The organism is Streptomyces sp. NPDC003011 (assembly GCF_053591515.1).
In genome coordinates this window covers 1-56,758 of sequence record NZ_JBSFTY010000061.1, presented here as the reverse complement: position 1 = coordinate 56,758, position 56,758 = coordinate 1, and the positions used below count along the sequence as shown (strand labels likewise).

Here is a 56,758-nt window from a genome sequence, read left to right as displayed (position 1 = left end):
GCCCGCGCGCGCCGTCCGAGTTCCCGCCCGGCCCGCCCCGCCTGCCGCCTGGCCACGTACAGCGGGTAACTGCCCTCCAGCACCCGCAGTTCCGGCGCCACGGACAGGCCGGCCGGCTTGTGCCTGCGGAACATCTCGGCCGTACGGCGGAAGAACTCGGCCTTGGCGGACGGCGGCAGCCGGTCCGGCTTGGCGAGGATGTCCAGACAGTGCACGCCCATCTTGGCGTGCAGGACGCCGCGCCAGCCCGCGAGCTGGGGGCGGGAGTCGACGAACGCGAAGACCCGCTCGTACTGGTCGTGGATGTCGAAGTGCTTGCGGCTGGTGGTGGACAGGATGTTGCCCTGGCGGCGCTGCCGGTAGTTCAGGCAGATCCGGTCGAGGGTGGCGATCCGCGAGGCGCTCAGCAGGACCGGGAACGTCCAGGGCGTGTCCTCGTAGTAGCCGGGCGGGAAGGTGAAGCCCTCACGCTCGACGAAGTCGCGGCGGTAGACCTTGTTCCACACGACCATCAGCAGGTCCAGGACCTCCGGGCGGTCGGCGACCGTGAAGGTGCCCTCGGAGGCCTCGGCGAGCACGTGCGCGAGGACGTTGCGACGGGTGCCGCCCCACCAATAGGTGCGCGCGTAGTCGAAGACCAGCACGTCCGGGTCGGACGTCTCCGTCAGCCGGTCGGCCAGCGCGCGCAGCGCTCCTTGGGTGAGGGTGTCGTCACTGTCCAGGAAGAGGAGGAAGTCGCCGGTGGCGTGCGGCAGTCCGGCGTTGCGGGCGCGGCCGAGCCCGACGTTCTCGGGCAGGTGCAGCACCCGGACGCGCGCGTCGCGGGCCGCGTACTCGTCGAGGATCGCGCCGCAGCCGTCCGGCGAGCGGTCGTCCACGGCGATCACCTCGATGTCCGGGTAGGACTGCTGAAGGACCGAGTCGAGGCACTCGCGCAGAAAGCCCTGCACCTTGAAGACGGGCACGATGATGCTGAAGCGGGGCACTGCGGGGTCAGCTCCTTACGAGGGTGGCGGCGGCGGGGGCCGGGACGCGCTCCGCGAGCGGGAGCACGGGCGGGATCGCCTCCGGCGGCTCGCCGAGGAACACCCGGCGCACCACCCGCTCGGCGGCGCGGCCGTCGTCGAACTGGCAGAAACGCTCCCGGAAGCGGGCCCGCAGCGCGGCCGACCCGGCTCCCGCGTACGAGCCGTCGCGGAACACCCGCGCCAGCTCCTCGGGCGTGCGGGCCACCGGGCCGGGCGGGGCGGCCATGAGGTCGAAGTAGACGCCCCGGGTCTCCCGGTAGACCTCCCAGTCGTCGGCGTACACGACGAGGGGACGGTCCAGGTTGGCGTAGTCGAACATGATCGACGAGTAGTCGGTGACCAGCGCGTCGGCGGCCAGGCAGACGTCCTCGGAGGAGCGGTGCGCGGTCACGTCGATGACCCGGCCGGTGCTCTTCTTCCCGCCCCGGTCGTAGAAGTAGTGGGCGCGCAGGAGCACCACCACGTCCTCGCCGGCCTGTTCGCAGAAGGCCTCCAGGTCCAGGCCCGGCGCGAAGCCGGTGTGGTGGTCGCGGTGGGTGGGCGCGTACAGGACGGCCGTCGCGCCCTCCGGGACGCCCAGCTCCTCGCGGATCCGGGCCACGTCGCCCGCGGTCGCCGTGTAGTACACGTCGTTGCGCGGATAGCCGTACTCCAGGTGCTCGTACGCGCCCGGGAAGGCGCGCTCCCACACTTGCGTGGAGTGGCGGTTGGCGGAGAGGTTGTAGTCCCAGCGGTCCACGCGGCCCAGCAGCCTGGTGAAGCTGCCGGTCGCGGCGGCCACCACCGGATACGTCGACTGGTCGACGCCCATCTTCTTGAGCGGGGTGCCGTGCTGGGTCTGGAGGTGCACGCTGCCGGGACGCTTGACCACGCCCTCCGCGAAGTTGGCGTTGTTGACCAGGTACGTGGCGCGGGCCAGCACCTCCCAGTACCGGTGGCTGCCGATGACGGCGTACTCGATCCCCTCCGGCAGGGTGTGCGCCTGGTCGGCCTCGACCAGGAACACCGGGCGGATGTGCGGGGCGAGTTCACGGGCCTTGGCGTGGATCGCGGCCGGATTGCAGGCGTAACCGCGGCCCCAGTAGGCGCAGTACACGGCGAGACGGGGGTCGAGGGGGCGGCGCAGATGGTGCTGGTACAGCAGGCGGGTGCGGAGCATGCGCGGGCGCGGGAGGGCCTGGACCGCCTTCACCGCCCGCTGGTTGGTGCCGCGCAGGGCCCGGAAGGCGGCGTACGCCCCGGTCGCCAGCAGCCGGTGCTGCACGCCCAGGCTGCCGCCCGGCGCCCGGAACCCGGCGGGGCGGTGCCGCCGGTAGAGCGCGCTCGCCCGGCGGAAGTAGGCGCGGCGCCGCGCGGGCAGGCGGCGCGGCTGGGCGGCCGTCTTCAGCACGACGGCGAAGAGCTGCTCGAACAGCTGGTGCAGCCGCTGTCCGGCCAGACCCTGCCCGGCCGCCCGCGTGAGCACCAGCTCGGCCTGGTCCAGCAGGTCGAAGTGGTGCTCGCCGGGCAGCGCGAGGCGGCTGCCCTGCCGGCGCACCAGATGCCGGACGACGACCGTGCGCAGCACCGCCACCCGCTCGGCGGCCAGGGTGCTCAGAGCGCCGAATCCCACGTCGGTGAAGTGGCCGTCGGGGAAGGCGAGCCGGTGTCCGGTGACGAAGGCGCGCCGGTGGGCCGCGCTCCACGCCGGGAGCTGGACACCGGTCAGCCGCGGGGCCTCGTCGGGGGAGAAGGCCGCCCGGGGGGTCCCCGCCAGGACCGGCGCCGCCGGGTTGGCCGGCTCGCCCTCCCACCACGGCATCCGCTCGTGCTCGAAATACAGCACGTCCACGTCACCGGTCTGCGCGAGCCGTGCGTCCAGCGCCGCCAGCGCGCCCGGCACGAGGACGTCGTCACCGTCGAGGAACAGCAGATACGCGCCGGTCGCCGCCCGCGTCCCGGTGTTGCGGGCCCCCGCGAGGCCCGCCGACGGCGGTGAGTGCACCGGGGCCACCCGGGAGTCCCGGCGGGTGTACCCGGCGACGACGTCCGACGCGGGGGAGCCGGGCGCGTCACAGACCGGGATCAGCTCGAAGTCGCCGAAGGACTGGGCGAGGACCGAGTCCAGCGCCTGGGACAGGCGGCCCACGACCCCATGGGACGGGACGATGATGCTGAAGCGGGGCATTCTGCTCTTTCTGTCGGGTTTCCCGGAGTGGTCACGGTTCGCTCCCCGGTGCGCCGGGGAGCCGGGCGGCTCACCCGCCGCGGCGGCCCGGCCGGCCCGTCGGACGCCAGGTGTTCGGCCGGGTCGGAGTGGGCCGCGAGGGGCTGGAGGGCATACGGACTCCCCGGGAGGTGGGAACGGTGTTCAGACGCGGTCGGCGACGGTCGGGGGACCGGCCGGCTGCGGCACGGTGGCGAGCGGGGAGCGCGCGAAGGCCGCGGCGGCCGACGGCACCGGCCGGCGCGCGGCGAGCGGGACGACCGGCGGCAGCTCCGTCTCCCCGAGCACCACCTGCCGCACGACCCGCTCGGCGGCGCGTCCGTCGTCGTACGGGCAGAAACGCTCGCGGAACGCCGCGCGCAGCTGGGCGGAGCGTGAGCCGCGCCAGTGGCCGGTGGCGAAGATGTCGATCAGCTCGTCCTCGCTGCGAGCGACCGCGCCCGGCGGGAAGGACCGCAGGTCGAAGTAGGTGCCGCGGGCCGCCTCGTACGCCTGCGGGTCGTCGGCGTGGATCACGATCGGCCGGTCCAGGCCGGCGTAGTCGAACATGATCGACGAGTAGTCGGTGACCAGGGCGTCCGAGGCGAGGCACAGCTGCTCGACGCTCGGATGGCCGGTGACGTCGACCACCCGGGCCGATCCGTGGCCCTGCTGGGTCAGGGGGCCGCCGTGGACGGGGTGGGCGCGGGCCAGGACGGTGAAGCGGGGGCCGAGGCGGCGCACCACGCGGTCCAGGTCCAGGGACGGGCACTGGGTGCGGCGGTAGTCCCGGTGGGTGGGCGCGTACAGGATCGCGACCGTGCCCTCGGGGATGCCGAGGCACGCGCGCAGCCGGGCCACGTCCGCCGGGGTCGCCTGCTGGAAGACGTCGTTGCGGGGCTGGCCGTGGACGAGCGTGGTGTAGCCGCCGGGGAGGACGCGCTCCCAGGTGAGGGTGGAGTGGCGGTTGGCCGACAGGACGTAGTCCCACTGGTCGACGCCGCGCAGGAGCGCGGCGAAGTCCGTGCCGCGCGCGGCCGCCGGGCGCTCCTGGAGGTCGAGGCCCATGTGCTTGAGCGGAGTGCCCTGCTGGGTCTGGACCAAAACCTGGCCGGGGCGCTTGACCAGGTGCGGGTCGAAGTCGGTGTTGCTCACCAGGTACGTGGAACGGGCGAGCGCCGTCCAGTAGGCGGCCGAGCCGGGGGTGACCCGGCGGGTGGCGGTCGGGATGGTGTGGTGGTGCTCGGGGCGGGCGATCCACGCCGTGCGGATGTGCGGGGCGTGGGTGCGGAACGCGGTCTCCAGCGCGCCCGGGTTGCAGCCGTGACCGCGGCCCCCGGACGCGGCGAAGACGGCGCGGTCGGCGCGCAGGGGAAGGAGCCGCTGCACGCGGTAGTGCAGCCGCAGCGCGGCGGTCCGGCCCGCCCCGAGCAGGCGGACGAGGACCTTGACGCCACGGCGGCGCACGGCCGTGGTCAGCCGCAGCGCGCGGTACGTGCGGTGCAGGCCCAGCCGGACGAGGGCGTGCCGCAGGCGGGCCCGGACGGGGACGGGGTGGCCGGGGGCACGGTAGCGGCGGCAGTGCGCGCGGGCGGCGCGCAGGAACTCGGCCCGGCACTGTCGCGGCAGCCGCTCGCGGCGGGCGAACACCGTCACCAGGTGGTCGACCATCCGGCGGAACAGCACCGGCCGCCAGCGCGCCAGTTCGGGGTGGCGCTCGACGTACGCGAAGACCCGGTCGTACTGCTCGAAGACGTCGAAGTGGCGGCGGCTGGTGGTGCCGAGGATGCTGCCCCGCCGGCGCTGCCGGTAGTGCACGCACACCCGGTCGAGGGTCGCGAGGGACTCCGCCGTCATCAGGACCGGGTACGTCCACGGCGTGTCCTCGTAGAAGCCGGGCGGAAACGCGAAGCCCGCGCGCTCGACGAACTCCCGCCGGTACGCCTTGTTCCAGGCCACCATCAGCACGTGCAGCAGCCCCGGCCGGTCCTCCAGCCGGAACGGCGCCGGGCCCCGCTCGGTGAGCTGGACGGCCGCCTGGTTGCGGACGGTGCGGCCCGACCAGTAGGCGCGCGCGTAGTCGTAGACCAGGACGTCCGGCTCGTCCGTCTCCTTCAGCCGGTCGGCGATCGCCCGCAGCGCGTCGGGGGTGAGGGTGTCGTCACCGTCCAGGAAGACCAGGTAGTCGCCGCTCGCCTCGCGCATCCCCGCGTTGCGGGCACCGCCCAGGCCCTGGTTCTCCGGCAGGTGCACCGGCCGCACGCGCGGATCGCGGGCCGCGAACTCGTCGATGATCGCGCCGCAGGCGTCCGGCGAGCGGTCGTCGACCGCGATCAGCTCCAGATCCGGATACGACTGGGACAGCACCGATTCCAGGCACTCGTGCAGATACGCCTGGACCTGGTACGCGGGGACGATGACACTGAACCGGGGCACGGGACATCCATGGGTCGGCGCGGGAGTTCTGCCCGGGAACGGCCAATGGAGTGACTTGGTTACGGTCGGTGTGGCATACGGGGGACACCGCGCGAACGCCAGGGGGCGGACCGCTGCCGGCCCGCCCCCTGTGAATCTCCTTGCCGTACGGGTTACTTGACCGCGCCCGCCATCACACCGGAGACGAACTGCCGCTGGAACGCGAAGAACACGGCCAGCGGGATCACCATCGAGATGAACGCGCCGGGCGCCAGGACGTCGATGTTGTTGCCGAACTGGCGTACCTGTGTCTGCAGGGCGACCGTGATCGGCTGGCTGTCGGCGTTGGAGAACACCAGCGCGATCAGCATGTCGTTCCACACCCACAGGAACTGGAAGATGCCCAGGCTCGCGATCGCGGGCCCGCCGAGCGGCATCACGACCCGTGCGAACAGGCGCAGTTCACCGGCGCCGTCGAGCCGGGCCGCCTCCAGCAGCTCCTTGGGGATCTCCGCGAAGAAGTTCCGCAGCAGGAACACCGCGAAGGGCAGACCGAAGCCCGTGTGGAACAGGACCACGCCGAAGATCGAGCCGAACAGGCCGAGCTTGCCGAACAGTTCGGCGATCGGGATGAGCGCCACCTGCACCGGCACGACCAGCAGGCCGACCACGCCCAGGAACCACCAGTCGCGGCCCGGGAACTCCATCCACGCGAACGCGTAGCCCGCGAGCGCGCCGATGACGACGACCAGGAGGGTCGCCGGCACCGTGATCAGCGCGGTGTTGACCAGCGAGTTGGTGATGTCGCTGTTCTGCAGGAGCTTGTCGTAGCTCTCGAAGGTGAGTTGGGACGGCTCGCTGAAGACGTCCCACCAGCCGCTGACCGTCATCTCCTTCGGGGGCCGCAGCGAGGACAGCAGCAGTCCGAACGTCGGGACCAGCCAGAACAGGCCGACGACGATGAGGAAGAACTGCACCAGACCGCCGCTGACGCGCTCCGCGAGGCGTGCGCCGAGGGACCGCTTCGGCTTCACGCTCTCGGCCGGCGCCGCCTTGGTGGGCCGGTCGGCCTGTGTGGTCATCGCCGCACCTCCCGCTTGAGCCTGCGGATGTTGAACCACATCACCGGGATGACCAGCAGCAGCAGGAACACCGAGATGGCGCTCGCGACGCCCGGCTGGTCCTCGGAGAAGCCCTTGCGGTACAGCTCCAGCGCGAGGACGTTCGCGTCGTCCTGCGAGGAGCCCGGGGCGATGATGAAGACCAGGTCGAAGATCTTCAGAACGTTGATCATCAGGGTGACGGCGACGACCGCGAGGACCGGCGCGAGGAGGGGGACCGTGACCCTCCGGAACACCTGCCACTCGTTGGCACCGTCGACGCGGGCCGCTTCCAGGAGTTCCCGGGGCATCCCGGCCAGCCCGGCCGCGATCAGCACCATCGCGAACCCCGCCCACATCCAGATGTACGACCCGATGATCGCGGGGGTGACGAGGGACGGGCCGAGCCAGTCCAGGCCGTTGTAGGGCTCCTTGAAGTTGCTCGCGGGCAGCCGGAGCTGGGCTCCGTCGGCCTTGTCCGACAGGGTGAAGGTGCCGTCGGCGGCGGCCTTCGTGGACTCCACGACCTTGCCGTCCCTGACCGCCTCGATCCTCATGCCGGGGTAGCCGAGCTCGGACGCGTCGGGTGCGCCGAGCGTGCCGACGCCCTTGCCGCGGGTGAAGTCCTGCCAGGTCGTCCCGGTGATCTTCCCCGGGTCGGCCCGCGGCGCGGCGGCCGGTTCCGCGTCGCCGGGCATCTGGTCCGGGGCGACGCCCACCAGGGGCAGGGTCACGGTGTCGCCGGCGCGGACGGGCTCCCTGGTGATGAAGCTCCCTCCTTGCGCCGTGAGCGGCGAGTCCCGGCCTGGGTGCGCCTTCGGGAACGCGGACGCCTCGGCGAAGGTGTCGTGGACGCCCACCCACACCGCGTTGGCGACGCCCTTGTCCGGGTCCTGGTCGTAGACCAGGCGGAAGATGATCCCCGCCGCCAGCATCGAGATCGCCATCGGCATGAAGACGACCAGCTTGAACGCCGTGCCCCAGCGCACCCGTTCGGTCAGCACCGCGAAGATCAGTCCGAGCGCGGTGGCGACCGTGGGGGCGAAGACCACCCAGATGATGTTGTTCTTGAGCGCGGTGCGGATGCCGTCGTCGGTGAACAGGGCCTCGTAGTTGTCGAATCCGGCGAAGCCGTCACCGGACTGGTCGTAGAAACTGCGGACGACCGAGTACCCGATCGGGTAGACCACGAGCGCGCCCAGCAGCACGAGAGCGGGCAGCAGGAACAGCGCTGCCACGGTCTTGCGGGTACTGGTCACGCTCTTGCGCGACTTGGGGGCGACGGGGCCCGGAGGGGCCCCTGCCGCCGCGGTGGACGCCATCGCGTCAGCCCCCGTAGGCGGCCGCCGCGTCGGCCTCCAGCTTCGCCTGGGTGCCCGCGATGTCCTTCGGGTTCTTCAGGAAGTCCTGCAGGGCCTTCCACTCGCCCTTGCCGGGCGTGCCGCCGAAGGCCTGCGGGGCCTGGTCGGACATGTCGAAGCGGAAGTCGTCACCGGCCGCGATGAGCGCCTTGGCCATCTTCTGCTGCACCGCGTTCGGGTACGCCGAGTCCGGCACGTTCTTGTTCGGCGAGAGGTAGCCGCCGAGCTTCGCCTGGATGGTCGCCGCGTCCGGGGAGGCCAGGAAGGTGACCAGGGCCTGCGCCGCCTCGGAGTCCTTGAGGATCACCGCCGCGTCACCGCCGGAGACCACGGGCGCCTTGTCGCCCACGGCCGGGAACGGGAACACCTTCGCGTCCGTGCCGACCTTCGCACCGGCCTGGACGATGTTGACCTGCGCGAAGTCGCCCTCGTAGACCATCCCCGCCTTGGGCTGGTCACCACCGGTGAAGGTCTGCGTCACCGAGGCCGGGAAGTCCGTCTGCAGCGCGCCGGTCGCACCGCCCGCGACATAGTCCTTCTTGCCCCAGACCTCGGCCAGCGTGGCCAGCGCGTCCTTCACGGACGGGTCGGTCCACTTGATCTCGTGCTGGGCCAGCTGGTCGTACTTCTCCGGTCCGGCCTGGGAGAGATAGATGTTCTCGAACCAGTCCGTCAGGGTCCAGCCCTCGGCGCCGCCGACGGAGAAGGGGGTGACCCCGGAGTCGTAGACCGTCTGCGCGGTGGTGAGCAGCTCGTCCCAGGTCTTGGGTTCGGTGGCCCCCGCGTTCTCGAAGACCTGGGCGTTGTACCAGATCAGAGACTTGTTGGCGGCCTTGTAGTAGACGCCGTACTGCTTGCCGTCCACCGTGCCGATGTCCTGCCAGCCCTGCGAGTAGTTCTTGGCCAGCTCCGCCTGGGCCTCGGTGCCGAGCGGCTTGGCCCACTTCTTGTCGACGGCCTGCTTGATGGCCCCGGGCTGCGGGAGCATCGCCACGTCCGGCGGCTGACCGCCCGCGATCTTCGACCCGAGGAAGTTGACGATCGGGTCCTGCGCGGGCACGAAGGTCACCTTGGCGCCCGTGCGCTTCTCGAACTCCGCCAACACCTTCTTGAAGTTGGCCTGTTCGGCGCCCGACCAGACGGCGGCGACCTCCAGGCTCTTGCCGTTCAGTTTCGGCAGGGTGACGGTGGAGGCGGTCTCCGTGCCGCCCGTCGCGCCGCTGTCGCTGCCCTTTTCGTCATCGCCTCCGCAGCTTGTGAGCGCGAGCGCGAGGGTTCCCGCGACGACGGCGGCCGCCGTTTTCGCGGCCCTGGTCCGGTGTGTCCGGATGATGTTGCTCCTGCTGTGCATCACTGCCCCGTTCTTGGTGCCTCGTCGAACGTTCGAGCGCTGTCCCGTGCGCTCTGGTCTACGCCCGGTGGGTTGGGGGCGGCAAGAGCGCGTCCGCTGTCAAGTGGGTGATCGTGATCCCCCTGTGACCAGGTACCCCGCGGCGGTGGCGCCCTCGCCGGGAGCCCGCTGCCCCCGGACCCCTGCTATCGGCCCCTGCGGCCTCGTCCTCAAGCACCGGACGGGCCGGGAGATGCCGGACATGGGCCGAAAGGGTGGCGGTCTCTACAGGAGTGACGGCACCTCGGTGGCCGCGACTTCGCGGGCCGCCCGCTCCAACGCGCTGGCCAGCAGGGCCAGGTCCGTGGGGCCGTTGCCCAGTTCGCGTACGGGGCGGCGGGCCGGGGGATCGCCCATGCGTTCCCACTCCAGGGGGACCACCGTCGGGCGCAGGGTCGCCGTACGGGGGATGCGGCCGGTGACCCGGCCGCCCTGGAAGACGGTGGTCCGGCCGTCCGCCCAGGTCAGGCGGCCACGCCCCGGCGCCGGTTCGTCCGGGCCGGGGGCCGGGGCGTCGAGGGTGACGCGCAGGGTGGCCCGTCTCGCCGGTTCCGACTGGGCCGTGCGGCCGCCGACACCGGCCGCGGCCACCAGGTGCACGCCGAGCCGCTCGCCCTCCCGGGCCACGGCCTCCAGCGCGCGTATCACCGAGCCGGCCGCGGGCCTGCCCGGTGAGCCCAGCGCCGGGGAGACCAGCAGGTCCAGGTCGTCGACCACGACCACGAGCCGGGGCAGCGGCGGGGCCGCCTCCGGGCGACGGCGGGCCGCCGCGGGACGCAGGCGCAGGGTGGAGCTGGGCGGACTGTCCAGGTCGCCGTCGAGGGGGGCGCCGGTCTCGGCGTTCGTCCCGGTGCCCGCCCTGGCCCCCGACCCGTTCGCGGACGCGCCGCGGGCCGTCGGGGTGCGCTGGGCGACCAGCCGGCCCGACACCTCGCGGCCGGTGTGCCACTCGGTGAACTCCAACCGCCCCAGCAACTCCGCGCGCCGCTTCAGCTCGGCGCTCAGGGACTGCGCGAACTCGCGCATCCGCACCGGGTCGTTGGCGGTGAGATGGGTGGTGACATGCGGTACGTCCGTACAGACCCGCAGGCCTTCGCCGTGCCCGCCGCTGTCCGTGCCCACGCTGTCCCGGCCGTCGATCAGGACCACGCTCAGCCGGTCGGGGCGCTCGGCGGCGGCGAGGGAGGCCACCACGGCCCGCAGCAGCTCCGTACGCCCGCTGCCCGGTGGTCCCTCGATCAGCAGGTGCGGGCCCTCGGCCGCCAGGTCCGCGCAGACCGGGCCGCGCGGTCCGGCGCCGAGCACCGCCCAGGCCCGTCCGCCCAGCGCCTCCGTGTCGTCGGCGGCGTCCGCCCAACGCGCCATCAGGGACGCCGGGGTGGCCCGGGCCAGCCCCAGCTCGTCCAGCAGACGGGCCGCCTGGGGCAGCGGGGCGGACACCCGCGGGTGCCGCTCACCGGCGGCGCCCTCCGCGCGCAACGGCGCCAGCGCCCGCGCGAAGCGCTCCGCCCAGGCGAGTGAGACGGCGTCCACCGCGGCGACGGTGCCGTGTCCGACGGGGCCGTGTCCTGGGGAGTTGGTGCCGGACGGGGGGTTGGTGCCGGACGGGGGGTTGGTGCCGGACGGGGGGTGGGTGCCGGACGGGGGGTGGGTGCCGGACGGGTTCGCCGTCGTTCCGGTACGGGAAGCGACCGGGCCGGTCCCGGACGGGTCCGCGCCGGTGCCGGACGGCTCCGGGCCGGTGCGGGCCACGCGCAGCAGCCGCAGGGCCGTCGCCACGTCCCCGCTGAGCAGGGCGACGGCACCGCAGTCCCGGAAGACCGGGGCCGCCGCGCAGGCCGCCTCGTACGTCTCCGTCACCGGAGACGCGGGCGAGGCGGGCGCCGTCTCGGCGAGGCTCACGACGTGTATTCCGGCCTGCGGGCCCTCCAGCGCCAGCCGCGCCACCGCCTCCCGCACGGCGGCGCCGCCGGGGTCGCCGTCCACGACGACCACGGTGTACGGGCCCGCGAAGCCGTCCCCGCCGGGCCCGGTCCCGTCCGGGGTGTCGTCGCCCCTGGCCCAGGACGGGCGCCGGTCCGCACCCCGGGCCGGCTGTCGCGCGTCGGCCGCGGACCTCGCTGCCGGTCGCGCCTGAGCCAGGTGGTCCTCCAAGCGGCGCAGGAGTTCGCCGGTGCGGGCCGTGGCCTGCTCGCGGTCGTAGGCGAGCAGGAGGCGGCAGTCCTGGCCGTGTCCCGGGCGCACATGGGGGAGCCAGCCCAGCCAGGCCCACTCGGCGGTGCGCTCCCGCACGGGACGGGAACGGTCCGTGCTGATCAGGACGATCTCCAGGAGGTCGGGGGAGTGCAGCGCGGCGAGCTGGGCGACGACCGCGCGGGCCAGCCCGGCGAGCCGCGCGCGCGGACCCGCCAGCCCCAGCGCCCCGGCCTCGCGCAGATCGGCGGTCACCGGCACCGCGGCCAGCAGACCCGAGCCGTCGGGCGCCGCCCGGTCGGCCGTGCCCAGCCGCACGGTGAGCGCCTCCGGATGGCCCGGGCCGCGCTCCCACAGACGCGGTCCGGGGCCCAGCGCGGTCAGCAGCAGGGCCGCCGGGTCCGGCCAGGTGTCCGGGGCCTGGGACGGCGGGGCGAAGGGCGCGGACCGTGCCGCGGCGACGGCGATGTCCTCGGGTCCGTCGTACGTCTCGCGTCCGGCCGCGTCGGGTCCGCCGCGGCCACCGGTCAGCCGGCGCGCCCACGCCGAGATCCCCCCGCGCTTGCGGACGCCCTGCGGGACGTCGGTGCCGCGGAGAGGGGTTCCTTTGCGGCGGTCGGTTCCGGAGGCGGCCACGGCGTCCGTGGCGTGGTCCGGCGCGGCGTGCCCGGCGTCCTGGCCGTGTCCGGGGCGTTGGTCGCCTCCCTGGCCGTGTCCGGGGCCCTGGCCGTGTTCCGGGCCGTCGCCCGCCCGGGTGGTGCGCGGGGCCGCTTCGGACGGGCCGCCGCGGACGCGTCCGCCGTCTCCGGTGACCGCGCTCGGCGCGCCGGCCGTCCCGGACGGTCGTCCCCCCGGTGTCCGGCCACCGTCGACGGCCGCCGCGCCGGAGAGGCCGCCGGGCGTGACCGCCCCGGAGCGGCCTTCGCGTGTCCGCCCGAGGTCTGCGGTCGCCGGGCCGAAGGCACCGCCGGTCCCGCCCGCCCCGGACCGCCCGCCGTGGGTGGCCCCGCCGGCGCCGGAGGGCGCGCCCGAGCCGTCCCGGGGGACGGCGCTCGTCCGGCCGTACGGCCGCGCTCCCCGGGTCTCGACGGGCGGCGCTCCGCCCTGGCCCGGTACCACCACCGGTGGTTCGGCGGGGCCGTGGCTTTGGGTGCCCGGGGTGCCCGGGATGCCCGGGGTGCCGGTCGAGGCGCCCCACCCCGCCGAGCCGTACCCGTGACCGGTCCGGCCGGCGGGGCCGGAAGGAGCCGGGGCAGAGGAGGCGCCGTCGGCCGCAGCCGGCCCCTCCTGCGTGCCGCCGGTCGGCACGCGCACGTGGCCCTCGCCGTCCGGGGCCGTCCGGACGCGGGCGCCCGGTCCGCCGGCCGGAGCCAGCCGCAGCGCCGACTCGCCGAGCCGCAGGAACGCGCCCGGGACGAAGCGGACCGGGCGGGCGCCCACCCGGACGCCGTCCAGCATGGTGCCGTTCGTGGAATCGAGGTCGGCGACCGAGACGTGGCCGTCGGCGGCGACCGTCACCGCGCAGTGCAGCCGGGACACGTCCGGGTCGTCGAGCGGGACGTCGGCGTCGGCGGAGCGGCCGATGTGGATCTGGCCGCCGTGCAGCAGGTGGACCCCGCCCGCGTCCGGGCCGGCGATCACATGGAGCTGGGTCGGGGCGTCGTCCAGCTCGGGGTGCGCCTCCGGTTCGCCGGGGGTGCCCAGGAACAGCACGGCGCCGTCGATCAGCGGGGGCTCGCCCAGGGTGCAGCGCTGCGCGTCGAGCCGCTCCCCGCCGGCGTACAGCACGACCGGGCCGCCGCCGCGCTCGGTGTCGCCCGCGCGCGACGTCGCCCCGTCCCCGGAGACCGCCGAGGCGAGCGCCGACGCCACCGCGGCCAGGGCGGTACCCGCGGGCGCCGTGACCAGCACGTCGCAGCTCGCGGCGCGAACCCGCGGCTGGGCGGGCCCCAGCGGGTCTACGACGGTCAGCCGGATCTGCATCGCCGTCAGCGGTCCCTTCTGCGCGGGCACCCGTGAACGAGGACGAAGCCGCCCCGCGGTCCCCCACGCGGACTTCCCCCACCGCCACGAGCACGTCGGCCAGTACTGGAGGCATCCTCGCACCTGCCACTGACAACACGCCCGCTGCCCGGCGTCACATGATCTTGATTGGTCGGCTCTGCCCGCAAAAGTGCCTGACCGGTGCCCCAGCGGTGACCGCTTGGGACCGGTCACGTCCGGGTCCGGCAACCAGCCGACCGAGCAAAGCGTCTTTCCTTCGAACAAGTACGGCAAGCGGAACGTAAGACGCACAGAAAGACGACAAGCTGCCGTCGAGCCGGCGGCACTACAGTAGGTCGGAACACAGGCAAGCAGCAGGGAGCGCATGACGTGCGGCCGGTAGGCAGCAAGTACTTCCTCGAAGAGCCGCTGGGACGCGGCGCCACGGGGACCGTCTGGCGAGCCCGCCAGCGCGAAACCGCGGGTCATGAGGCTGCTGTGCAGGGCCGGCCCGGGGAGACCGTCGCGATCAAGGTCCTCAAGGAGGAGCTCGCGAGCGATCCCGACATCGTGATGCGGTTCCTGCGGGAGCGCTCCGTCCTGCTCCGGCTGACCCACCCGAACATCGTGCGGGTGCGTGACCTGGTGGTCGAGGGCGATCTGCTCGCCCTGGTGATGGACCTCGTCGAAGGCCCCGACCTGCACCGTTACCTGCGCGAGAACGGCCCCTTCACACCCGTCGGCGCGGCCCTGGTCACCGCCCAGATCGCCGACGCGCTCGCCGCCAGCCACGCCGACGGCGTCGTCCACCGGGACCTGAAACCGGCCAACGTCCTGCTCAAGCAGTACGGCGACCAGATGCATCCGCTGCTGACCGACTTCGGCATCGCCCGACTGGCCGATTCGCCCGGACTGACTCGCACGCACGAGTTCGTCGGCACCCCCGCGTATGTCGCGCCCGAGTCCGCCGAGGGCCGCCCGCAGACCTCCGCCGTCGACATCTACGGCGCCGGCATCCTGCTGTACGAGCTGGTCACCGGCCGTCCGCCGTTCTCCGGCGGCTCCGCCCTCGAAGTCCTGCACCAGCACCTCAGCGCCGAACCGCGCCGCCCGTCCACGGTCCCCGACCCGCTGTGGACGGTCATCGAACGCTGCCTGCGCAAGAACCCGGACGAGCGGCCCAGCGCCGAGAACCTCGCCCGCGGCCTGCGGACCGTCGCCGACGGCATCGGCGTGCACGCGAACTCCGCGCAGATCGCCGCGGCCGAGGGCGTCGGCGCGCTGCTGGCGCCCGACCCGGCTCCGGCGGCCGTCCCGGGCATGCCCGGCGCCGCCGACCCGACGCAGGTGCTGCCGCACGGCGCGGGCGCCTACGACCCGAACGGCGCCACCAGCGTCCTGCCGCACACCTCCGGCCCCGGCGGCCCGGCGGGCGCCGCCGACCCCACCGCTGTCCTCCCGAACCGGGGCGCGGCCGACCCGACGGCCGTCATGCCGCCGGTGCCGCCCGGACAGCCGGGACAGCCGGGACAGCCGGGTCAGCAGCCCGGACAGTCCGGTGGGCCCGAGGATCCGCACCCCTGGCAGAACCAGCTGCGCGCCGCCCGCGACCGCAACGAGCAGACGCAGGTGCAGTACCTCGACCCGAACGAGGACCCGCTGCGCCGCCGCCCCCAGCGGCAGGTCGCCCGCCCGCAGCAGCGCCCGCAACAACGCCCGCAGCAGCGCCCGCAGCAGTCCGGCTACGGGCAGCCGCAGCAGGGTGGTTACGGCTACCCCCAGCAGCATCAGCCGCAGCAGCAGCCCCGGCAGCAGCCGCAGCCGCAGCGGTACTCGCCGCCGCCCGTTCCGCAGGAACCGCGGCGGCCCGCGCGCGAGCCCCGCCAGCGCAGCGCCAACCGGATGAGGATCCCGGGCCTGGGCTGCCTCAAGGGCTGCCTGTTCACGCTCGTCATCCTGTTCGTCGCCAGCTGGCTGGTCTGGGAGCTGAGCCCGCTCCAGGACTGGATCGGCACGGGCAAGGGCTACTGGGAACAGCTCAGCGACTGGTTCGGCACCGTGACCGGATTCATCGAGGACCTGGGCGGGAGCTCCTCCTCCGGGCAGTAGCGGCCTCCCTCGCGACGGCGAGGTTGGGGATTTGTCGACACCTGGCGGGTGATTTCCGTCTCCGCGGTGAAGGTTGGCTCTTCCGGCGCGTAGTTTTGTCGGCAACACGCGTCTGTAGGAGCAGCCTTGGCACGGAAGATCGGCAGCCGGTACACCGCTCACCAGATCCTGGGGCGGGGCAGTGCCGGCACGGTGTGGCTGGGCGAGGGACCCGACGGGCCCGTCGCTGTCAAGCTGCTGCGCGAGGACCTCGCGTCGGACCAGGAGCTCGTCGGACGCTTCGTGCAGGAGCGCACGGCGCTGCTCGGCCTGGAGCACCCGAACGTGGTCTCCGTACGCGACCTGGTGGTCGACGGCAACGACCTCGCGCTGGTCATGGACCTGGTCCGGGGCACGGACCTGCGGACCCGGCTCGACCGGGACAAGCGGCTCTCCCCGGAGGCGGCGGCCGCCATCGTGGCGGACGTGGCGGACGGGCTGGCCGCGGCGCACGCGGCCGGGGTCGTGCACCGCGACGTCAAGCCGGAGAACGTCCTGCTGGACATGCAGGGCCCGCTCGGTCCGGGCGGCTCCCACCCGGCCCTGCTGACCGACTTCGGGGTGGCGAAGCTGATCGACTCGCCGAGGCGGACGCGCGCGACGAAGATCATCGGTACGCCGGACTATCTGGCGCCGGAGATCGTCGAGGGCCTGCCGCCGCGGGCCTCGGTGGACATCTACGCCCTCGCGACCGTCCTGTACGAGCTGCTGGCGGGCTTCACGCCGTTCGGCGGGGGGCATCCCGGCGCGGTGCTGCGCCGCCACGTCACGGAGACGGTCGTCCCGCTTCCCGGCATCCCGGACGAGCTGTGGCAGCTGCTCGTGCAGTGCCTGGCCAAGGCGCCGGCCTCCCGGCTGCGCGCCTCCGAGCTGGGGGCGCGGCTGCGGGAGCTGCTGCCGATGCTGGCCGGGATGCCGCCGCTGGACGTCGACGAGCCGGACACGGAGTCGGCGCAGGACGAGCGGGAGGAACCGCCGCAGGAGCCGGCGCCCTCGGCGCGGGTACGGCGGGGAGCGGTGCCGCTGGTGCCGGGCGCGAAGCCGGCCGACTCCAACCGGGACACGCACACGTCGATGCGGGTGCCGGGGCCGGACGAGCTGGCGGGGGGTGCGCGGGGGACCGCACGGGCACCCCGGGCGTCCGGCGCACCCCGGCCGGGATCGGCCCGGCACCGGGCGGCCACGCGGCGGCGGCGTGTGGTGCTGGGGGTGGCGGCGGTGGTCCTGGTGGCCGCGGCGGGGGTCGGCACGTGGGTGGCGACCTCGGGAGACGACGCCGGCGCCACCCCCCAGGACCAGAACAACTCGTCCCCGGCGACCCCCTGACCCCGCCAAGGGGCTCCGCCCCTGACCCCGCCAGGGGGCTCCGCCCCCTGGACCCCCGGCCTATGCCCACCCACCACCCGACTCGGTCGGTCATGAAGTGACCCGCTGCGGGGCTGGCTCGGGCGGTCGGGAAGTGACTGGTCGCGGAGCTGGCTGGCTCGGTCGGTCGGGAAGTGACTGGTCGCGGGGCTGGCTGGCTCGGTCGGTCGGGGAGTGACCGGTCGTGAGGGCTGGCTCGGGTGGATGGTGAGTGATCGGTCGTGGGGGGCTGGCTCGGGTGGTCGGGGGAACGGAGCCGTCGTGGCCCTTCCCGGTCGGCCGTGGGAGCTGGAGCGGAGCTCCCGGGAGGGCGGGTGGGCCGTGGTCGTCGGAGTTGCCGCTTGGCGGAGCCGTTAGGCTGGAGGCGTGGCAGTCGTCGATGTATCCGAAGAGCTCAAGTCCCTCTCCTCGACCATGGAGTCGATCGAGGCCGTTCTGGACCTCGACAAGCTGAGGGCAGACATCGCCGTGCTCGAGGAGCAGGCGGCCGCGCCGTCCCTGTGGGACAACCCGGACGAGGCGCAGAAGATCACCAGCAAGCTCTCCCACCTCCAGGCCGAGGTCAGGAAGGCGGAGTCGCTGCGCGGGCGGATCGACGATCTCTCCGTGCTGTTCGAGATGGCCGAGGAGGAGGACGACCCGGACACCAAGGCCGAGGCCGAGTCCGAGCTCGTCGCCGTCAAGAAGGCGCTGGACGAGATGGAGGTGCGGACGCTGCTCAGCGGGGAGTACGACTCCCGCGAGGCGCTCGTCAACATCCGCGCCGAGGCCGGTGGCGTCGACGCCGCCGACTTCGCCGAGAAGCTCCAGCGCATGTACCTGCGCTGGGCCGAGCAGCACGGCTACAAGACCGAGATCTACGAGACGTCGTACGCCGAAGAGGCCGGCATCAAGTCGACCACCTTCGCCGTGCAGATCCCGTACGCCTACGGCACCCTCTCCGTCGAGCAGGGCACCCACCGGCTCGTGCGGATCTCGCCCTTCGACAACCAGGGGCGCCGCCAGACCTCCTTCGCGGGTGTCGAGATCCTCCCCGTGGTCGAGCAGACCGACCACATCGAGATCGACGAGTCCGAGCTGCGGGTGGACGTGTACCGGTCGTCCGGCCCCGGCGGCCAGGGCGTGAACACCACCGACTCCGCGGTGCGCCTGACCCACCTCCCCACCGGCATCGTCGTCTCCTGCCAGAACGAGCGCTCGCAGATCCAGAACAAGGCGACCGCGATGAACGTCCTCCAGGCCAAGCTCCTGGAGCGCCGCCGGCAGGAGGAACAGGCCAAGATGAACGCCCTCAAGGGCGACGGCGGCAACTCCTGGGGAAATCAGATGCGTTCGTACGTTCTGCACCCGTACCAGATGGTCAAGGACCTGCGCACCGACTACGAGGTCGGAAATCCCGAGGCCGTGTTCAACGGCGAGATCGACGGGTTCCTGGAGGCCGGAATTCGCTGGCGCAAGCAGGCGGAGAAGTAAGTTTGTCGACAAGGCAACTGCCGCCCCCGTGGCGGCGGTTGCCTTGTGTGCGCCCGGATGTGTGCCCGATGTCTGGGTTTTACATCACACTCACACGCTTCAATGTCCGGCAAAGATCTCTTAGGCGGACATTGCCCGCGCAACGGCCTTGACGTTGGTATGAAAAGTGGGAATGGTAAGGCGCGGCATGCGTATCTCTGGGGCGCATGTGAACCGGGGGGCTTGAGTTGCAGCTGACCCCCTCCGTCGATCACGGCCCCGAGCGCCGCCTCACTGACGATGAGCTACTGGGGGTAGCAACCATATGACGAAGAAGACACGGATCCGTGTCGCGCGGATCGCGGCCGGTGCCGTGATCGCGGCCGGCGCATCGCTGACCGCCGCCGGTGCCGCATCCGCCGACGACTGCGGATTCCTGGGTATCGAGTGCAGCACGCCCACCCCGGAGCCGCCGGCCCCGACCGAGGAGCCCACCGAGGAGCCCACCGTCATTCCGACGGAGGAGCCCACGGAGGAGCCCACCGAGGAGCCGACGCTCGAACCCACCGAGGAGCCGACCGAGCCCACGGAGGAGCCCACCGAAGAGCCGACGGAGGACCCGACCACCGACCCGGGCAACGGGAACGGCAACGGGAATGGGAACGGCAACGGGAACGGGAACGGGAACGGCAACGGGAACGGTGCCGGCGGCGGGAACAGCAACACCACCCCCGACGGCGGTTCCGGCACCTCCGCCCAGGAGGAGGGCTCCTCGGCCCTCACCGACACCGGCTCGCAGACCCCGGCCGACACCTCGGCCCAGGGCAGCGGTGAGGAGCTCGCCGAGACCGGCGCCGCGCAGACCACCTTCCTGGTGATCGGTGCCGCCACGATGATCGCCGGCGGTGTCGGCTTCCGCATCCTGCCGCGCCTCGTGGGCGGCCGGGGCGGCGCGGCCGCCTGACGGTAGCCGACTGTTCACGGACCGTCCGCACGGCGGACGGTGAAGGGCCCGGAGCGGGTGACGCTCCGGGCCCCTCGTGTGTCGTGAGCCGCGGGCTACGCGCTCTGGTGCGCCAGCAGCGCGACCGCCGCGATCAGCAGGGTGAGCAAGGTGATCAGCGCCATGGGGTTCATCCCGGCGAAAGGGTTGTCCTGCTGCAGCCGCTCGCGGTTCGCACGGCACACATGGCACCGGCCCTCGCTCACGGGCGCCGCGCAGTTCGCGCACACCAGCCGGTCGTACGTCATGCGCTCGCCCTCCTTGCACCGGTTCCATCGACACAACGCCTGCGGGAACCCGAACGTTCCCCCTCCACTGTGCCAGGTTCCCCGGAATTCAGCGCGGGGTCCTGTAGGGACAGGGGATGCACAAAACGCACAACTGTCGCGCAACCCCAACCGGTGCCTGCGCTTGCCTGCCCGGTTCGCGTATGGTCACGCTCATCTACCCCCGGCGACCCGTGGTGCATCCGTGATCCGATTCGACAACGTATCCAAGGTCTACCCCAAGCAGACCCGCCCCGCACTCAGGGATGTGTCCCTGGAAGTGGAGAAGGGCGAGTTCGTGTTCCTCGTGGGGTCCTCCGGCTCCGGAAAGTCCACCTTCCTGCGGCTGGTGCTCCGCGAGGAGCGGACCAGCCACGGTCAGGTGCACGTCCTCGGCAAGGACCTCGCGCGCCTCTCCAACTGGAAGGTGCCGCAGATGCGGCGCCAGCTGGGGACGGTGTTCCAGGACTTCCGGCTCCTGCCGAACAAGACGGTGGCGGAGAACGTCGCCTTCGCGCAGGAGGTCATCGGCAAGTCGAAGGGCGAGATCCGCAAGTCCGTGCCGCAGGTGCTCGACCTCGTCGGGCTCGGCGGCAAGGAGGACCGGATGCCCGGTGAGCTGTCCGGTGGTGAGCAGCAGCGCGTGGCCATCGCCCGCGCCTTCGTGAACCGCCCCAAACTGCTCATCGCCGACGAGCCCACCGGCAACCTCGACCCGCAGACCTCCGTCGGCATCATGAAGCTGCTCGACCGGATCAACCGGACCGGTACGACCGTGCTGATGGCGACGCACGACCAGAACATCGTGGACCAGATGCGCAAGCGCGTCATCGAGCTGGAGAAGGGCCGTCTCGTCCGCGACCAGGCACGCGGCGTCTACGGCTACCAGCACTGACCGCCCACCCCGCAGACGTTCACGGAAAGGCCTGAAGAAGCCGCCATGCGCGCCCAGTTCGTACTGTCGGAGATCGGTGTCGGTCTCCGCCGCAACCTGACGATGACCTTCGCGGTCGTCGTCTCCGTCGCCCTGTCGCTCGCCCTGTTCGGCGGGTCGCTCCTGATGAGCGACCAGGTCAACACCATGAAGGGCTACTGGTACGACAAGGTCAACGTCTCGGTGTTCCTCTGCAACAAGAGCGACGCCGAGTCGGACCCGAACTGCGCCAAGGGCGCGGTCACCGAGGAGCAGAAGCAGGAGATCAAGTCCGACCTCGACAAGATGACGGTCGTCGACGCGGTGACGTACGAGTCGCAGGACCAGGCGTACAAGCACTACAAGGAGCAGTTCGGCGACTCCCCGCTGGCCAGTTCCCTCACGCCGGACCAGATGCAGGAGTCGTACCGCATCAAGCTGAAGGACCCGGAGAAGTACCAGGTCATCGCGACCGCCTTCGACGGCCGGGACGGCGTGCAGTCGGTGCAGGACCAGAAGGGGATCCTGGACAACCTCTTCGGGCTGCTGAACGGCATGAACTGGGCCGCGCGCGCGGTGATGGCGCTGATGCTGGTCGTCGCGCTGATGCTGATCGTCAACACCGTGCGCGTCTCCGCGTTCAGCCGGCGGCGCGAGACCGGGATCATGCGCCTGGTCGGCGCCTCGGGCTTCTACATCCAGGCGCCGTTCATCATGGAGGCCGCCGTCGCCGGACTCATCGGCGGCACGGTCGCGTGCGGGTTCCTGGTGATCGCCCGGTACTTCCTCATCGACCACGGCCTGGCCCTGTCGGAGAAGCTGAACCTGATCAACTTCATCGGCTGGGACGCCGTCCTGACGAAGCTGCCGCTCATCCTGGCGACGAGCCTGCTGATGCCCGCCCTGGCCGCGTTCTTCGCGCTGCGCAAGTACCTGAAGGTGTGACGCACGCCCAGAGGGCCGTACGGGTCAACCGCCCGTACGGCCCTTCGCGTTGTCCTAGACTCACCGGCATGTCAGGCCGAGACCTGTTCTGTCCGCCCCGCCGCATCCGCCGCGGGGCCGCCCTGACATTGGTCTTCGCGAGCGTGCTCGTCGCGGGAGCGGCGACCGGTTCGCTGCCCGAAGCCGACGCACGCGACCGGAAATCCCCCTCCGAGCCGACCGTCTCGGCCGCCTCCGCGAGCCGCCACGCGGAGGTGGCGAAAGCCGCCGAGGAGGCCATGGCCGTCGGCAAGTCCCCCGTGGAGGCCGCCGAACGCGCGGTCAGCCGCAGCGGGGACCGCTGGGGCGCGGTCTACTCCCGGGGCGAGTACGAGGAGTTCGAGGAGGCCCTCGACGGTGAGTACACCGGCGTCGGCCTGTGGGCACGGCGCGAGCGGGACGGCCGGATCGAGGTGGCCCGGGTGCGGTCCGGGTCGCCCGCGGACGCCGCCGGGATCCACCAGGGCGACCGGCTGCGCAGCGTCGACGGGAAGAAGGTCGACGGACGGCCCGTCACGGACGTCGTCTCCTTACTGCGCGGTGACGCCACGGACGCGGCCGCCGGCACGACCGTCCGCCTGGGCCTGGAGCGCGGCACGCGCGCGTGGAGCGAGACCCTGCGCCGGGCCCGTCTGTCCACGGACGACGTGACCGTACGCGCCCTGGGCGACGGCATCACCGTCATCAGGATCGCCGCCTTCACCAAGGGCTCCGGCGACCGGGTGCGGGCCGCCGTACGGCGGGCCCCTTCCGGCGCCGGGATCGTTTTGGACCTGCGCGGCAACTCCGGCGGGCTGGTCACCGAGGCCGTCACCGCCGCCTCCGCCTTCCTGGACGGCGGCCTGGTCGCCACGTACGACGTCGACGGCGAGCAGCGCGCCCTGCACGCCGAGGCGGGCGGCGACACCGCCCGACCCCTGGTCGCGCTCGTCGACGGGGGCACCATGAGCGCGGCCGAGCTGCTCACCGGAGCCTTGCAGGACCGCGGCCGGGCGGTCGTGGTGGGTTCCCGCACTTTCGGCAAGGGCTCGGTGCAGATGCCCAGCAGGCTGCCCGACGGCTCCGTCGCGGAGCTGACCGTCGGGCACTACCGCACCCCGTCCGGCCGTGGCGTCGACGGCCACGGCATCACGCCCGACCTGGAGGCGGACCACGGGGCGCTCCGGCGCGCCGGGACCGTCCTGAGCGGACTCGGCGGCACGTCCTGACCCGTCCGGCGCGGACCTCGTAAACGGCTTTCCCGCGGGCGCCCCCGGGGTGCGAAAATGGCTGCACTATGAGCAAGGGAATGTACGTACCGAAAGAGTCCCAGCCGAAGCAGGGCGGGGCGGCCGCCGCCAAGGCCAAGGACGGCAAGCGCAAGATCGTCGCGCAGAACAAGAAGGCCCGTCACGACTACGCCATCGTCGACGTGTACGAGGCCGGGCTCGTGCTGACCGGCACCGAGGTCAAGTCGCTGCGCCAGGGCCGCGCCTCGCTGGCCGACGGGTTCGTGCAGATCGAGGGGAACGAGGCGTGGCTGCACAACGCCCACATCCCCGAGTACAGCCAGGGCAGCTGGACCAACCACTCCGCGCGCCGCAAGCGCAAGCTGCTCCTCCACCGCGAGGAGATCGACAAGCTGTCGGTGAAGTCGGAGGAGACGGGCCATACGATCGTGCCGCTCGTCCTGTACTTCAAGGACGGCCGCGCGAAGGCGGAGATCGCGCTCGCGCGGGGCAAGAAGGAGTACGACAAGCGGCAGACGCTCCGCGAGAAGCAGGACCGGCGGGAGACCGACCGCGCGATCGCCGCGGTGAAGCGGCGGGAGCGCGGCGCGTAGACGCCGCCCGCCGGGAATGGGCTGGCATCGGCGTGCGTTGGTCACGTACGATGGCAGAGCACCCCACAGCTGCACCGGGTGCGCTTTGAAAATTCAACATGGGGATGATCGGTTTCGACAGCGGCTGTTGAAGCAGGGGAAGCGTGTCGAGGAAGCGGCAATGATCTCGTAAACCATATGTCGCAAAAAATAATCGCCAATTCCAAGAGCGATTCCCAGTCCTTCGCCCTCGCTGCCTAATAAGCAGTGAGTGAAGGACCCTAAAAGGGTGTCAGCCCGGGAGTGTTCCCGACCCGGATCCTGGCATAATCTAGGGAACTAAACCATTGAGCCCGGTCACGGGGTTCAATGGGAAATCAAACAGTGACTGGGCCCGTCGGCGACTTGTTCGCGTGATCGCCGGGGCCGAGAAAAGCGCAGCGAACTGCACACGGAGAAGCCCTGTTTTTGCACCGTTGGACGCGGGTTCGATTCCCGCCATCTCCACTCGCCCGCGCCTGAGCGGGTACCCCATGTGGGCCGAGGCCCCGTCGCTTTCGAGCGGCGGGGCCTCTGTCATGCGCGGTCCCCGATGTCGAACCACACCGTCTTCCCGATGCCGCACGGGCGGGGTTCGGCCCCCCACCTGTCCGCCAGCGCCGCCACCAGGCGCAGACCCCGGCCCGTCTCCTCGTACGGTGACCCCTCCCGGATCGCGGGGAGCCTGTCGTCCGCGTCCGTCACCGAGACGCGGAGGCGGCCGGCCTCCAGGACGCAGCGCGCCCAGATCTCGCGGCCCCGCGGCACCGCCGCGTGACGGTACGCGTTCGTCATCAACTCGCTCAGCAGCAGAACCGCCGTCTCCGTCACCTCGTCCGGGACCTTCCAGGAGGCCGCCTGCTCACGGAGGAGGGTCCGCGCCCTGCCGATGCTGCGGGGGTGGCGGGGCAGGCGCCATTCGATGTCCCGGGGGAGGGCCGTGGGGGAGGTCGGCATGCGCGTTTCGTTCCTTGCGTGTGGTTCTCCGACGTTTGCTGTGAACAGGCTGGCCGTCGGCGCGTAGCCTCACACAGTGGCGGAGCGGGTACGCAGCGTGGCTGTACACGGTGTGTCTGGCGGGAGGGTGGTCGCGCAATGGCGTCGGTGTCGGGTGAGTCCCAGCAGGCCCAGCAGAACTGGCGGTACTGCGGCGCGCAGATCAAGTTGTGGCGGGAGAGCGCGGGCGTCGCCCGGCAGGCCCTGGCCGACGAGGCCGGGTACGACTACGAATACGTCAAGTCGATGGAGTGCGGCAGGCGTCGGCCGACGCTGCGGTTGTTGCAGATCGCGGACCAGTTGTGCGGGGCGCGGGGGAAGTTGCTGGCGGGGCACGAGTTTTTGAAGCCGGAGCCGTTTCCGCAGCGGACGCAGCAGTATGTGCTGGTGGAGGCGGAGGCGGTCACGGTTCAGTGGTACGAGCCTCTGCTGATCCCTGGTCTCCTCCAAACCGAGGAGTACGCACGGGAGCTGATCAGCAACGACTGCCCGCCGCTGGACGAGGAGACGGTGGTGGAGAGGGTGGCGGCTCGTCTGAAGCGACAGGAGAAGCTGACCGGCAAGCCTCTGGCGCACTTCACGTTCGTGATGCACGAGGCGGCATTGCGGGCGGCCATCGGGGAGAGGTCTGCGATGCGACGTCAGCTGCAACATCTCTTGAAGGTGGGCGAAATGCGCAACGTGGCGCTTCAGGTGCTGCCCTTTCCGCTTGCGCCGACTGTTGCGCTGAGCGGAGCGCTCATCCTGGTGGAGACCGCCGAACACGACGTCTATGCTCACGTGGAAGCACAGGAGACGGGGGCGCTCTACGGCGAGAGGGGCAAGATCAGTGCGCTGGCACAGCGTTACGGCATGATCCGCTCGCAGGCACTCAACGTAGACCAGTCTGCCCAATTCATCGCTAAGTTGGCGGAGGAGCTATGAGCGCCGAGTTGTCGTGGTTCAAGTCCAGCTACAGCGATTCATCGGGCGGCGCCTGCCTCGAAGTCGCCTACGCCTGGCGCAAGTCCACTTACAGCGATGATCAGGGCGGCGAATGCCTCGAAGTCGCCGCCTGCCCCCACACCGTGCACGTGCGTGACTCGAAGCTCGGGGCTCGGAGTCCCCGGTTCGGTGTTCCGGCGGATGCCTGGGCCGCGTTTGTCGCGTACGCCTCCCGCGGAGCCTGAGCCCCGGGCTTCGGGGTTCGGGATCCGAGCCCCTTTTGTAGGGAATGGGTGGTGGGTCAGTACCCACCCTCCCACCCTCCCCGTGCCTCAACCGCCCCGCACGCCAGCGGGAATGACTTTTCGTGATCGGGTTGCGACGCAGCGTCGCGACCCTCTAGCGTTCGCCACAACAAACAACCCCGGTCGGGTGTTCGCAGCACCCGCCGGGGTCTCACCGCAAGATCGAAAGAGGCGATCCCGTGGCTTACGAAAACCTTAGCGCTGTCCTGCCCGTACCCGCAGCACATCCCCTGGCCAAACCCGGATACGGCAAGCGTGTCGTCCCGGACCAACGGGCTCCCCGACCCGGTGACTTCGCCCATCTCTCCGTCCGCGAGGCCTACCTCGCCTCCCTTCTCGACCAGCTCTGCGAGAACGCGGCGATGGATGCGAAGACCATCGCCAAGTCCCAGCCCCTGTACGGGCAGCAGGCCGTCCGCTCCGCGTTCAACGAGCTGGGCAGGGCCGGGCACCTGCGTCGGGTGCGCCGGCGTGTCGAGTCCGTCGAGGGGCCGGTCGTCGGCACGCGATGGGTGTTCCACACCTACTGGTCCCGCACCGCTCGGGACAACGAGTGGTGGGCCCGGTTTCTCGACGGCGACACGGCCGCCGAGGCCGCCGAGGCCGCCGAGGCCCCGCAGGCCCCCCAGGCCCCGCAGGCCGCGCCCCCGCAGCCGGAAGGCCACGACGTACGCCAGCCGTCCGCCGCGTACCTCGCTCTCGCCCGGATCGGCCTCCAGGAGGCGCGGCTGGCCCTGTCCTCCGCCGACTGCGCGGCCCTGGAAGAGCTGGCAGCCACGTGGCTGGCCCGTGGGGTGACCCCGGATCACCTGATCCGGGTGCTGGTCGCCGGACTCCCCGAGCACGTGCACTCACCCCCTGCCTTCGTCCGGCGCAGGCTCGTCGACAAGTTGCCTCCCGAGCGGCCCGCTGCGGCGGAAGCGCCCGCACCTCGCACGCTCATGGAGTGCACCGACTGCGGCGTCCCGGGCCGCCCGGAAGCCCTGCCCGGCGGACTCTGCGGTGGTTGCCGGGCAGGGGGCGGGGCCGCACCCGTCGCGCTCACGGGGACGCGACCCGCCACGGTGCGCGCCCGGGTCGCGGACATCCGTACCGCGATGCGGGACGGGGAGCGGGAGCCCCAGCGAACCTGAAAGGGCGGCATGCGTCAGTGCCTCCTCATCCGCCCATCCCGAGCATAGGATTCCCTCACATGTCCATGCGATATCCTCGCATCGTGACAGCACCGAAGAAGCCGATCTCCGTGACGCTCGACCTCGACGTACTCGAAGAGCTTCAGCGGCTCGTCCGGGAAGGCGGGGCCCCGTCCCTCTCCGCGCTGATCAACGAGACCATGCGCAGCCGTGTCGAGCGGCAGCGCCGAGCCGAGCAGGCACGGCAGTACATCGAAGAGAACCTGCTGCACGGGCGGGCGCTGACGGACGACGAGATGGTCGAGGCGCGCGGCATGCTGGCCGCGAGCAAGGCCCGCACGGAAGCCCGCCGCAAGGGCGCGGCGGCGTGAACGACGGCGTCATCCTGGACCATCACGCGCTGCTCGCTCTGGGGAAGGGGCACCGCGTCCTCTCCGGGTTCGTCGTGGCCGCACACGAAGACCCCCTCTATACGGTGATCGCCCCCGCTCTCTGCCTGGCCGAGGCGACGAGGAGCCGGCCTGGCATCGCGACCCACCTGGCGCAGCTCGCCGCCGTCGAGGTCGCCGCGGCCGACCGCATCCTCGCCGACGTCATGGGGCGTCTCGCCGCCCAGTTCTTTCCCGAGCAGGGCTGGCCGGTCCTGCACGCGGCGGCCGTCAGCATGTCGACCGGCTGGGAAGTGGGCACGACGGAGCCCGCTGCCTACCGCGGCCTCGGTGTCGCCCTGCTGCCGGTCGCGCCGGCACAGAGCTGACACCCGTCATCCGCTCACGCGTGGCTCACCAGCCGTGTATGTGGCCGGTGAACACGGCGGCCTTGGGGTGCGGGGCGGCCCGACGTCTCAGGGCAGCACCCGCCGGGCCGTGCTCGCCCGCTGTGTCAGCCGGGCCGGCAGCAGGGTGGCCTCCGGGACGTCCGCGCGGTCCAGCTTCCGCATCAGCAGCTCCACCGCGAGGGTGCCGATCTCGGCGGACGGCAGGGCGACGGAGGTGACCGGGACGCGGACGGACTCGGCGAGCTCGTCGGGGCAGATGGCGGTGACGGACAGATCGCCGGGGACCCGCAGCCCGAGCTGCTCGAAGGCGTCGATCAGCGGCTCAAGGAGCGGCTCGTTGTGGACGACCACACCCGTCAGCGCGGGCTGCTCGCGCAGCAGCCGCTCGGCGACCGTGCGGGCGGCCCCGGGCACCGCCTCGCAGGGGTGGACCGAGGAGGCGAGCCGGTGCCGGTCGGCGGCGGCCGTGAAACCCTGGACCACGCGCTGGGCGAACGCGGTCTGCCGGACGTACACCTCCGGCGGCGACCCGACGAGCGCCACCACCCGGTGTCCGAGCCCCGCCAGATGCTCCACGCACGCCTCACCGGCCGCCTTGAAGTCGAGGTCGATACAGGTCAGGCCCTCGGGGGAGGCGGGGAAGCCGATCATCACCGAGGGCAGGTCCAGATTGCGCAGCAACGGCAGCCGGGGGTCGTGCAGCTGCACGTCCATCAGGATCAGCGCGTCCACCAGGGCCGTGTCGGCGACCCGGCGCAGGCCCTCCTCGCCCTCCTCCTGGGTGAGCAGGAGGACGTCGTGGTCGTGGCGCCGGGCCGTGGTGACGACCGACACCGCGAACTGCATCACCACCGGCACATGGATGCCGGCCCGTAACGGCACCACCAGCGCCAGCACGTTCGACCTGCTGCTGGCCAGCGCCCGGGCGCCCGCGTGCGGGCGGTAGCCCAGCTCGCGGATCGCCTCCCGCACCCGGCGCCGGGTCTCCTCGGAGATGGGGCGCTTGCCGCTGAGCGCGTAGGAGACGGTGCTCGGGGAGACACCGGCGTGCCGCGCCACGTCCGTGATCTTCACCATCAGGCCCACTCCGCCGTCAGGAACCCGGTGCCGGCCTCCGCCCGCACCTCCCGCCCGTCCACGGCCAGCCCCCAGGGCGCCCGGGGATCGCCGCACGACGCCCGGACCAGGTCCCCTTCGCGGACGACGGTGAAGGTCACGTCCCCGACCCGCACCGACACCTGCGCGCCCCGCTCCAGACCGTACGCCCGCAGGGTGACCCCGTCGGCGTGGTCGTAGTCGGGCCGGTCGGCCACCGCGCCGACCGGGATCACCGCCCCCGGCCGCACCAGCAGCGGCACGCTCAGGAAGCCGTGCCGTTCCCGCACCCAGCGCGGCCCGGTCAGCGTCTTTCCGGTCACGAAGTGCGTCCAGGTGCCCTCGGGGACGTAGTACGAGACCTCGCCCTCGTCGGAGAAGACCGGCGCGACCAGCAGGTCGGGGCCGAGCATGTACTGCCGCTCCAGATGCGCGCAGCCGGGGTCGTCGGGGAACTCCAGGACCATCGCCCGCATCACCGGCACGCCCTCGGTGTGGGCGGTGCGCGCGGCCTCGTACAGATACGGCATGAGCCGCAGCTTCAGCCGGGTGAAGTGCCGCAGCACGTCCACGGACTCGTCGTCGAACAGCCACGGCACGCGGTAGGAGGAGCTGCCGTGCAGGCGGCTGTGGGAGGACAGCAGGCCGAAGGCCAGCCAGCGCTTGAACAGGGCCGGCGTCGGCGTGCCCTCGAAGCCGCCGATGTCGTGGCTCCAGAAGCCGAAGCCGGACAGTCCGAGGGACAGCCCGCCGCGCAGGGACTCGGCCATCGACGCGTAGGTCGCCTCGCAGTCGCCGCCCCAGTGGACCGGGAACTTCTGGCTGCCCGTCGTCGCCGAGCGGGCGAAGACCACCGCCTCCGCCTCGCCCCGGTGCTTGCGCAGCACGTCGAAGACCGTGCGGTTGTAGAGGTACGTGTAGTAGTTGTGCATCCGCTCCGGGTCGGAGCCGTCGGCCCAGACCACGTCGAGCGGCACCCGCTCGCCGAAGTCGGTCTTGAAGCAGTCGACGCCCTGGGCGAGCAGCCCCTCCAGCTTGGACGCGTACCACTCGCGGGCCGCCGGGCTGGTGAAGTCCACGACCGCCATGCCCGGCTGCCACAGGTCCCACTGCCAGACGCTCCCGTCCGGCCGCTTCAGCAGATGCCCCAGCTCCTTGCCCTCCGCGAACAGCGGCGAGCGCTGGGCGATGTACGGGTTGATCCAGACGGAGACCCTGAGGCCCCGCTCCTTCAGCCGGGCCAGCATGCCCTCCGGGTCCGGGAACACCCGCGGGTCCCACCGGAAGTCGCACCAGTTGTGCTCGCGCATCCAGAAGCAGTCGAAGTGGAAGACGGAGAGCGGCAGTTCGCGCTCCCGCATGCCCTCGATGAAGGAGGTCACGGTCTCCTCGTCGTACGACGTCGTGAAGGACGTCGACAGCCACAGACCGAAGGACCAGGCGGGCGGAAGGGCCGGACGGCCGGTCAGGGCGGTGTACTTGTGGAGGATCTCCTTCGGGGTCGGGCCGTGGATGACGTAGTACGTCAGCTCCTGCGTCTCGGCGCTGAACTGCACCCGTGACACCGCCTCCGAGCCGACCTCGAAGGAGACCTTGCCGGGGTGGTCGACGAAGACGCCGTAGCCGGCGTCGGTGAGGTAGAACGGCACGTTCTTGTAGGCCTGTTCGGTGGCCGTGCCGCCGTCGGCGTTCCAGATGTCGACGACCTGGCCGTTCTTCACCAGCGGGCCGAACCGCTCACCGAGGCCGTAGACGGAGGTCCCGACGCCGAGGGTCAGCTGTTCGCGCAGGTAGTGGGCGCCGGACGCGTCCCGCATGATGCCCATGCTCTTGGTGCCGCTGCTGGTCAGCACCCGGCCGTGGGCGAGGAAGTCGACGTGCCACGGGCCACCGCGGGCGAACCGGACCGACAGGGCGCCGGAGGTCAGGGTCGCGTGCTCCTCGTCGTACGCGAGGTGCGGGCTGAACTCCCGCCCGGACAGCTCGAACTCCGGAGCTTCCGGGCGCTCGCCCCGGAAGTGGGTGAAGGTGACGCCGATGACGTCCGGCATCGGGGCGTGCGCGCTGATCGTCATGACCGGTCCCGTCAGCAGGTCGCCACGGCTGCGGATGGGCCGGGACGGTGCGTGGATCTCCAGGGCGCTGTCCGCCGCCGTGACGTCGAGGACCTCGGCGGGGTGGTCCGCGGTGACGCCCTCGCGCAGCAGCCAGTAGCCGTCCGTGAACTTCATGTGGGGGGTCCTTACTTCACCGCACCCACGGCGATGCCGCGGGTGAGAGTCCGCTGGAAGACGAGGAAGAAGACGAGGGCGGGCAGCACGCCGAGGAGGGCGGCCGCGTTGGTCATCGTGGCGTCCATCAGGCGCTGGCCCTGGAGGACGCCGAGGGCCACCGACACGGTCTGGTTGTCGTTGGAGATCAGCATGACCAGGGGGAGCAGGAACTCGTTCCAGGTCCAGATGAAGAAGAAGACCAGGAGCACGCCGATGGTGGGACGGCTGACGGGCACGACGATCCGCCACAGCACCTGCCACTTGTCCGCCCCGTCGATCCGGGCGGCCTCGATGATCTCGCGGGGGAACCGGCCGAGGACCGAGGAGAGCAGATACGTGCCGAAGGCCGCCTGGATCACCGTGAACACGATGATCACGCTCAGCCTGGTGTCGTACAGGCCGGCCTCCTTGCTCAGGTAGTAGACCGGGTAGACCAGCGCCTCCTGGGGCAGCATGTTCGCGAGGACGAAGAAGGCCAGCACCCAGGTGCGGCCCTTGACGCGGCCGATACCGATCGCGTAGGCGTTCAGGACGGACAGGACGACCGCCAGCACCGCCACCGTGCCGCTGATCAGCACCGAGTTGACCAGCTTCTGGCCGAAGTCGACGCGTTCCCAGAAGTCCTTGACGCCGTCGAGGTAGAGCCCTTCGGGGAGGCTGAGGGGGCCGTTCTGGGCGTACTCGGCGGGGGACTTGAACGCGTTGACCGTGACGATCGCGAACGGGAGCACCATGAAGAGGGCCGCGACGCACAGGGCCACCAGGACCGGGTAACGGCGGAGCGCCCTCATGCGCGGACCCCTTCCTCGGCGTCCTCGGCGCGGGTCTGGAGCTTGAAGCCGATCAGGGACAGCAGCAGGATGATCACGGTCAGCACGGTGGAGATCGCGGCGCCGTAGCCGACCTGCGTCTTCTCGAAGAACGTGGTGAAGGAGAAGTAGGAGGGGACGTTCGTGGCGCCGCCCGGGCCGCCCTTCGTCAGGACGTACACCGCGCCGAACACCTTGAGCGCGGCGATCGAGCACCAGGTGAGGACGACGTAGATCTCCGGGCGGATCTGCGCCAGCGTGATGTGCCGGAAGCGGCGCCACCAGCCGGCGCCGTCCAGCTCGGCCGCCTCGTACAGCTGCGGGTCGATGCGCCCGAGCCCCGCCATGAAGACCACCAGCGGGAAACCGAGCTGGATCCAGACCATGACGCCCATGACGCTGTAGAGCGCCAGGTCCGGGTCGCCGAGCCAGTCCTGCTGCCAGGACGACAGGCCGATGGCCGCGAGCAGCTCGTTGAGGGTGCCGTCCTCCGGCGCGAGGATCCAGCTCCAGACGATGCCGGCGACCGCGATCGGCAGCACCTGGGGGAGGTAGAAGCAGGCACGGAGGACCGCCGCCCACCGGCTGCCGAAGTGTTTGCCGACGTGGTCGAAGAGCGCGGCGGCCAGGACCAGGCCGACCGCCGTCGGTACGGCCGCCATCGCGACGACCATGAAGAGGCTGTGCCGGAAGGACGCCCAGAACTCGGAGTCGTCCAGCAGCTCCCGGTAGTTGGCGAGCCCGGTCCAGCCGGGGGTGCCCACGCCCTGCCAGTCGGTGAAGCTGACGCCCGTGTTCATCAGGAACGGGACGACGATCACGACGAGGAAGGCGAGGACGCCGGGGAGCAGGAACAGGGCGTAGGAGTCGCGGGGGCGGCGGCGCGGGTGCCCGGCGGGGTCCTGCTTGCCGGTGACCCGCCCGCCGCGTTCGACGGTGACCGTCATCGCTTCGGGGCGTCCTTGTCGTACGCCTGCTGCAACGCGTCCAGGAAGTCGTCCGGCTTCGTGGTGCCCGTCATCAGCTTCTGCGTCTGGGAGACCAGGACGTCGTAGAAGCCGGCGGCCGGCCAGTCCGGGTAGAAGGCCAGGCCGTCGCGCCGGGAGAGCGTGTCGAAGTCCTCGATCAGCGCCTTGGACTGCGGGTCGGTGACGGCGCCGGCGTCCGCCGCGACCGGGACACCGCCCTTGTCGCCGAGCAGGTTCTGGATCTTCTTCGACAGGGTGATGTCGATGAAGTCGTAGGCGAGCTCCTTGTTCTCGGCGCCCTTGGGGACCACCCACAGGTTGCCGCCGGAGCCGAGGGTGAGGTCCGAGCCGGGCCACAGGAAGGTGCCCCAGTCGAACGACGCCTCGTCCTGGAAGCGGCCGTACCACCAGCTGCCGGAGAAGAAGAGCGGTGCCTTGCCCTGGATGAAGGAGACGCCGGCGTCCTCCGCCTTCGCGCTGGTGGACGACTCGCTGATGTAGCCCTTCTGCACCCAGTCGGCGAAGGTCTCGGCCGCGTAGGTCCAGGCGGCGTCGTGGAAGTCGACCTCGCCCTTGTACAGCTCGTACGCGTCGACCCAGGCGCGGTCGGCCTTCGACAGGGCGAGCTGGTAGAGGTACTGGTGGGCCGGGTATTCGGCGCCCGCGTTGGCGAGCGGGGTGACCTTCTTCCCGACGAACGTGTCCATCGCGGCGGTCAGTTCGTCGAACGTCTTCGGCTCGGGGATCCCGTGCTCGGCGAACAGGTCCTTGTTGTAGAACACCGTCGTGTACTCGGCGTAGTTGGGCACGCCGAACCACTTGCCGGAGCCCATGACGCCGTCGGTGTCGTAGAGGCTGGTGGTACGGACGCCCTCGCTGAGCTTCTTGTCCCAGCCGCGCTTGCCCGCCTCGGCGGTCAGGTCGGTGAGCAGGCCCTGCCGGGAGAGGTGGCCCGCGGTCGCGTTGCCCTTGTTGTACTCCATGAGGTCGGGCGCGTCGGAGGAGTTGAGGACCATCGGCGCGGTCTTCTGGATCTGCTCGAAGCCCTTCGCCTCGAACTCCACCTTCACGCCCGGGTGCTTGGCCTCGAACTCCTTGACGGCCTCGGCCCAGGCCTGCCCCATCGCGCTGTTGGGGGCCTCGTAGTGCCACAGCTTCAGCGTCCTGCCGTCTTCGGAGGAGCCGCTGCCCGAACCACCGCAGGAGGTCAGGAGCAGGGCTGTGCCGAGCATCGCCGCCATGAGCGTCGTCGTACGCCTTCGTGCCGTCAGCATCCTGCGTCTCCAGGGGGTCGGAGTCGGATGGTTCCCGGGGGCGTCACGCAGCGTTCATCGAATCGATTCGATGCGTGACGTCGAAGCGCTTCGACGGGGGAAGGTAGGGGGCGGCCGCGAGGGCGTCAATGATTCGGACGCGATTCATGGAAGCGGTTCGACGGGCCGGACCGGCGGCGGGACGGGCCGACGGAGCCGAGCGCGATCACGAGGGCCACCGCCGCCGCCGCGACCGGCACGCCGTAGCCCGTGGCGGGCGCGGCGTGCTCCGCGAGCCAGCCGCCGAGGGCGCTGCCGACGGCGACCCCGCCGAGCAGGCCGGTCACCGCGAGGGTCATGCCCTCGTTCAGGCGCCCGTCCGGAGTGCGCTGCTGGACCAGGGTCATGCCGGTGACCATCGTCGGGGCGGTCGCCGTCCCGGCGGCCAGCAGCGCGCCCGCCAGCACCCACAGGGAGCCGGTGAGGGAGGCGGCGAGCAGCGGCAGGGTCATCAGCGCGGTCATCGCGGCGATGCACCACACGTACCGCTCCCGCGCGGGACCGGCCGGCCTCACCGCCCCGTACAGCAGACCCGCCGCGCACGAGCCGGCCGCCTGGAGGGCCAGCACCGCGCCGGCCGCCGCGCGATGCCCGCGCGCGTCCGCGAAGGCGATGGTGACCACCTCCATCGCCCCGAACACCACGCCCATCGCCAGGCAGACGGCGAGCAGCGGCGGCATGCCGGGGGCGCGCAGGAGCGACGTGGTCCGCACCCGGGTCCGCGCGGTGGGCGGCGGTTCGGTGGAGCGCTGGGCGGCGAACAGCAGCATGCCCGTCACCAGCAGGACGACGCCCGCCAGCGTGCCCGCCTCCGGGAAGAACGTCCCGCACAGGAAGGCCGCGAGCACCGGGCCCAGCATGAAGCACAGCTCGTCCACGGCCTGCTCGAAGGAGTTCGCGGTGTGCAGGGACCTGGGCGAGCCCTTCAGCAGATGCGCCCAGCGGGCCCGGGACATGCCGCCGAGGTTGGGCGTCGTCGCGGTGGCGGCGTAGGAGGCGAACAGGGTCCAGGCGGGCGCGCCGTGCCGTACGCACAGCAGCAGCGCGAGCGAGCCCAGCGCCGCCAGCAGGGTCGCGGGTACGGCGACCCGGGCCTGTCCGTACCGGTCGACGAGCCGCGCGGTCCACGGGGCGACCACCGCGGTCGCCGCCAGGCCGGTCGCGGCGACGGCACCGGCCAGGGCGTACGACCCCCGCGTACCGGCGATCATGACGACCGCGCTCACGCTGAACATGCCCATCGGCAGGCGGGCCAGCAGGTTGCCGGCGGTGAAGGCGCGGGTGCCGGGGACGGTGAAGAGGCGGCGGTAGGGGCCGGGCGGACGGTTCCCGGTGCGGGGGGCGAAGTCGACGGCGACGAGGGCGTCGGCGGTGACGGTGTACAACGGGGGCTTCCCGGGCGTCGGTTGCGGCATGCGTTCACGGTCACCCGCAGCCGATCGACGGGTCCAACACCTGCTCCGTCCCGATTCACGCACTCCGGTTGTAAATTCCTCCCATGCCCGCCACCGGTCACCACCTCGACCCCCGCCTCCTGCGCGCCTTCCTCGCCGTCGCCGAGGAGCTGCACTTCACCCGCGCCGCGGCCCGCCTGTACGTCGCCCAGCAGGCGCTCAGCCGGGACGTGCGGCGGCTGGAGCGGGAACTCGGCGCCGAACTGTTCGTGCGGACCACCCGGCAGGTGACGCTGACCGCCGACGGTGAACGGCTGGTGCCGTACGCGCGGCGCGCACTGGAGGCCCAGGACGAACTGCTCGCCGCCTTCCGGCAGGTCCGGCCCCTGCTGGTGGACCTCAACTCCCCAGGGCTGGCCACCGGACGCCGCGTCCTGCACCGGGCCCGCGAACTCGCCCCCGAGCAGGAGCTGATGGCCCGCTACGAGAGCGGGCTGACCTATGCGGCGGGCGAGGTGCTCGCGGGCCGGCTGGACGCGTCGTTCGGGCGGTTCGCCGGTCTGGCGCCGGCGCTGCGGGCGGACCTGGACCACCAGCCGGTGCGCTACGAGCCGATGGCGGTCGTGCTGCCCGAGGACCACCCGCTGGCGGCACTGGAGGCGGTTCCGCTCTGCGCGCTCGCGGGCGAGGCCGTGTACGCGGGCGCCGGGAATCCGCGCACACCGGAGTGGACCGACCTGGCACGACAGCTGTTCGAGGGGCATGGCGTCGAGGTGGCGCCGCCCGTTCCGCTCGCCGTCGGGGACGAGGAGTTCCAGCGGATCATGGCGAAGACGCGGAACCCGATCCTCGCCGTGGTGGATTTTCCGGCCATGCCCGCGACAGTGCTGCGTCCGCTCATACGTCCGATCCCGCTGTCTCCGGTGTCACTGGTGTGGCGAAAGGGGCTGGTGCATCCCGGACTTGAGGCGCTGCGCCGGGCGGCGCTCGAACTGTCGGTCGAGCAGAGCTGGCTGCGGCGGCCGAGCGGGGGGTGGATTCCAGCCATCGATGGGGACCTGATGAGCGCGCATTCTTGACACGCGGGACGCACACAACCTCCTTGTGCGCTACATTCTTGGTCTGAGCACAGTGTGATAAAGGGGGCGCTCGGACCGGGTGGGGGCTCGGTTCGACCGGCGGGTGCTCAAGGTCGTCAGCGCACCCGGAACTGCCCCTGGGGGGATGAGCGTGCGCGTGGACAAGTGGCGGGAAGACGCCCAACCGGAATGGCCCGAGATCGCATCGGTCCAGGATCCATCGGTTTCGGGGGGTCGTACCCAGGTGTTTCCGGAGACCGGCGGGACCGCGGTCCCGGCCATGGGAGGAAACGGAATCCCGAGTCAGAGTGTCCGGTCCCGCCCGGTGGCCGGTGGCACGGGAAGACCCGGTCCAAGCGTCCGGGGTCTGCCGGACGCCGGCCGGACCGACAGGACGGACGTCCTCGCGTCGGCGGGCGGGACCGGGGGGCACCCCGAGACCGGCTCGGCGGGCACCGCCGTGCGTGATCCGTGGGAGGAGTCCGAGGCGTCGGGTTCCGGCCAGGATGCGCCGGGCGGGGGCGAATCCGGGAGCGGGCCCGCCCATGACCCGCACGAGGTGACGGTCCAACTCGACGGCATAGGCCAGCAGTTGGAGGACCTGCTCGTGCGGCAGGCCAAGGGGGCCGGGCCGGCCGGCGGTCAGGACGGGTCCGACGGGCCCGTCTTCGTGGACGAGTCGGGCCGTCGCAGCCGCCGCTTCCGCCGCATAGGCATCGCCGTCGGACTGGCCTGCGCGGTGTACGCCGTCGTCATCGTCGCCACGCTGCTGTCCGGCAACTCCAACGCGCCCTGGCTGCCCGTACCGGGCCAGGAGGAGGGCAGTCCGGCGGGCAAGGTCGACACCACTCCGGTACCCGCCGAGCCGGCGCAGCCCGTCGGCACCGGCGTCGTCCCGCCCGGCCCCACCCCGACGGCCGGCCAGGGCACCGCGACCGCGCCGGCTCCCGGCGTCACCGCGCCCGGCGCCGCCGCCGGCACCAGTCCCGGCGGGCCCCTCGCCTCGGACGGCCCCGTGCCGAGCCCGACCGGTACCGTCCCGGGACCGGGCACCGGCCCGACCCAGCCGACCCCGACCCCGACGGCGCCCGTGACGGTCACGGACCCGCCCGTGCCCACCCCGACCCCGACCGCGCCCACGCCCACCCCGACCGAGACCACGGGCGGCAGCGCGGGTCCCGGCACCGGCACGGTGGCCGACGGCCCGGGCGAGCCGACGCCGATCGCGACCGAGCCGGGCGCCCCGGCACCCGAGCCGACGGCACCCGTGCCGCCCACGGCGCCGATCACCTGATGCCGTCACCGTTCCCGGCGCACCACCTCGCCTCGCGGCGTCCCCGGCCGTGGTGCCCGGTGCCCGACGGCGTGCCGGGCGAGGGGACGCTTCCCGTCCGGCGGGGCCCTGCCGCCGGTGCCTGGCCGGGACTCCGTTCCCGGCGCCCGGCGTCGACGGCGCCGCGAGTGATGTCCAGGGCGGGGCGGCAGCACAGAGTCCGCGCCCTCGGGCCACGCCGCCGCGCGGTGCGGGCCCTCGGCGCGGCCGAGCGCCTCGGCCCCCAGACGTCAGGACCGGCAGGGCCGCGCGCCCGGGCCGGTCGTCCGGCGGCGCCCTTCGCCGGCGGTGTGTGCCCTGCTGGGTGCCTGGCCTCCGGAGGATGCCCGTGGCCCGTCGGTGTGCGTGGCGCCTCGGCGGCCTCTGCTCAAGGCCCATCGGCCGGTGTTGCCGCCGGCCCCGGTGTGCGCCCTGTCGGGTGTCCGCCGTCCGACGGCGCCCCGCGCCTCTTCGACGTTCCGCACGTCCGCGGAGCGCGGCGTTCTCCCGGCGTCCCGCGTCTCCCCGGCGCGCGGCGCTCCCTCGGTGTTCCGCGGCCTGCGGCACCCCGTCCGCCCCTCGTTCCGTTGTCCGACGGCCCCCCGTACCCCGGGGGCTGTCGCCTGAGGACCCTCACCCATGGTCCTCACCGCCCGCCGGACTCCCTCTCCCCGGCTCCCCGGCGCTCCTCACCCGGTGGCGTCTGCCGTTCCCGCCCCTGTCCCGGTGCCCGCAGTGACGGCACCCCGACCCCGGTGCTCATCGTCTGATGGCACCGCCGTACCCGGTGTCCATCGTCTGATGGCATCCCCGTCCCCGGAGCACAACCTCTGATGGCATCCCGCACCCGCCGTCCGGGGGCCGCGACCGGAGCCCCCGACGGCTCCCGGCGTCGCCGCCTGCCCATGCGCCTGCTGCTGCCCCTGCTCGTCCTCGCCGCGCTGATGGCGATGCTGATGCTGCGCGGCTACGTCCACAGCGAGATCCTCGCCGACCACCGCATCCGGCCCGAGGCCTCCGCCGACAAGGTGCCCGAGGAGATAGTCGACGGCGGGCCGGTCATCGACACCCGCAGCGGCCGTCCCAGCACCCTGAAGGTGCCCGACCACCGCATGGTCCTCACCTTCGACGACGGCCCCGACCCGACCTGGACCCCCAAGGTCCTGGACGTGCTGGACAGGCACGACGCGCACGCCGTCTTCTTCGTCACCGGCACCATGGCCTCCCGCTACCCGGACCTCGTCAAGCGCATGGTCGACGAGGGCCACGAGGTCGGACTGCACACCTTCAACCACCCCGACCTCTCCCTCCAGTCGAAGAAGCGCATCGACTGGGAGCTGTCCCAGAACCAGCTCGCGATCACCGGCGCCGCAGGCATCCGCACCTCGCTGTTCCGGCCGCCGTACTCCTCGTACGCCGCGTCCATGGACAACGCGTCCTGGCCGGTCACCGAATACATCGGCACCCGCGGCTACATCACCGTCGTCACCAGCGTCGACAGCCTGGACTGGAGCAAGCCCGGAGTCGACCGGATCATCCGCAACGTCACGCCCGAGGACGGCAAGGGCGCCATCGTCCTGATGCACGACTCCGGCGGCGACCGTCACCAGACGGTCGAGGCGCTGGACCGGTTCCTGCCGCAGATGAAGGCCGAGGGCTACCGGTTCGGCAACCTCACCGAGACCCTCGACGCGCCCAGCGCGCACACCCGGGCCACGGGTGTCGACCTGTGGAAAGGCAAGGCCTGGGTCTTCCTGGTGCAGGCCTCCGACCACATCACCGCCGTCCTGGTGGTCGGCCTCGCGATCATCGGCTTCCTGGTCATCGCCCGCTTCGGCCTGATGCTCCTGCTCTCCGCCATCCACGCCCGCCGGGTGCGCCGCCGTGACTTCCGCTGGGGCCCGCCGGTCACCGAACCGGTGTCGGTGCTGGTCCCGGCGTACAACGAGGCCAAGTGCATCGAGAGCACCGTCCGCTCGCTGATGGCCAGCGACCACCCGATCGAGGTCATCGTCATCGACGACGGGTCCAGTGACGGCACCGCGAGGATCGTGGAGAACCTGGCCCTGCCCAACGTCCGGGTGGTGCGCCAGCTCAACGCGGGCAAGCCCGCGGCCCTCAACCGGGGTGTGGCGAACGCCCGCCACGACCTCGTGGTGATGATGGACGGCGACACCGTCTTCGAGCCGTCCACCGTCCGCGAACTGGTCCAGCCCTTCGGCGACGCCCGCGTCGGCGCGGTCGCAGGCAACGCGAAGGTCGGCAACAAGGACACCCTCATCGGCGCCTGGCAGCACATCGAGTACGTGATGGGCTTCAACCTGGACCGCCGTATGTACGACGTCCTGCAGTGCATGCCGACCATCCCGGGCGCGGTGGGCGCCTTCCGCCGCACGGCCCTGGAACGCGTCGGCGGCATGAGCGACGACACGCTCGCCGAGGACACCGACATCACCATGGCCATCCACCGCGACGGCTGGCGGGTCGTCTACGCCGAGAAGGCCCGCGCCTGGACCGAGGCCCCGGAGTCCGTCCAGCAGCTGTGGTCCCAGCGCTACCGCTGGTCGTACGGCACCATGCAGGCGATCTGGAAGCACCGCCGCGCCGTCTTCGACCGAGGCCCCTCGGGCCGCTTCGGCCGGGTCGGACTCCCGCTGGTGTCCCTCTTCATGGTCCTGGCGCCGCTGCTGGCCCCGCTGATCGACGTGTTCCTCGTGTACGGCCTGGTCTTCGGCCCCACCGCGAAGACGATCGTGGCCTGGTTCGGCGTCCTGGCCATCCAGGCGGCCTGCGCGACGTACGCCTTCGTCCTCGACCGGGAGCGGCTCACCCCGCTGATCTCGCTGCCGTTGCAGCAGATCCTGTACCGCCAGCTGATGTACGTCGTGCTGCTCCAGTCCTGGATCACCGCTCTGACCGGCGGCCGGCTGCGCTGGCAGAAGCTGCGGCGGATGGGCGGGGTGTCGGCGCCGCCGGGCGCGCCCGCCGAGCGCCGCCAGACCGTGGACGGGAGGCCGGTCGCATGACCACGGCTCCCGCACCGGCCGGCCCGCGGGACCAGGCCGTCCTTCCCGACCAGGGGACCCGCACGACGGCTCCCGGCCGGGACCGCTACTTCGACCTCCTGCGGGCCCTCGCCCTCTTCCGGGTCGTCCTCTACCACCTCATGGGCTGGGCCTGGCTCCCGCTGGTCTTCCCGTCCATGGGCGTGATGTTCGCGCTCGCGGGCAACCTGATGGCCCGTTCCCTCAAGAGCCGCCCGGCCCTCCAGGTCGTCCGCGGCCGGATGCGCCGCCTGCTGCCCCCGCTGTGGCTGCTCGGCGCGATCGGCGTGAGCGGCATGCTGCTCCAGGGCTGGGGACCGGGCGACGAGGGCCACCCCGGCTGGTGGTGGCTCCACCTCGGCTACTGGATCCTGCCGCTGAGCGATCCGCCGTACGCCGAAGGACTGGCCGGGGTGCACGGCGTCCTCGGCGAGGACTGGGCGGCCGAGCTCGCGGGCCCGCTCTGGTACATCCGCGCGTACCTCTGGTTCGTGCTGCTGTCCCCGTTCCTGCTGAAGGCCCTGCGCGCGCTGCCCCTGGCGACGGTCCTGGCGCCGATCGCCCTGGCGGCGGCCTTCGCGTTCGGCTTCCTCACCCTGCCCGGCGAGCGGTTCCCGTCGGCGCTGACCGACTTCAGCACGTTCGGCGCCTGCTGGATGCTGGGCCTGGCGCACCAGGAGGGCTTGTTGCGGCGCCTGCCGCAGTACGTCGTGCCGTCGGTGGCACCGGTGATCGCCTGCCTGGGCCTGTGGTACGCCGTGACCCACGGCTTCAATCAGGGCCATGACCTGGACGAGATCCCGTTCGCCCAGTCCCTGTGGTCCTTCGCGACGGTGATGCTGCTCCTGCACTTCAGCCCGTCCTGGTCCGAGTGGCCGGGCAGGCTGCGCCGCTGGAGCCGGCCGATCACGCTCCTCAACTCCCGGGCGGTGACGGTCTACCTCTGGCACAACACGTGCATCGTCGCCGCGGCCACCCTCTGGGACCACCTGTGGGGCTTCGACGTCCTGGCGGACCAGTACCCCTGGCTGCTGGAGAGCTCCTGGCCCGTCCTGGTCCTCGTCTGGCTGCTCATCGGCGGGTGCGTGCTCGCCTTCGGCTGGGCGGAGGACCTGGCGGCGAAGCGACGCCCGCGGCTGTGGCCGGACGGCACGGGCCGGACCGGTCCCGGCAGGCACCGGTGAGCCGTCAGCCCGGCATCGCCTCGCGGACCTTGGCGGTGTCCACGAACTGCTCGAAGCGGACGATCAGGCCGCCGCGGACGACGAAGTGGTGGGCGACGCGGACGTCGATGCCCTTGCCGGTGGCGGTGTAGCGGGCGAGGACCACATCATCCCGCGCAGCCCGGTGCCGCACGCCGGCCGCGATCGGCACGGCGGCCCCGGCCGTACCCTGGGCGCAGTCCCCCTCACCGCCCCCACGGGACCCGACCGGCCCGGACCTCTCATCCCGGCTTCGCCCGGGGTGAGAGCAAAGTTCCCTTCCGGTCACCCAGTGCCACAGACAGGAAACGCGCCCTCCCTACCGTCGGGACTCAGCCACTCCCCCGCACCACCCGAGCCCCGGTACACCGTGGAGGCGTCATGACAGCCCCTAGCACAGCCCCCGCACCCCCGAGCAGGGGCGGCCGCTGGATCCAGCAGTGGGATCCGGAGGACGAGACCTTCTGGAAGGAGACCGGAGAGAAGGTCGCCAAGCGCAACCTCTTCTTCTCCGTCCTCTCCGAGCACATCGGGTTCTCGATCTGGACCATGTGGTCCGTGCTGGTGCTCTTCATGGGCCCGGAGTACGGGCTCACCCCGGCCGACAAGTTCCTGCTGACGTCGGTGGTGACGCTGGTCGGAGCCGTGGTCCGCGTCCCCTACACCTTCGCCGTCGCGATCTTCGGCGGACGGAACTGGACGATCGTCTCGGCCGGCCTGCTCCTGGTGCCCACCATCGCCGCGTTCACGGTGATGGAACCGGGAACCTCCTTCAACACCTTCCTGCTGGTCGGCCTGCTGGCCGGTATCGGCGGCGGCAACTTCGCCTCCTCGATGACCAACATCAACGCCTTCTTCCCGCTGCGGAAGAAGGGGTGGGCCCTCGGGCTGAACGCCGGCGGCGGCAACATCGGCGTGCCGGTCATCCAGCTGGTCGCGCTCGCCATCATCGGTGCCGGCGGCGGTCCGCGGGTGCTGCTGGGGATCTACATCCCGTTCATCGTCGTCGCCGCCGTCCTCGCCGCGCTCTTCATGGACAACATCGCGTCCGTGAAGAACGACACCGGAGCCGCGAAGGACGCCGCGAAGGACGCGCACACCTGGATCATGTCCTTCCTCTACATCGGCACCTTCGGCTCGTTCATCGGCTACAGCTTCGCCTTCGGCCAGGTGCTGACCAACCAGTTCGGCCGGACCCCGCTGGAGGCGGCGTACGTCACGTTCATCGGCCCGCTGCTCGGCTCCCTCATCCGGCCCCTGGGCGGCTGGCTCGCCGACAAGCACGGCGGCGCGAAGATCACGCTCTACAACTACGTCGGCATGGGCGCGGCGACCGCGATCCTGATCGCCGCCAGCATGGAGAAGTCGCTGGCCCTGTTCACCGTCGCGTTCGTGGTGCTGTTCGTCCTCACCGGCCTCGGCAACGGCTCGACGTTCAAGATGATCCCCGGCATCTTCCAGGCGAAGGCGCTGGCCAAGGGGCTGGAGGGGGAAGCGGCCGCCGCCTACGGACGTCGCCTCTCCGGTGCCTCCATGGGACTGATCGGCGCGGTGGGCGCGCTCGGCGGCGTCGGCATCAACCTCGCCTTCCGCCAGTCCTTCCTCTCCTACGGATCGGGCACCGGAGCGTTCGTCGCCTTCCTCGCCTTCTACGGCGCCTGCTTCGTGGTCACCTGGGCCGTATACCTTCGCCGCTCGGCCGGCCGCACCGCGGCCACATCGACCGCCTCGGAGGCGAAGCCGCAGCTCAACTACGCGGAAGTGTGACGTAACACCGCCGACATCAACCCGAACCGAGCCTGTCACGCACCATTGACAGGCTCGCTCGGCATGCGGGTGCCAGCACCTCATACCTGGGTGCGGCCGCCTCACGCAGGTGCAACGACTCGAGTGTGGGACGAGAGTTATGTACGACGAACAGCAGCGACCGAACCACGGTCCCCTCGCGGGATTCACCGTCGGAGTGACCGCCGCGCGCCGGGCCGACGAGCTGGGCGCACTGCTCCAGCGGCGCGGAGCCTCCGTCCTGCACGCCCCGGCTCTGCGCATCGTGCAGCTGGCCGACGACAGCGAACTGCTGGCGGCGACCAAGGAGGTCATCGAGCAGGCGCCGGACGTGGTGGTCGCCACGACCGCCATCGGATTCCGGGGCTGGATCGAGGCCGCCGACGGCTGGGGCCTCGGCGAGGACCTGCTGGCCCGGCTGCGCGGGGTGGAACTGCTCGCGCGCGGCCCCAAAGTCAAGGGCGCGGTGCGGGCCGCGGGGCTGACCGAGGAGTGGTCGCCGTCCTCCGAGTCCATGGCCGAGGTGCTCGACCGGCTGCTGGAGGAGGGCGTCGAGAACCGCCGTATCGCCATCCAGCTGCACGGCGAGCCGCTGCCCGGGTTCGTGGAGGCGCTGCGGGCCGGGGGAGCGGAGGTGCTCGGGATCCCGGTGTACCGGTGGATGCCGCCGGAGGACATCGGGCCGGTGGACCGGCTGCTGGACGCGACCGTCTCGCGCGGCGTGGACGCGCTCACCTTCACCAGCGCCCCGGCCGCCGCGTCGCTGCTGTCCCGCGCCGAGGACCGCGGCCTGCTGCCCGAACTCCTCGCCGCGCTCCACCACGACGTGTTGCCGGCGTGTGTCGGCCCCGTCACCGCGCTGCCGCTCCAGGCCCGGGGCGTGGACACCGTCTCGCCCGAGCGCTTCCGCCTCGGCCCCCTGGTCCAGCTGCTGTGCCAGGAGCTCCCCGGCCGGGCGCGTACCCTGCCGATCGCCGGCCACCGGGTGGAGATCCGGGGACACGCGGTGCTGGTGGACGGCGAGCTGAAACCGGTCCCCCCGGCCGGGATGTCGCTCATGCGGGCGCTGTCACGGCGTCCGGGATGGGTGGTGGCCCGCTCGGAGCTGCTGCGGGCGCTGCCGGGCGCCGGACGCGACGAGCACGCCGTGGAGACGGCCATGGCACGCCTGCGGACGGCTCTGGGGGCGCCGAAGCTGATCCAGACGGTGGTCAAGCGCGGGTACCGGCTGGCCCTGGATCCGGCGGCCGACGCCAAGTACTCGGACGGGTGAGCGGGCGCCCGGGGCACCGCTGACGTCCTCACCGCCGGTTGGAGGGGTTCCGGCGGGGGGATCGGGAAGGCACTGTGAGAGGGGAACGTTTCCTCACCGGGTGACCCCTAGGCGGTGGCAGGCGCATGGCACTGGGTACGGCCACGGACGCGTACGCGCTGCGGTTCGACGCCGGACGGATCTGTCTGGATCTCCTCGCGACCACCCACCCCGTCGAACGCCTGCACTCGGTCGCGGTGCTGCGCGCCTGGATCGCCGCGTCGGGACTGGTCCCGGCGGGCACCGGGCTGACCCACGCCGACGCCTCCTGGCTCACCGGATTTTGCGAACTGAGGGGCCGAGTAGGGCAGTTGGTGCCCGGCGGACTCGCCCCCGAGGGGCGGCCGTACGACCTCGCGCTCGCCCGCGTCAACGAACTCGCCCGCGCCGCCCCGCCCGCCCCGGTCGCCGTACCCGGCGAAGACGGCACGCTGGTGCGGGAGTTGGCCGGTCCGCCCGCGTGCGCGGCGCTGCTCGGCGCCGTCGCGCGGGACGTCGTGGAGCTGCTCACCGACCCGGTCGCGCGCGCGGGGCTGCGCCAGTGCGAAGGGGACAACTGCCCCATCGTCTACCTCGACACCTCCCGCGGGCGCAGGAGGCGCTGGTGCTCCAGCGAGGTCTGCGGAAACCGCGAAAGAGTGGCCCGGCACCGCCGTCGGACGGCGCCCACCCGCGCCTGAGTGGCCGTTATGCCCCTTCTGTGGAGCGGCTGTCGACGTGACTTCGCTTACACATCGTTTACCTTCTCAACCTCGCGGGCAATCGGCTTGATCTTGTCGGTGTGGCGGAAATGTAAAGACGGCGGGGTGGGAATGTGCGCCCATGTCCAACCTCGTCACGTCATCCACAAGAAAACTGTCACCCCACTTTGAACACCCAACTCTCCGCGTCCGTACCCGTGGTCGAGCGACCGACTGGGGGAACCCCCGGACATCGGAGGTGGGCGTGCGCAAGGATTCCGTCGTGGCCAATGAACGTGGATCGAGGGCCCGACATCGCATGTCCCAGCCCTCGGAACCTGATGAGGAGCTGATGCGTGCGCTGTACAGAGAGCATGCCGGGCCCCTCCTGGCGTATGTCCTCCGTCTGGTCGCCGGCGACCGGCAGAGAGCCGAGGACGTGGTGCAGGAGACACTCATCCGTGCCTGGAAGAACGCCGGTCAGCTCAATCGAGCGACCGGATCGGTACGCCCCTGGCTGGTGACGGTCGCCCGGCGCATCGTCATCGACGGCCACCGCAGCCGGCAGGCCCGGCCGCAGGAGGTCGATCCGTCGCCGCTGGAGGTCATCCCCGCGGAGGACGAGATCGACAAGGCGCTGTGGCTGATGACGTTGTCCGACGCGCTCGACGACCTGACCCCGGCTCACCGGGAGGTGCTCGTCGAGACGTATTTCAAGGGTCGTACCGTCAACGAGGCGGCCGAGACCCTGGGCATACCCAGCGGGACCGTCCGCTCCCGGGTGTTCTACGCCCTGCGGTCGATGAAGCTGGCGCTGGAGGAGCGGGGGGTGACGGCGTGATGAGTGTTTACGGGGGATCACAGGGATTCGGTACGGGTGGTTCGGGTATGTCTGGCCCCATGATGGGATCTCCGGGTCCGAACGAGCACGAGACCGTCGGCGCCTACGCCCTCGGCATCCTCGACGATGCCGAAGCAACCGCTTTCGAGGTCCATCTCGCCGGCTGCGAGTGGTGCGCCCAGCAGCTCGACGAGCTCGCCGGGATGGAACCGATGCTGGCCGCCCTCGCGGACCTGCCGGGCTCCGGCACACCCGCCATCGGCGAGTCGCTGTCCGCCAAGCCCAGCCCGCGCCTGGTGAACAAGCTGGTCGACGAGGTCGCCGAGCGCCGCGCCCAGAAGCGCCGCCGCGGCTTCTACATGGTGGCGGCCGCGGCCGCGCTGATCGTCGCCGGCCCGTTCGCCGCCGTGGCGACGAGCGGCGGTGACTCGGAAGGCGGCGGCAACCAGGTCCTCGCGGCCAACCCCGCCAAGGACCTCTTCGGCACCGTCAAGGACAAGGTCTCGGCGACCGACCCCACGACGAACGTCAGTGCGACCGTCGCCCTGCAGGAGAAGCTCTGGGGCACCGAGCCGGTTCTCGAGCTCAAGGGGGTCAAGGGCCCGCTCAAGTGCTCGCTGATCTTCGTCGGGAAGAACGGCGAACGGGAGACGGCCACCACCTGGTCCGTCCCGCCCGCGGGCTACGGCCTCCCGGGCGCCACCACCGAACAGGCCCGGAACCCGCTCTACATCACCGGCGGCGTGTCCATGACCCCCGACGAGACCGACCACATCGAGGTCGTCGACATCACCGACGGAAAGAAGCTCGTCGACATCGACGTCTGAACCACTGAGCGCCCGCACATAGCTTCCCGGGCCCACCTTCGCGTACGGTTGACGGCTGCCCAGCACGTCAGAAGGGGGCCCGGTGGCCGCTCAGGCTCAGCAGGAAACCGCGGTTCACGACTCCGCGCAGGATGTCCTCCAGGACTCCGCGCGGGAGCGAGAGATCAGCGTCGAACAAGAACACCTGAACCGTGTGTACCAGCGCCTTGAGGAGAAGATCCACGAGGCCGAATTCCTCATGAACGACGCGGCCCAGCGCGGTCAGGTCGGCACGCCCGGCGCGCTCGCCGAACGGGACGCCCAGGTCTTCCGGGCGGGGGTGCACCTCAACCGCCTCAACAACGAGTTCGAGGACTTCCTCTTCGGCCGGATCGACCTGCTGCCCGGGAAGGACGGCAGGAAGGGGCCCGACGGCGCCTACACCGCCGTGGAACCCGCCGAGGGCGCCGTGCGGGACGACAACACCGCCGACATCGCCGAGACCCTGCACATCGGCCGCATCGGTGTCCTCGACCAGGACTACAGCCCGCTGGTCATCGACTGGCGGGCGCCCGCCGCCGCCCCGTTCTACCGCTCCACCCCGGTCGACCCGGGGCGGGTGGTGCGCCGTCGCGTCATCCGCTCCAAGGGCCGCAGGGTGCTCGGCGTCGAGGACGACCTGATGCGTCCCGAGCTGAAGGCGTTCCTCGGCGGCGACGAACTGCCCGTGATCGGCGACGGCGCCCTGATGGCCGCCCTCGGCCAGGCACGCACCCACACCATGCGGGACATCGTCGCCTCCATCCAGGCCGAGCAGGACCTGGTGATCCGCGCCCCCGCCGCCTCGGTGACGTACGTCGAGGGCGGCCCGGGCACCGGCAAGACGGCCGTCGCCCTGCACCGGGCGGCCTACCTGCTCTACCAGGACCGGCGCCGGTACGCGGGCGGCATCCTGATCGTCTCGCCCACCCCGCTGCTCGTGGCGTACACCGAGGGCGTGCTGCCCTCCCTCGGCGAGGAGGGCCAGGTCGCCATCCGGGCGATCGGCTCGCTCGTCGACGGCGTCGAGGCCACCCAGTACGACTCCCCGGCGGTGGCCCGCGCCAAAGGCTCGTACCGCATGCTGAAGGTGTTGCGGAAGGCCGCCCGCGGAGCCCTGGAGCCGCACGACGCGCCGACCCGGCTCCGGGTCGTGGCCTTCGGACGGCGGCTGGAGCTGGAGGCGGCGGAGCTCGACCGCGTCCGGCAGAACGCCCTCGGCGGGACCGCGCCGGTCAACCTGCTGCGCCCCCGGGCCCGCAAGCTGCTCCTGGACGCCCTGTGGGCGCGGTCCGGCGCGGCCGGCCGGCACACCGACCCCGAGCTGGCCGCCGAGCTGCGCTCCTCCTTCGACGAGGACGTCAGCTCCGAGGACAGCTTCATCGAGTTCCTCGGCGCCTGGTGGCCGGAGCTGACCCCGAAGGCCGTCCTCGCGGCCATGGCCGACGAGCGGCGCCTCGGCCGCTGGGCCCGCCGCATCCTCAACCCCGGCGAGGTCCGCAAGGTCGCCCGCTCCCTGCGCCGGGACGGCCACTCGGTGCACGACATCGCCATGCTCGACGAGCTCCAGGCGATCGTCGGCGCCCCGGCCCGCCCGCGCCGCAGACGTGAGCTGGACCCGCTCGACCAGCTCACCGGCCTGGAGGAGCTGATGCCGGTCCGGGAGGAGACCCAGCGCGAGCGGGCCGAGCGGCTCGCCCAGGAGCGCACCGAGTACGCGCACGTCATCGTCGACGAGGCCCAGGACGTCACGCCGATGCAGTGGCGCATGCTCGGCCGCCGGGGCCGGCACGCCACCTGGACGGTCGTCGGCGACCCGGCCCAGTCCTCCTGGTCCGACCCCGACGAGGCGGCCCAGGCCCGCGACGAGGCCCTCGGCAGCCGCCCGCGCCGCCGCTTCCAGCTGACCGTGAACTACCGCAACCCGGCCGAGATCGCCGAGCTGGCCGCCAAGGTGCTGGCGCTGGCCATGCCGGGCGCCGAATCGCCCTCGGCGGTGCGCTCCACCGGCGTCCAGCCGCGCTTCGCCGTCGTACGGGACTCCCTGGCGCAGACCGTCCGGGCCGAGGCCGCCCGGCTGCTCGGCCTCGTCGACGGCACGGTCGGCGTGGTCGTCGCCATGAACCGCCGCGAGGAGGCCCGGCGCTGGCTGGCCGGGCTCGGCGACCGCGTGGTGGCCCTCGGCAGCCTGGAGGCCAAGGGCCTGGAGTACGACGCGACGGTGGTCGTCTCCCCGGCGGAGATCGCCGACGAGTCACCGGCCGGGCTGCGGGTGCTCTACGTCGCCCTCACCCGGGCGACCCAGCAGCTCACGGTGGTGTCGGGGGAGCGGGACGCGCCCGACGCGGCCGGGATGCCGGACCTGCTGCGGGACTGATTGGTGTGAACTCGGCGGACGGGAATGGCCTTCGGGCTTCGGTTTGTTAGCCTGGATGTGGCACCGGCCCGATCCAAGCCCCCGGGCCCAACCTTCGTCGCTACGAGCGACCACTTGCCGCGAGGCGAGCATGGCGGGTCGGTGCCACTTGAACGTCCGAGAGACCCACGTCACCCAGTGACGTGGGTCTCTTTCATGTGGCCGTCCGGCGAACACAACGTTCGCAACCCCACCCGGCTACCGCCTACTCAGCGGTAGGTGCGACGATCGGACAGCATCCAGCGGCACAGGTGAAAGCAGAGGAAGTCGGCCATGGCAACGGCGCCCAGCGTCTCCTACTCGATGACGGTCCGGCTGGAGGTGCCCGCGAGCGGAACCGCGGTCTCCCAGCTCACCGGGGCCGTCGAGTCCCACGGAGGCTCGGTGACCGGCCTCGACGTGACCGCGTCCGGCCACGAGAAGCTCCGGATCGACGTCACCATCGCGGCGACCTCCACCGCGCACGCCGACGAGATCGTCGAGCAGCTGCGTGACATCGAGGGCGTCACGCTGGGCAAGGTCTCGGACCGTACGTTCCTCATGCACCTCGGCGGCAAGATCGAGATGCAGTCCAAGCACCCGATCCGCAACCGTGACGACCTCTCGATGATCTACACGCCGGGTGTCGCCCGCGTCTGCATGGCGATCGCCGAGAACCCCGAGGACGCCCGCCGCCTCACCATCAAGCGCAACTCCGTTGCGGTCGTGACGGACGGCTCGGCCGTGCTGGGCCTCGGCAACATCGGCCCCATGGCCGCGCTGCCGGTCATGGAGGGCAAGGCGGCCCTCTTCAAGCGGTTCGCCGGGATCGACGCCTGGCCGCTGTGCCTGGACACCCAGGACACCGACGCGATCGTCGAGATCGTCAAGGCCATCGCGCCCGGCTTCGCCGGCATCAACCTGGAGGACATCTCCGCGCCGCGCTGCTTCGAGATCGAGGCACGGCTGCGTGAGGCGCTCGACATCCCGGTCTTCCACGACGACCAGCACGGCACGGCGATCGTGGTGCTGGCCGCCCTGACGAACGCGCTGCGGGTCGCGGGCAAGGCGATCGAGAACATCCGGGTCGTGATGTCCGGCGCCGGCGCGGCCGGTACGGCCATCCTCAAGCTGCTGATCGCGGCCGGCCTGAAGAACGCCGTCGTCGCCGACATCCACGGCGTGGTCCACGCCGGCCGCGAGGACCTGGTGGACGCGGCCCCGGGCTCGGCGCTGCGCTGGATCGCCGACAACACCAACCCCGAGGGCCTCACCGGCACGCTGAAGGCGGCGGTGCGCGGCGCGGACGTCTTCATCGGCGTCTCCGCCCCGAACGTCCTCGACGGCGACGACGTGGCCGCCATGGCCGACGACGCCATCGTGTTCGCGCTCGCGAACCCGGATCCCGAGGTGGACCCGGCGATCGCCCGCCAGACGGCGGCCGTTGTGGCCACCGGCCGCTCCGACTTCCCGAACCAGATCAACAACGTGCTGGTCTTCCCGGGTGTCTTCCGAGGTCTGCTGGACGCGCAGTCCCGCACGGTCAACACCGACATGATGATCGCGGCGGCGAAGGCGCTGGCGGACGTGGTGAGCGAGGACGAGCTGAACGCGAACTACATCATCCCGAGCGTCTTCAACGACAAGGTCGCGGGCGCGGTGGCCGGGGCGGTGCGGGAGGCCGCGAAGGCCGCGGGCGCGGCGGCTCCCCCGGCCTCGTAGGCCCCGCCGGGCGGTCACCGGCTGTGACGATCGCCACGGCTTGACTCCGGCGCGTCGTGGAACCCGGGGTCCTTGGCAGACGTTTATCGTGTCGGCCAGGCTCGGACTCTCTTTTCGTGTGACCCCCACGGGTGTTCTCACGACCCCTACGGGCGCCGGATTGGCTTTCGCGCCGCAGGTAGGGGCAGGATGCGTCCCTGGGCGCGAGGGTCTGACGACGGACCCGGCTCCGGGGACTCACCGAGGAACCTGGCAGCATCGGCTTTCGCTGTGCCCAACATGCGGCTCCGCCGCGTGGCACGCCTCAACGGCAAGAAGAACACGGGAGTAACAACATGAACCGCAGTGAGCTGGTGGCCGCGCTGGCCGATCGCGCCGAGGTGACCCGCAAGGACGCCGACGCCGTTCTGGCCGCGTTCGCCGAGACCGTCGGCGAGATCGTCGCCAAGGGCGACGAGAAGGTCACCATCCCCGGCTTCCTGACCTTCGAGCGCACCCACCGTGCCGCTCGCACCGCGCGCAACCCGCAGACCGGCGACCCGATCCAGATCCCGGCCGGCTACAGCGTGAAGGTCTCCGCGGGCTCCAAGCTCAAGGAAGCCGCCAAGGGTAAGTAAGCCTTCGCGTACGCGACGGGACTTGCGTACGGGGCTCAGTAACGCGAATGGGGCGGCCACCCGGTGAGGGCGGCCGCCCCATCGTCGTGCTCAGGAGGCGGGCAGTCGCTGTGTCTGCCCGGGGGATGACCCCCGGACCCCCGGACCCCCGGCCGGGGTCGGTGTCGGCCTGGCCGGGGGTGTGAGGCGTGGGTCAGCCGAGTGCCTTGCCGGGGAGTTCGACCTTCGCGCCGAGCTCGACCAGCTTCTCCATGAAGTTCTCGTAGCCCCGGTTGATGAGGTCGATGCCGTGGACCCGGGACGTGCCCTGGGCCGCCAGCGCCGCGATGAGGTACGAGAAGCCGCCGCGCAGGTCGGGGATGACCAGGTCGGCGCCCTGGAGCTTGGTGGGGCCCGACACGACCGCGGAGTGCAGGAAGTTGCGCTGGCCGAAGCGGCAGTCGGAACTGCCCAGGCACTCGCGGTAGAGCTGGATGTGAGCGCCCATCTGGTTGAGCGCGGACGTGAAGCCCAGCCGGGACTCGTAGACCGTCTCGTGGATGATGGACAGGCCGGTCGCCTGGGTGAGCGCCACCACCAGCGGCTGCTGCCAGTCCGTCTGGAAGCCCGGGTGGACGTCCGTTTCGAGGGCGATGGACTTCAACTGGCCGCCGGGGTGCCAGAAGCGGATGCCCCCGTCGTCGATCCGGAAGGCACCGCCCACCTTGCGGTAGGTGTTGAGGAACGTCATCATCGAGCGCTGCTGGGCGCCCTTGACGTAGATGTTGCCCTCGGTGGCGAGCGCGGCGGACGCCCAGGAGGCGGCCTCCAGACGGTCCGGCAGGGCGCCGTGGTCGTAGCCGCCGAGGCTGTCCACGCCGGTGACGCGGATCGTGCGGTCGGTGTCCATCGCGATGATGGCGCCCATCTTCTGCAGGACGCAGATGAGGTCCTCGATCTCCGGCTCCACGGCCGCGTTCGAGAGCTCGGTGACGCCTTCGGCGAGGACGGCCGTCAGCAGGACCTGCTCGGTCGCGCCGACGGACGGGTACGGCAGCCGGATCTTCGTGCCGCGCAGCCGCTGCGGAGCCTCCAGGTACTGCCCGTCGACCCGCTTCTCGATCGTCGCGCCGAACTGGCGCAGCACCTCGAAGTGGAAGTCGATGGGCCGGCCGCCGATGTCGCAGCCGCCGAGGCCGGGGATGAAGGCGTGGCCGAGGCGGTGCAGCAGCGGGCCGCAGAACAGGATCGGGATGCGGCTCGAACCCGCGTGCGCGTCGATGTCGGCGACGTTCGCGCTCTCCACGTGGGAGGGGTCCATCACCAGCTCGCCCGGCTCCTCTCCCGGACGGACCGTCACCCCGTGCAGTTGCAGCAGGCCGCGTACGACTCGCACGTCACGGATGTCCGGCACGTTGCGCAGTCGACTCGGCTCGCTGCCCAGCAGGGCGGCGACCATGGCCTTGGGTACGAGGTTCTTCGCACCGCGGACACGGATCTCGCCTTCCAGCGGGGTTCCGCCGTGGACAAGCAGTACATCGTCATTGCCGTTGACGGTCATGTATCTCGCGTTCCGATGAGTGGGGCAGGGGCCAGAAGGGAAAGGGTAATCGCCGCCCACCCCCCTTCCGTAAGCCCGAGGACCGCCCGGGACCGTCATAGCTGTGTCACAACACGAACCGTTCCCCGCCGGGCACGTGGGGTCACCGGCGTCGGGTGTGCGCGGGGGGCGCACCGGTGCGCCCTGAGCTGCGTTCACTCCCGTCCAGGCATTGGCTCCCCACGCGCGGGGAAGATGCGAGATCATGTCAGGCATGACCGAGGTGTCCTCGCTCACAGGGCGGTTGCTCGTGGCAACGCCCGCCCTGGCGGACCCGAACTTCGACCGTGCGGTGGTGCTCCTTCTCGACCACGACGAGGAGGGCTCCCTCGGTGTCGTCCTCAACCGCCCCACCCCGGTGGACGTCGGCGACATCCTGGAGGGCTGGGCGGACCTCGCCGGGGAACCCGGTGTCGTCTTCCAGGGCGGCCCGGTCTCCCTGGACTCGGCGCTCGGCGTCGCCGTCATCCCGGGCGGCGGATCCGCCGACCGGGCCCCGCTGGGCTGGCGCCGGGTGCACGGCGCGATCGGGCTGGTCGACCTGGAGGCCCCGCCGGAACTGCTCGCCTCGGCCCTGGGCAGCCTGCGCATCTTCGCCGGTTACGCCGGCTGGGGCCCCGGCCAGCTGGAGGACGAGCTGGTCGAGGGAGCCTGGTACGTCGTCGAGTCGGAACCCGGGGACGTCTCCTCCCCGTCCCCCGAGAGGCTGTGGCGCGAGGTCCTGCGCCGTCAGCGCAGCGAGCTCGCGATGGTGGCCACGTATCCGGACGACCCTTCGCTCAACTGATGGGTGTGAGCTTCAGTACCCTTGGCTGTTATGAGCACTCTTGAGCCTGAGCCCCAGCCACAGCGAGGTACTGGGACGGGGACCCTCGTAGAGCCGGCGCCGCAGGTGTCCCACGGCGACGGTGACCACGAGCGCTTCGCCCATTACGTCCAGAAGGACAAGATCATGGCGAGCGCCCTCGACGGCACCCCCGTCGTGGCGCTGTGCGGCAAGGTCTGGGTACCGGGCCGCGACCCGAAGAAGTACCCGGTGTGCCCCATGTGCAAGGAGATCTACGAGTCCATGGGCTCCAGCGGCGACGACAAGGGCAAGGGCGGCGACAAGTAGCCCTGCCCGTCTGAGATTCCCCAAGGCCCCCGGGGCCGCGCTGTGGCGTGCCCCGGGGGCCTTCGCGCGTCTCTCGGGCTCTCGTGGGTCACGAAGTGGTGGAGACCTCTTGTGGGCAGGTTGCTGTACTCCCTAGCCTCCCTGGTGTTGTGCAGAGCGAAACCGTCATTGCATATAATGCAACGCACGCTCGGAGGACCGCTCCATGAAGCTCGCCCCCCGAATGGCCCCCCGGCTGGCCGTCCTGCTCGCGGCCGTCGTCGTCACCGCCTGTGCCCCCCAGACGTCCGGCAACGCCTCCTCCGGCAAGGACGAGCAGACCGGCACCCTGCGGGTCTGGCTCTTCCAGGAGGTCGACAACGCGCCCAAGGAGAAGGTCGTGGACTCCGTCCTCGCCGACTTCGAGAAGGCGCACGACGACACCGAGGTCACCGTCGAGTACATCCCCGTCGAGACCCGCGCCCAGCGCATGAAGGCCGCCTTCAACGACCCCGGGAGCGCCCCCGACGTCGTCGAGTACGGCAACACCGACACGGCCGGTTACGTGAAGGACGGCGGACTCGCCGACGTCACCGAGGAGTTCACGTCCTGGAGCGAGGCGAAGGACACCGACCCGACCGCGAGACAGTCGGTGACGGTGAACGGGAAGATCTACGGGGCGCCGTACTTCGTCGGCGTCCGCGCCCTCTACTACCGCACCGACCTCTTCGAAGAACTGGACCTCGACGTCCCGGAGAACATGGCGGAGCTGGCGACCACGGCCCGCGCGATCCGGGCCGCCGAGCCCGGCCTGTACGGCCTCGTGGTCGGCGGCGCCTTCACCTACGGCGCGATGCCGTTCATCTGGGCCAACGGCGGCGAGATCGCCACCGGCGAGGACGGCTCGTACGCCTCCGCCATCGACAGTGCCGCCGCGCAGAAGGGCATCAAGGCGTACACGTCCCTCTTCGGCGACGACAACTGTCCCGCCGCCAAGTGCGCGGGCATGGGCGGCAACGACACGATCACCGCGTTCGCGGCCGGGCAGGCGGGCATGGCGATCGGCGGTGACTTCAACCACGCGGCCGTGGAGGCGGGGAAGGTGAAGGGCGCGTACGCGGTGGTGCCGCTGCCGGGAGTGGAGTCCGGCTCGATCGCCCCCGCGTTCGCCGGCGGCAACAACCTCGGCGTCCTGAAGAGCACCTCGCACCGCACGCTCGCCGTCGACCTGATGAAGCGCCTGGCGTCGAAGAAGACGCAGGAGGACCTGTTCGGGGCGATGGGCTTCCTGCCCACCTTCACGGACGTACGGCAGCAGGCCGCCGCGCGGCAGCCGTACGTGAAGCCCTTCGTGGAGACGCTCGCGGCGGGCACGAAGTTCGTGCCGGCCTCGCCCGCCTGGTCGCAGATCGACTCCTCGCTGGTGCTGCCGACGATGTTCCAGGAGGTCATCACCGGCAAGAAGAACGTGGCGACGGCCTCGAGGGACGCGGCGGCCACGATGGACGACGCGTTCGGTTCCGTCGGGTGACGCCGATGAACGCAAGATCAGCGAGGATGCCGGGATCGACGAACCGGCCAGTGAGTCGGTGCTGATCCAGGCCAAGGACGGTGACCTCAAGGCCACCGACGCCGAGT

General features: G+C 71.6%; 44 protein-coding genes, 1 other RNA gene and 1 pseudogene. 29 read left to right on the top strand and 17 right to left on the bottom strand.

Features of this window, described 5'->3' with window-relative positions; all coding sequences use genetic code 11:
- The 7 genes from ACWD0J_RS28310 to ACWD0J_RS28280 form a co-directional block, all read right to left on the bottom strand.
- Positions 1–986, bottom strand: a 986-nt coding sequence (locus ACWD0J_RS28310) for a glycosyltransferase family 2 protein (RefSeq protein ID WP_451498671.1), incomplete at its 3' end; no start/stop codon positions are given.
- Between the two features lie 7 nt (positions 987–993).
- The gene (locus ACWD0J_RS28305) at positions 994–3,195 is read right to left on the bottom strand and encodes a bifunctional glycosyltransferase family 2 protein/CDP-glycerol:glycerophosphate glycerophosphotransferase (protein WP_451498670.1); all 2,202 of its coding nucleotides are present in this window, start codon (positions 3,193–3,195) and stop codon (positions 994–996) included.
- A 183-nt stretch (positions 3,196–3,378) separates the two neighbouring features.
- Positions 3,379–5,649, bottom strand: coding sequence for a bifunctional glycosyltransferase/CDP-glycerol:glycerophosphate glycerophosphotransferase (locus ACWD0J_RS28300; protein WP_451498669.1), 2,271 nt, complete (start codon positions 5,647–5,649; stop codon positions 3,379–3,381).
- Positions 5,650–5,801: 152 nt separating this feature from the next.
- Positions 5,802–6,710, bottom strand: coding sequence for a carbohydrate ABC transporter permease (locus tag ACWD0J_RS28295; RefSeq protein WP_451498668.1), 909 nt, complete (start codon positions 6,708–6,710; stop codon positions 5,802–5,804).
- Complete coding sequence (locus ACWD0J_RS28290; RefSeq protein ID WP_451498667.1) at positions 6,707–8,050, bottom strand: carbohydrate ABC transporter permease; 1,344 nt, start codon at positions 8,048–8,050, stop codon at positions 6,707–6,709. Before ACWD0J_RS28290 ends, ACWD0J_RS28295 begins: the two co-directional genes overlap by 4 nt.
- A gap of 4 nt (positions 8,051–8,054) precedes the next feature.
- On the bottom strand, positions 8,055–9,440 hold the full coding sequence (locus ACWD0J_RS28285; protein WP_451498666.1) for an ABC transporter substrate-binding protein: 1,386 nt from the start codon (positions 9,438–9,440) through the stop codon (positions 8,055–8,057).
- Between the two features lie 264 nt (positions 9,441–9,704).
- Entirely contained in the window at positions 9,705–13,655 is a 3,951-nt protein-coding gene (locus ACWD0J_RS28280) for an FtsK/SpoIIIE domain-containing protein (RefSeq protein ID WP_451498672.1), read from the bottom strand.
- A gap of 390 nt (positions 13,656–14,045) precedes the next feature.
- Between ACWD0J_RS28280 and ACWD0J_RS28275 the strand changes: the two genes are divergently transcribed.
- From ACWD0J_RS28275 to ACWD0J_RS28260, 4 genes are all read left to right on the top strand, one after another.
- Positions 14,046–15,764, top strand: a complete 1,719-nt coding sequence (locus tag ACWD0J_RS28275) for a serine/threonine-protein kinase (protein ID WP_451498665.1) — start codon at positions 14,046–14,048, stop codon at positions 15,762–15,764.
- Between the two features lie 126 nt (positions 15,765–15,890).
- Positions 15,891–17,129, top strand: a complete 1,239-nt coding sequence (locus tag ACWD0J_RS28270; RefSeq protein WP_451498664.1) for a serine/threonine-protein kinase — start codon at positions 15,891–15,893, stop codon at positions 17,127–17,129.
- A gap of 405 nt (positions 17,130–17,534) precedes the next feature.
- A complete protein-coding gene (gene prfB, locus ACWD0J_RS28265) occupies positions 17,535–18,641 on the top strand; it encodes a peptide chain release factor 2 (protein WP_451498663.1) in 1,107 nt (368 codons plus the stop codon).
- A gap of 304 nt (positions 18,642–18,945) precedes the next feature.
- Positions 18,946–19,584, top strand: a complete 639-nt coding sequence (locus tag ACWD0J_RS28260) for a hypothetical protein (protein WP_451498662.1) — start codon at positions 18,946–18,948, stop codon at positions 19,582–19,584.
- A 95-nt stretch (positions 19,585–19,679) separates the two neighbouring features.
- On the opposite strand, the gene ACWD0J_RS28255 is transcribed toward ACWD0J_RS28260, so the two are convergent.
- Positions 19,680–19,871 (bottom strand): hypothetical protein, encoded by a 192-nt coding sequence (locus ACWD0J_RS28255; protein ID WP_451498661.1) that lies wholly within the window; start codon positions 19,869–19,871, stop codon positions 19,680–19,682.
- Positions 19,872–20,094: 223 nt separating this feature from the next.
- Here ACWD0J_RS28255 and ftsE point away from each other — a divergent pair, with 223 nt between their 5' ends.
- The 5 genes from ftsE to ssrA all read left to right on the top strand — a co-directional run bounded on the left by ftsE (position 20,095) and on the right by ssrA (position 24,097).
- Positions 20,095–20,784, top strand: a complete 690-nt coding sequence (ftsE, locus tag ACWD0J_RS28250) for a cell division ATP-binding protein FtsE (RefSeq protein ID WP_286062735.1) — start codon at positions 20,095–20,097, stop codon at positions 20,782–20,784.
- Positions 20,785–20,829: 45 nt separating this feature from the next.
- The gene (ftsX, locus tag ACWD0J_RS28245) at positions 20,830–21,747 is read left to right on the top strand and encodes a permease-like cell division protein FtsX (protein WP_451498660.1); all 918 of its coding nucleotides are present in this window, start codon (positions 20,830–20,832) and stop codon (positions 21,745–21,747) included.
- Between the two features lie 68 nt (positions 21,748–21,815).
- Positions 21,816–22,994 carry a S41 family peptidase gene (locus ACWD0J_RS28240; RefSeq protein ID WP_451498659.1) on the top strand — a complete coding sequence of 393 codons (1,179 nt, stop codon included), beginning with the start codon at positions 21,816–21,818 and terminating at the stop codon, positions 22,992–22,994.
- Positions 22,995–23,074: 80 nt separating this feature from the next.
- A complete protein-coding gene (gene smpB / locus ACWD0J_RS28235) occupies positions 23,075–23,608 on the top strand; it encodes an SsrA-binding protein SmpB (RefSeq protein ID WP_451498658.1) in 534 nt (177 codons plus the stop codon).
- Positions 23,609–23,708: 100 nt separating this feature from the next.
- Positions 23,709–24,097, top strand: a transfer-messenger RNA (tmRNA) gene (ssrA, locus tag ACWD0J_RS28230).
- A gap of 66 nt (positions 24,098–24,163) precedes the next feature.
- Here ssrA and ACWD0J_RS28225 read toward each other — a convergent pair.
- Positions 24,164–24,583, bottom strand: coding sequence for an ATP-binding protein (locus ACWD0J_RS28225; protein WP_451498657.1), 420 nt, complete (start codon positions 24,581–24,583; stop codon positions 24,164–24,166).
- Between the two features lie 138 nt (positions 24,584–24,721).
- Between ACWD0J_RS28225 and ACWD0J_RS28220 the strand changes: the two genes are divergently transcribed.
- The 5 genes from ACWD0J_RS28220 (at position 24,722) to ACWD0J_RS28200 (ending at position 27,741) form a co-directional block, all read left to right on the top strand.
- Entirely contained in the window at positions 24,722–25,546 is an 825-nt protein-coding gene (locus ACWD0J_RS28220; RefSeq protein ID WP_451498656.1) for a helix-turn-helix domain-containing protein, read from the top strand.
- Positions 25,543–25,791, top strand: a complete 249-nt coding sequence (locus tag ACWD0J_RS28215) for a DUF397 domain-containing protein (RefSeq protein WP_451498655.1) — start codon at positions 25,543–25,545, stop codon at positions 25,789–25,791. Before ACWD0J_RS28220 ends, ACWD0J_RS28215 begins: the two co-directional genes overlap by 4 nt.
- A gap of 239 nt (positions 25,792–26,030) precedes the next feature.
- Positions 26,031–26,984: a hypothetical protein gene (locus ACWD0J_RS28210; protein WP_451498654.1), complete on the top strand. Its 954-nt coding sequence runs from the start codon at positions 26,031–26,033 to the stop codon at positions 26,982–26,984.
- 83 nt (positions 26,985–27,067) lie between these two features.
- A complete protein-coding gene (locus ACWD0J_RS28205) occupies positions 27,068–27,355 on the top strand; it encodes a ribbon-helix-helix domain-containing protein (protein WP_451498653.1) in 288 nt (95 codons plus the stop codon).
- Complete coding sequence (locus ACWD0J_RS28200) at positions 27,352–27,741, top strand: hypothetical protein (protein ID WP_451498652.1); 390 nt, start codon at positions 27,352–27,354, stop codon at positions 27,739–27,741. The genes ACWD0J_RS28205 and ACWD0J_RS28200 overlap by 4 nt, the downstream gene beginning before the upstream one ends.
- 87 nt (positions 27,742–27,828) lie before the next feature.
- Here the strand turns inward: ACWD0J_RS28200 and ACWD0J_RS28195 are convergent, their stop codons facing one another.
- The 6 genes from ACWD0J_RS28195 to ACWD0J_RS28170 form a co-directional block, all read right to left on the bottom strand.
- The gene (locus ACWD0J_RS28195; protein WP_451498651.1) at positions 27,829–28,839 is read right to left on the bottom strand and encodes a LacI family DNA-binding transcriptional regulator; all 1,011 of its coding nucleotides are present in this window, start codon (positions 28,837–28,839) and stop codon (positions 27,829–27,831) included.
- Positions 28,839–31,088, bottom strand: a complete 2,250-nt coding sequence (gene yicI / locus ACWD0J_RS28190; RefSeq protein WP_451498650.1) for an alpha-xylosidase — start codon at positions 31,086–31,088, stop codon at positions 28,839–28,841. Before yicI ends, ACWD0J_RS28195 begins: the two co-directional genes overlap by 1 nt.
- A gap of 11 nt (positions 31,089–31,099) precedes the next feature.
- Positions 31,100–31,921: a carbohydrate ABC transporter permease gene (locus ACWD0J_RS28185; RefSeq protein WP_451498649.1), complete on the bottom strand. Its 822-nt coding sequence runs from the start codon at positions 31,919–31,921 to the stop codon at positions 31,100–31,102.
- A complete protein-coding gene (locus ACWD0J_RS28180; protein WP_451498648.1) occupies positions 31,918–32,886 on the bottom strand; it encodes a carbohydrate ABC transporter permease in 969 nt (322 codons plus the stop codon). The genes ACWD0J_RS28185 and ACWD0J_RS28180 overlap by 4 nt, the downstream gene beginning before the upstream one ends.
- On the bottom strand, positions 32,883–34,181 hold the full coding sequence (locus ACWD0J_RS28175; RefSeq protein WP_451498647.1) for an ABC transporter substrate-binding protein: 1,299 nt from the start codon (positions 34,179–34,181) through the stop codon (positions 32,883–32,885). The genes ACWD0J_RS28180 and ACWD0J_RS28175 overlap by 4 nt, the downstream gene beginning before the upstream one ends.
- A gap of 125 nt (positions 34,182–34,306) precedes the next feature.
- Positions 34,307–35,635, bottom strand: coding sequence for an MFS transporter (locus ACWD0J_RS28170; protein ID WP_451498646.1), 1,329 nt, complete (start codon positions 35,633–35,635; stop codon positions 34,307–34,309).
- A gap of 83 nt (positions 35,636–35,718) precedes the next feature.
- Between ACWD0J_RS28170 and ACWD0J_RS28165 the strand changes: the two genes are divergently transcribed.
- From ACWD0J_RS28165 to ACWD0J_RS28150, 4 genes are all read left to right on the top strand, one after another.
- Positions 35,719–36,693 (top strand): LysR family transcriptional regulator, encoded by a 975-nt coding sequence (locus ACWD0J_RS28165; protein WP_451498645.1) that lies wholly within the window; start codon positions 35,719–35,721, stop codon positions 36,691–36,693.
- A 559-nt stretch (positions 36,694–37,252) separates the two neighbouring features.
- The gene (locus ACWD0J_RS28160; protein ID WP_451498644.1) at positions 37,253–37,987 is read left to right on the top strand and encodes a hypothetical protein; all 735 of its coding nucleotides are present in this window, start codon (positions 37,253–37,255) and stop codon (positions 37,985–37,987) included.
- A gap of 851 nt (positions 37,988–38,838) precedes the next feature.
- Entirely contained in the window at positions 38,839–41,031 is a 2,193-nt protein-coding gene (locus ACWD0J_RS28155) for a bifunctional polysaccharide deacetylase/glycosyltransferase family 2 protein (RefSeq protein WP_451498643.1), read from the top strand.
- Positions 41,028–42,233 carry an acyltransferase family protein gene (locus tag ACWD0J_RS28150; RefSeq protein WP_451498642.1) on the top strand — a complete coding sequence of 402 codons (1,206 nt, stop codon included), beginning with the start codon at positions 41,028–41,030 and terminating at the stop codon, positions 42,231–42,233. The genes ACWD0J_RS28155 and ACWD0J_RS28150 overlap by 4 nt, the downstream gene beginning before the upstream one ends.
- Positions 42,234–42,237: 4 nt before the next feature.
- Here the strand turns inward: ACWD0J_RS28150 and ACWD0J_RS28145 are convergent.
- Positions 42,238–42,378 (bottom strand): annotated as a pseudogene (locus ACWD0J_RS28145) (nuclear transport factor 2 family protein); the annotation flags it as partial.
- A 254-nt stretch (positions 42,379–42,632) separates the two neighbouring features.
- On the opposite strand from ACWD0J_RS28145, the gene ACWD0J_RS28140 reads away from it, so the two are divergent.
- From ACWD0J_RS28140 to ACWD0J_RS28105, 8 genes are all read left to right on the top strand, one after another.
- Entirely contained in the window at positions 42,633–44,018 is a 1,386-nt protein-coding gene (locus ACWD0J_RS28140; protein ID WP_451498641.1) for a nitrate/nitrite transporter, read from the top strand.
- A gap of 139 nt (positions 44,019–44,157) precedes the next feature.
- On the top strand, positions 44,158–45,309 hold the full coding sequence (locus ACWD0J_RS28135; RefSeq protein ID WP_451498640.1) for a uroporphyrinogen-III synthase: 1,152 nt from the start codon (positions 44,158–44,160) through the stop codon (positions 45,307–45,309).
- 125 nt (positions 45,310–45,434) lie between these two features.
- Positions 45,435–46,028 (top strand): CGNR zinc finger domain-containing protein, encoded by a 594-nt coding sequence (locus tag ACWD0J_RS28130; protein WP_451498639.1) that lies wholly within the window; start codon positions 45,435–45,437, stop codon positions 46,026–46,028.
- Positions 46,029–46,347: 319 nt separating this feature from the next.
- Positions 46,348–46,869: a sigma-70 family RNA polymerase sigma factor gene (locus ACWD0J_RS28125; RefSeq protein ID WP_010039908.1), complete on the top strand. Its 522-nt coding sequence runs from the start codon at positions 46,348–46,350 to the stop codon at positions 46,867–46,869.
- Complete coding sequence (locus tag ACWD0J_RS28120) at positions 46,869–47,696, top strand: anti-sigma factor family protein (protein ID WP_451498638.1); 828 nt, start codon at positions 46,869–46,871, stop codon at positions 47,694–47,696. The genes ACWD0J_RS28125 and ACWD0J_RS28120 overlap by 1 nt, the downstream gene beginning before the upstream one ends.
- An 82-nt stretch (positions 47,697–47,778) precedes the next feature.
- Entirely contained in the window at positions 47,779–50,091 is a 2,313-nt protein-coding gene (locus ACWD0J_RS28115) for a HelD family protein (RefSeq protein ID WP_451498637.1), read from the top strand.
- 312 nt (positions 50,092–50,403) lie between these two features.
- Positions 50,404–51,831 carry a malic enzyme-like NAD(P)-binding protein gene (locus tag ACWD0J_RS28110; protein WP_451498636.1) on the top strand — a complete coding sequence of 476 codons (1,428 nt, stop codon included), beginning with the start codon at positions 50,404–50,406 and terminating at the stop codon, positions 51,829–51,831.
- A 335-nt stretch (positions 51,832–52,166) separates the two neighbouring features.
- A complete protein-coding gene (locus tag ACWD0J_RS28105; protein WP_007382399.1) occupies positions 52,167–52,448 on the top strand; it encodes an HU family DNA-binding protein in 282 nt (93 codons plus the stop codon).
- A 193-nt stretch (positions 52,449–52,641) separates the two neighbouring features.
- On the opposite strand, the gene murA is transcribed toward ACWD0J_RS28105, so the two are convergent.
- Positions 52,642–53,988: a UDP-N-acetylglucosamine 1-carboxyvinyltransferase gene (gene murA, locus ACWD0J_RS28100; RefSeq protein WP_286062699.1), complete on the bottom strand. Its 1,347-nt coding sequence runs from the start codon at positions 53,986–53,988 to the stop codon at positions 52,642–52,644.
- A gap of 253 nt (positions 53,989–54,241) precedes the next feature.
- Between murA and ACWD0J_RS28095 the strand changes: the two genes are divergently transcribed.
- From ACWD0J_RS28095 to ACWD0J_RS28085, 3 genes are all read left to right on the top strand, one after another.
- Positions 54,242–54,814: a YqgE/AlgH family protein gene (locus ACWD0J_RS28095; protein WP_451498635.1), complete on the top strand. Its 573-nt coding sequence runs from the start codon at positions 54,242–54,244 to the stop codon at positions 54,812–54,814.
- Between the two features lie 30 nt (positions 54,815–54,844).
- A complete protein-coding gene (locus ACWD0J_RS28090; protein ID WP_451498634.1) occupies positions 54,845–55,141 on the top strand; it encodes a DUF3039 domain-containing protein in 297 nt (98 codons plus the stop codon).
- 205 nt (positions 55,142–55,346) lie between these two features.
- Positions 55,347–56,651: an extracellular solute-binding protein gene (locus ACWD0J_RS28085; protein ID WP_451498633.1), complete on the top strand. Its 1,305-nt coding sequence runs from the start codon at positions 55,347–55,349 to the stop codon at positions 56,649–56,651.
- Positions 56,652–56,758 lie beyond the last annotated feature (107 nt).

What these genes read in the sequence shown, in the direction of transcription:
- ACWD0J_RS28305 (WP_451498670.1), bottom strand. Translation starts at nt 3,195, where the DNA reads ATGCCCCGCTTCAGCATCATCGTCCCGTCCCATGGGGTCGTGGGCCGC.
- ACWD0J_RS28295 (WP_451498668.1), bottom strand. Translation starts at nt 6,710, where the DNA reads ATGACCACACAGGCCGACCGGCCCACCAAGGCGGCGCCGGCCGAGAGC.
- ACWD0J_RS28290 (WP_451498667.1), bottom strand. Translation starts at nt 8,050, where the DNA reads ATGGCGTCCACCGCGGCGGCAGGGGCCCCTCCGGGCCCCGTCGCCCCC.
- ACWD0J_RS28285 (WP_451498666.1), bottom strand. Translation starts at nt 9,440, where the DNA reads ATGCACAGCAGGAGCAACATCATCCGGACACACCGGACCAGGGCCGCG.
- ACWD0J_RS28280 (WP_451498672.1), bottom strand. Translation starts at nt 13,655, where the DNA reads ATGCAGATCCGGCTGACCGTCGTAGACCCGCTGGGGCCCGCCCAGCCG.
- ACWD0J_RS28260 (WP_451498662.1), top strand. Translation starts at nt 18,946, where the DNA reads ATGACGAAGAAGACACGGATCCGTGTCGCGCGGATCGCGGCCGGTGCC.
- ACWD0J_RS28255 (WP_451498661.1), bottom strand. Translation starts at nt 19,871, where the DNA reads ATGACGTACGACCGGCTGGTGTGCGCGAACTGCGCGGCGCCCGTGAGC.
- ftsX (WP_451498660.1), top strand. Translation starts at nt 20,830, where the DNA reads ATGCGCGCCCAGTTCGTACTGTCGGAGATCGGTGTCGGTCTCCGCCGC.
- ACWD0J_RS28240 (WP_451498659.1), top strand. Translation starts at nt 21,816, where the DNA reads ATGTCAGGCCGAGACCTGTTCTGTCCGCCCCGCCGCATCCGCCGCGGG.
- smpB (WP_451498658.1), top strand. Translation starts at nt 23,075, where the DNA reads ATGTACGTACCGAAAGAGTCCCAGCCGAAGCAGGGCGGGGCGGCCGCC.
- ACWD0J_RS28225 (WP_451498657.1), bottom strand. Translation starts at nt 24,583, where the DNA reads ATGCCGACCTCCCCCACGGCCCTCCCCCGGGACATCGAATGGCGCCTG.
- ACWD0J_RS28220 (WP_451498656.1), top strand. Translation starts at nt 24,722, where the DNA reads ATGGCGTCGGTGTCGGGTGAGTCCCAGCAGGCCCAGCAGAACTGGCGG.
- ACWD0J_RS28215 (WP_451498655.1), top strand. Translation starts at nt 25,543, where the DNA reads ATGAGCGCCGAGTTGTCGTGGTTCAAGTCCAGCTACAGCGATTCATCG.
- ACWD0J_RS28195 (WP_451498651.1), bottom strand. Translation starts at nt 28,839, where the DNA reads ATGGTGAAGATCACGGACGTGGCGCGGCACGCCGGTGTCTCCCCGAGC.
- yicI (WP_451498650.1), bottom strand. Translation starts at nt 31,088, where the DNA reads ATGAAGTTCACGGACGGCTACTGGCTGCTGCGCGAGGGCGTCACCGCG.
- ACWD0J_RS28185 (WP_451498649.1), bottom strand. Translation starts at nt 31,921, where the DNA reads ATGAGGGCGCTCCGCCGTTACCCGGTCCTGGTGGCCCTGTGCGTCGCG.
- ACWD0J_RS28180 (WP_451498648.1), bottom strand. Translation starts at nt 32,886, where the DNA reads ATGACGGTCACCGTCGAACGCGGCGGGCGGGTCACCGGCAAGCAGGAC.
- ACWD0J_RS28175 (WP_451498647.1), bottom strand. Translation starts at nt 34,181, where the DNA reads ATGCTGACGGCACGAAGGCGTACGACGACGCTCATGGCGGCGATGCTC.
- ACWD0J_RS28170 (WP_451498646.1), bottom strand. Translation starts at nt 35,635, where the DNA reads ATGCCGCAACCGACGCCCGGGAAGCCCCCGTTGTACACCGTCACCGCC.
- ACWD0J_RS28165 (WP_451498645.1), top strand. Translation starts at nt 35,719, where the DNA reads ATGCCCGCCACCGGTCACCACCTCGACCCCCGCCTCCTGCGCGCCTTC.
- ACWD0J_RS28155 (WP_451498643.1), top strand. Translation starts at nt 38,839, where the DNA reads ATGGCATCCCGCACCCGCCGTCCGGGGGCCGCGACCGGAGCCCCCGAC.
- ACWD0J_RS28150 (WP_451498642.1), top strand. Translation starts at nt 41,028, where the DNA reads ATGACCACGGCTCCCGCACCGGCCGGCCCGCGGGACCAGGCCGTCCTT.
- ACWD0J_RS28140 (WP_451498641.1), top strand. Translation starts at nt 42,633, where the DNA reads ATGACAGCCCCTAGCACAGCCCCCGCACCCCCGAGCAGGGGCGGCCGC.
- ACWD0J_RS28135 (WP_451498640.1), top strand. Translation starts at nt 44,158, where the DNA reads ATGTACGACGAACAGCAGCGACCGAACCACGGTCCCCTCGCGGGATTC.
- ACWD0J_RS28130 (WP_451498639.1), top strand. Translation starts at nt 45,435, where the DNA reads ATGGCACTGGGTACGGCCACGGACGCGTACGCGCTGCGGTTCGACGCC.
- ACWD0J_RS28125 (WP_010039908.1), top strand. Translation starts at nt 46,348, where the DNA reads ATGTCCCAGCCCTCGGAACCTGATGAGGAGCTGATGCGTGCGCTGTAC.
- ACWD0J_RS28120 (WP_451498638.1), top strand. Translation starts at nt 46,869, where the DNA reads ATGAGTGTTTACGGGGGATCACAGGGATTCGGTACGGGTGGTTCGGGT.
- ACWD0J_RS28110 (WP_451498636.1), top strand. Translation starts at nt 50,404, where the DNA reads ATGGCAACGGCGCCCAGCGTCTCCTACTCGATGACGGTCCGGCTGGAG.
- ACWD0J_RS28105 (WP_007382399.1), top strand. Translation starts at nt 52,167, where the DNA reads ATGAACCGCAGTGAGCTGGTGGCCGCGCTGGCCGATCGCGCCGAGGTG.
- murA (WP_286062699.1), bottom strand. Translation starts at nt 53,988, where the DNA reads ATGACCGTCAACGGCAATGACGATGTACTGCTTGTCCACGGCGGAACC.
- ACWD0J_RS28095 (WP_451498635.1), top strand. Translation starts at nt 54,242, where the DNA reads ATGACCGAGGTGTCCTCGCTCACAGGGCGGTTGCTCGTGGCAACGCCC.
- ACWD0J_RS28090 (WP_451498634.1), top strand. Translation starts at nt 54,845, where the DNA reads ATGAGCACTCTTGAGCCTGAGCCCCAGCCACAGCGAGGTACTGGGACG.
- ACWD0J_RS28085 (WP_451498633.1), top strand. Translation starts at nt 55,347, where the DNA reads ATGAAGCTCGCCCCCCGAATGGCCCCCCGGCTGGCCGTCCTGCTCGCG.